The organism is Streptomyces sp. NPDC006463 (assembly GCF_042870715.1).
GTDB lineage: Bacteria > Actinomycetota > Actinomycetes > Streptomycetales > Streptomycetaceae > Streptomyces.
In genome coordinates this window covers 1-55891 of sequence record NZ_JBIAHP010000023.1, presented here as the reverse complement: position 1 = coordinate 55891, position 55891 = coordinate 1, and the positions used below count along the sequence as shown (strand labels likewise).

52 protein-coding genes and 1 tRNA gene (1 of these 53 cut by a window edge) are annotated in these 55891 nt (G+C 72.5%); 29 read left to right on the top strand and 24 right to left on the bottom strand.

Annotated features, from left to right (window positions below):
- The 6 genes from ACFYOB_RS32355 to ACFYOB_RS32330 form a co-directional block, all read left to right on the top strand.
- A protein-coding gene (locus ACFYOB_RS32355) for a hypothetical protein (RefSeq protein ID WP_388566191.1) crosses the window boundary here: on the top strand, window positions 1–1253 show its 3' portion. Its footprint begins 49 nt before the window's first position; the window shows 1253 of its 1302 coding nt (coding positions 50–1302); the start codon falls outside the window, past its left edge; it ends in the stop codon at window positions 1251–1253.
- A gap of 40 nt (window positions 1254–1293) precedes the next feature.
- Window positions 1294–1914: a TetR/AcrR family transcriptional regulator gene (locus ACFYOB_RS32350; RefSeq protein WP_388566188.1), complete on the top strand. Its 621-nt coding sequence runs from the start codon at window positions 1294–1296 to the stop codon at window positions 1912–1914.
- A 190-nt stretch (window positions 1915–2104) separates the two neighbouring features.
- Window positions 2105–4408: a molybdopterin oxidoreductase family protein gene (locus tag ACFYOB_RS32345; protein ID WP_388566036.1), complete on the top strand. Its 2304-nt coding sequence runs from the start codon at window positions 2105–2107 to the stop codon at window positions 4406–4408.
- A 73-nt stretch (window positions 4409–4481) separates the two neighbouring features.
- Window positions 4482–5990 (top strand): CitMHS family transporter, encoded by a 1509-nt coding sequence (locus ACFYOB_RS32340; protein WP_388566033.1) that lies wholly within the window; start codon window positions 4482–4484, stop codon window positions 5988–5990.
- 98 nt (window positions 5991–6088) lie between these two features.
- Entirely contained in the window at window positions 6089–7501 is a 1413-nt protein-coding gene (locus tag ACFYOB_RS32335; protein ID WP_388566031.1) for an aldehyde dehydrogenase family protein, read from the top strand.
- A gap of 45 nt (window positions 7502–7546) precedes the next feature.
- Window positions 7547–8626: a Zn-dependent alcohol dehydrogenase gene (locus ACFYOB_RS32330; protein ID WP_388566028.1), complete on the top strand. Its 1080-nt coding sequence runs from the start codon at window positions 7547–7549 to the stop codon at window positions 8624–8626.
- A gap of 111 nt (window positions 8627–8737) precedes the next feature.
- Here ACFYOB_RS32330 and ACFYOB_RS32325 read toward each other — a convergent pair whose 3' ends face one another.
- Window positions 8738–9385, bottom strand: coding sequence for a TetR/AcrR family transcriptional regulator (locus ACFYOB_RS32325; protein WP_388566025.1), 648 nt, complete (start codon window positions 9383–9385; stop codon window positions 8738–8740).
- A 77-nt stretch (window positions 9386–9462) separates the two neighbouring features.
- Between ACFYOB_RS32325 and ACFYOB_RS32320 the strand changes: the two genes are divergently transcribed.
- The 3 genes from ACFYOB_RS32320 (at window position 9463) to ACFYOB_RS32310 (ending at window position 11705) form a co-directional block, all read left to right on the top strand.
- The gene (locus ACFYOB_RS32320; RefSeq protein ID WP_388566022.1) at window positions 9463–10614 is read left to right on the top strand and encodes an acyl-CoA dehydrogenase family protein; all 1152 of its coding nucleotides are present in this window, start codon (window positions 9463–9465) and stop codon (window positions 10612–10614) included.
- Window positions 10615–10674: 60 nt separating this feature from the next.
- On the top strand, window positions 10675–10965 hold the full coding sequence (locus tag ACFYOB_RS32315) for a YiaA/YiaB family inner membrane protein (RefSeq protein WP_388566019.1): 291 nt from the start codon (window positions 10675–10677) through the stop codon (window positions 10963–10965).
- 62 nt (window positions 10966–11027) lie between these two features.
- Window positions 11028–11705: a TetR/AcrR family transcriptional regulator gene (locus ACFYOB_RS32310; RefSeq protein ID WP_388566017.1), complete on the top strand. Its 678-nt coding sequence runs from the start codon at window positions 11028–11030 to the stop codon at window positions 11703–11705.
- Here the strand turns inward: ACFYOB_RS32310 and ACFYOB_RS32305 are convergent.
- Entirely contained in the window at window positions 11696–12157 is a 462-nt protein-coding gene (locus tag ACFYOB_RS32305; protein ID WP_388566014.1) for a MaoC family dehydratase, read from the bottom strand. The two genes, ACFYOB_RS32310 and ACFYOB_RS32305, sit on opposite strands and share 10 nt — an antisense overlap.
- A gap of 108 nt (window positions 12158–12265) precedes the next feature.
- Between ACFYOB_RS32305 and soxR the strand changes: the two genes are divergently transcribed.
- Complete coding sequence (soxR, locus tag ACFYOB_RS32300; RefSeq protein ID WP_328924894.1) at window positions 12266–12709, top strand: redox-sensitive transcriptional activator SoxR; 444 nt, start codon at window positions 12266–12268, stop codon at window positions 12707–12709.
- On the opposite strand, the gene ACFYOB_RS32295 is transcribed toward soxR, so the two are convergent.
- The 4 genes from ACFYOB_RS32295 to ACFYOB_RS32280 form a co-directional block, all read right to left on the bottom strand.
- Window positions 12690–13451 carry a 3-keto-5-aminohexanoate cleavage protein gene (locus ACFYOB_RS32295; protein ID WP_388566011.1) on the bottom strand — a complete coding sequence of 254 codons (762 nt, stop codon included), beginning with the start codon at window positions 13449–13451 and terminating at the stop codon, window positions 12690–12692. The two genes, soxR and ACFYOB_RS32295, sit on opposite strands and share 20 nt — an antisense overlap.
- Window positions 13448–14029, bottom strand: a complete 582-nt coding sequence (locus tag ACFYOB_RS32290; RefSeq protein ID WP_388566007.1) for a hypothetical protein — start codon at window positions 14027–14029, stop codon at window positions 13448–13450. Before ACFYOB_RS32290 ends, ACFYOB_RS32295 begins: the two co-directional genes overlap by 4 nt.
- Before the next feature lie 95 nt (window positions 14030–14124).
- Entirely contained in the window at window positions 14125–15426 is a 1302-nt protein-coding gene (locus ACFYOB_RS32285) for a serine-threonine protein kinase (RefSeq protein WP_388566005.1), read from the bottom strand.
- Between the two features lie 129 nt (window positions 15427–15555).
- Window positions 15556–16791 carry an exo-beta-N-acetylmuramidase NamZ domain-containing protein gene (locus ACFYOB_RS32280; protein ID WP_388566002.1) on the bottom strand — a complete coding sequence of 412 codons (1236 nt, stop codon included), beginning with the start codon at window positions 16789–16791 and terminating at the stop codon, window positions 15556–15558.
- Between the two features lie 100 nt (window positions 16792–16891).
- Between ACFYOB_RS32280 and ACFYOB_RS32275 the strand changes: the two genes are divergently transcribed.
- The 3 genes from ACFYOB_RS32275 to ACFYOB_RS32265 are packed head-to-tail and all read left to right on the top strand — an operon-like array spanning window position 16892 to window position 20161.
- The gene (locus ACFYOB_RS32275) at window positions 16892–17665 is read left to right on the top strand and encodes an SDR family oxidoreductase (RefSeq protein ID WP_388565999.1); all 774 of its coding nucleotides are present in this window, start codon (window positions 16892–16894) and stop codon (window positions 17663–17665) included.
- Entirely contained in the window at window positions 17662–19506 is a 1845-nt protein-coding gene (locus ACFYOB_RS32270) for a class I adenylate-forming enzyme family protein (RefSeq protein WP_388565996.1), read from the top strand. The genes ACFYOB_RS32275 and ACFYOB_RS32270 overlap by 4 nt, the downstream gene beginning before the upstream one ends.
- A gap of 49 nt (window positions 19507–19555) precedes the next feature.
- The gene (locus ACFYOB_RS32265) at window positions 19556–20161 is read left to right on the top strand and encodes a TetR/AcrR family transcriptional regulator (protein ID WP_328924887.1); all 606 of its coding nucleotides are present in this window, start codon (window positions 19556–19558) and stop codon (window positions 20159–20161) included.
- Here the strand turns inward: ACFYOB_RS32265 and ACFYOB_RS32260 are convergent.
- Window positions 20122–21285, bottom strand: coding sequence for an alkene reductase (locus ACFYOB_RS32260; RefSeq protein ID WP_388565992.1), 1164 nt, complete (start codon window positions 21283–21285; stop codon window positions 20122–20124). The two genes, ACFYOB_RS32265 and ACFYOB_RS32260, sit on opposite strands and share 40 nt — an antisense overlap.
- A gap of 52 nt (window positions 21286–21337) precedes the next feature.
- On the opposite strand from ACFYOB_RS32260, the gene ACFYOB_RS32255 reads away from it, so the two are divergent.
- Window positions 21338–21715 (top strand): MerR family transcriptional regulator, encoded by a 378-nt coding sequence (locus tag ACFYOB_RS32255; RefSeq protein WP_388566185.1) that lies wholly within the window; start codon window positions 21338–21340, stop codon window positions 21713–21715.
- A 60-nt stretch (window positions 21716–21775) separates the two neighbouring features.
- Here the strand turns inward: ACFYOB_RS32255 and ACFYOB_RS32250 are convergent, their stop codons facing one another.
- The 7 genes from ACFYOB_RS32250 to ACFYOB_RS32220 all read right to left on the bottom strand — a co-directional run bounded on the left by ACFYOB_RS32250 (window position 21776) and on the right by ACFYOB_RS32220 (window position 26905).
- Window positions 21776–22996 (bottom strand): acyl-CoA dehydrogenase family protein, encoded by a 1221-nt coding sequence (locus tag ACFYOB_RS32250; RefSeq protein WP_388565989.1) that lies wholly within the window; start codon window positions 22994–22996, stop codon window positions 21776–21778.
- A 12-nt stretch (window positions 22997–23008) separates the two neighbouring features.
- The gene (locus ACFYOB_RS32245; RefSeq protein ID WP_388565986.1) at window positions 23009–24067 is read right to left on the bottom strand and encodes a phosphotransferase family protein; all 1059 of its coding nucleotides are present in this window, start codon (window positions 24065–24067) and stop codon (window positions 23009–23011) included.
- 167 nt (window positions 24068–24234) lie between these two features.
- Window positions 24235–25146, bottom strand: coding sequence for an MBL fold metallo-hydrolase (locus ACFYOB_RS32240; protein WP_388565984.1), 912 nt, complete (start codon window positions 25144–25146; stop codon window positions 24235–24237).
- Between the two features lie 127 nt (window positions 25147–25273).
- Complete coding sequence (locus ACFYOB_RS32235) at window positions 25274–25570, bottom strand: hypothetical protein (protein ID WP_388565981.1); 297 nt, start codon at window positions 25568–25570, stop codon at window positions 25274–25276.
- Between the two features lie 82 nt (window positions 25571–25652).
- Window positions 25653–25970 carry a DUF202 domain-containing protein gene (locus tag ACFYOB_RS32230; protein ID WP_388565979.1) on the bottom strand — a complete coding sequence of 106 codons (318 nt, stop codon included), beginning with the start codon at window positions 25968–25970 and terminating at the stop codon, window positions 25653–25655.
- Complete coding sequence (locus ACFYOB_RS32225; protein WP_388565977.1) at window positions 25967–26365, bottom strand: YidH family protein; 399 nt, start codon at window positions 26363–26365, stop codon at window positions 25967–25969. Before ACFYOB_RS32225 ends, ACFYOB_RS32230 begins: the two co-directional genes overlap by 4 nt.
- A 9-nt stretch (window positions 26366–26374) precedes the next feature.
- Window positions 26375–26905: an NUDIX domain-containing protein gene (locus ACFYOB_RS32220; protein WP_388565975.1), complete on the bottom strand. Its 531-nt coding sequence runs from the start codon at window positions 26903–26905 to the stop codon at window positions 26375–26377.
- Window positions 26906–26981: 76 nt separating this feature from the next.
- On the opposite strand from ACFYOB_RS32220, the gene ACFYOB_RS32215 reads away from it, so the two are divergent.
- From ACFYOB_RS32215 to ACFYOB_RS32200, 4 genes are all read left to right on the top strand, one after another.
- Window positions 26982–28637 (top strand): FAD-binding dehydrogenase, encoded by a 1656-nt coding sequence (locus ACFYOB_RS32215; RefSeq protein ID WP_388565972.1) that lies wholly within the window; start codon window positions 26982–26984, stop codon window positions 28635–28637.
- Between the two features lie 429 nt (window positions 28638–29066).
- Window positions 29067–30014 carry a hypothetical protein gene (locus ACFYOB_RS32210; RefSeq protein ID WP_388565970.1) on the top strand — a complete coding sequence of 316 codons (948 nt, stop codon included), beginning with the start codon at window positions 29067–29069 and terminating at the stop codon, window positions 30012–30014.
- 83 nt (window positions 30015–30097) lie between these two features.
- Window positions 30098–31642 (top strand): APC family permease, encoded by a 1545-nt coding sequence (locus ACFYOB_RS32205; RefSeq protein WP_388565967.1) that lies wholly within the window; start codon window positions 30098–30100, stop codon window positions 31640–31642.
- Window positions 31643–31861: 219 nt separating this feature from the next.
- Window positions 31862–33301 (top strand): amino acid permease, encoded by a 1440-nt coding sequence (locus ACFYOB_RS32200; protein WP_388565964.1) that lies wholly within the window; start codon window positions 31862–31864, stop codon window positions 33299–33301.
- Window positions 33302–33412: 111 nt separating this feature from the next.
- Here ACFYOB_RS32200 and ACFYOB_RS32195 read toward each other — a convergent pair.
- A tRNA-Leu gene (locus ACFYOB_RS32195) sits at window positions 33413–33497 on the bottom strand.
- Between the two features lie 168 nt (window positions 33498–33665).
- On the opposite strand from ACFYOB_RS32195, the gene ACFYOB_RS32190 reads away from it, so the two are divergent.
- The 3 genes from ACFYOB_RS32190 (at window position 33666) to ACFYOB_RS32180 (ending at window position 36210) form a co-directional block, all read left to right on the top strand.
- The gene (locus ACFYOB_RS32190) at window positions 33666–34991 is read left to right on the top strand and encodes a M20/M25/M40 family metallo-hydrolase (protein WP_388565961.1); all 1326 of its coding nucleotides are present in this window, start codon (window positions 33666–33668) and stop codon (window positions 34989–34991) included.
- A gap of 130 nt (window positions 34992–35121) precedes the next feature.
- Window positions 35122–35355: a chaplin gene (locus tag ACFYOB_RS32185; RefSeq protein WP_388565959.1), complete on the top strand. Its 234-nt coding sequence runs from the start codon at window positions 35122–35124 to the stop codon at window positions 35353–35355.
- A 135-nt stretch (window positions 35356–35490) separates the two neighbouring features.
- Window positions 35491–36210 (top strand): chaplin family protein, encoded by a 720-nt coding sequence (locus tag ACFYOB_RS32180; protein WP_388565956.1) that lies wholly within the window; start codon window positions 35491–35493, stop codon window positions 36208–36210.
- 39 nt (window positions 36211–36249) lie between these two features.
- Here ACFYOB_RS32180 and ACFYOB_RS32175 read toward each other — a convergent pair whose 3' ends face one another.
- Window positions 36250–36438 (bottom strand): DUF5703 family protein, encoded by a 189-nt coding sequence (locus ACFYOB_RS32175; protein WP_031146791.1) that lies wholly within the window; start codon window positions 36436–36438, stop codon window positions 36250–36252.
- 47 nt (window positions 36439–36485) lie between these two features.
- Here ACFYOB_RS32175 and ACFYOB_RS32170 point away from each other — a divergent pair, with 47 nt between their 5' ends.
- Window positions 36486–37160, top strand: a complete 675-nt coding sequence (locus tag ACFYOB_RS32170; protein WP_388565953.1) for a hypothetical protein — start codon at window positions 36486–36488, stop codon at window positions 37158–37160.
- 212 nt (window positions 37161–37372) lie between these two features.
- Here the strand turns inward: ACFYOB_RS32170 and ACFYOB_RS32165 are convergent, their stop codons facing one another.
- Both ACFYOB_RS32165 and ACFYOB_RS32160 read right to left on the bottom strand, forming a co-directional pair.
- Window positions 37373–39619: an ATP-binding domain-containing protein gene (locus ACFYOB_RS32165; RefSeq protein WP_388566183.1), complete on the bottom strand. Its 2247-nt coding sequence runs from the start codon at window positions 39617–39619 to the stop codon at window positions 37373–37375.
- Window positions 39604–40587, bottom strand: coding sequence for an aldo/keto reductase (locus ACFYOB_RS32160; protein ID WP_388565951.1), 984 nt, complete (start codon window positions 40585–40587; stop codon window positions 39604–39606). Before ACFYOB_RS32160 ends, ACFYOB_RS32165 begins: the two co-directional genes overlap by 16 nt.
- Before the next feature lie 101 nt (window positions 40588–40688).
- Between ACFYOB_RS32160 and ACFYOB_RS32155 the strand changes: the two genes are divergently transcribed.
- Together ACFYOB_RS32155 and ACFYOB_RS32150 are read left to right on the top strand one after the other, a co-directional pair.
- Window positions 40689–41738 carry an LLM class F420-dependent oxidoreductase gene (locus ACFYOB_RS32155; protein ID WP_388565949.1) on the top strand — a complete coding sequence of 350 codons (1050 nt, stop codon included), beginning with the start codon at window positions 40689–40691 and terminating at the stop codon, window positions 41736–41738.
- Between the two features lie 218 nt (window positions 41739–41956).
- Entirely contained in the window at window positions 41957–42745 is a 789-nt protein-coding gene (locus ACFYOB_RS32150) for a ferritin-like domain-containing protein (protein ID WP_388565946.1), read from the top strand.
- A 21-nt stretch (window positions 42746–42766) separates the two neighbouring features.
- On the opposite strand, the gene ACFYOB_RS32145 is transcribed toward ACFYOB_RS32150, so the two are convergent.
- Window positions 42767–43759 (bottom strand): magnesium and cobalt transport protein CorA, encoded by a 993-nt coding sequence (locus tag ACFYOB_RS32145; protein ID WP_388565943.1) that lies wholly within the window; start codon window positions 43757–43759, stop codon window positions 42767–42769.
- A gap of 54 nt (window positions 43760–43813) precedes the next feature.
- Between ACFYOB_RS32145 and ACFYOB_RS32140 the strand changes: the two genes are divergently transcribed.
- From ACFYOB_RS32140 to mshC, 4 genes are all read left to right on the top strand, one after another.
- Window positions 43814–44518 carry a histidine phosphatase family protein gene (locus ACFYOB_RS32140; protein WP_388565941.1) on the top strand — a complete coding sequence of 235 codons (705 nt, stop codon included), beginning with the start codon at window positions 43814–43816 and terminating at the stop codon, window positions 44516–44518.
- Window positions 44519–44590: 72 nt separating this feature from the next.
- Window positions 44591–45181 (top strand): DUF3090 domain-containing protein, encoded by a 591-nt coding sequence (locus ACFYOB_RS32135; protein WP_362398553.1) that lies wholly within the window; start codon window positions 44591–44593, stop codon window positions 45179–45181.
- Window positions 45145–45987, top strand: coding sequence for an SCO1664 family protein (locus ACFYOB_RS32130; protein WP_388566180.1), 843 nt, complete (start codon window positions 45145–45147; stop codon window positions 45985–45987). Before ACFYOB_RS32135 ends, ACFYOB_RS32130 begins: the two co-directional genes overlap by 37 nt.
- 110 nt (window positions 45988–46097) lie before the next feature.
- Entirely contained in the window at window positions 46098–47327 is a 1230-nt protein-coding gene (gene mshC / locus ACFYOB_RS32125) for a cysteine--1-D-myo-inosityl 2-amino-2-deoxy-alpha-D-glucopyranoside ligase (RefSeq protein ID WP_328924863.1), read from the top strand.
- A 154-nt stretch (window positions 47328–47481) separates the two neighbouring features.
- Here mshC and ACFYOB_RS32120 read toward each other — a convergent pair whose 3' ends face one another.
- From ACFYOB_RS32120 to ACFYOB_RS32100, 5 genes are all read right to left on the bottom strand, one after another.
- Entirely contained in the window at window positions 47482–48477 is a 996-nt protein-coding gene (locus ACFYOB_RS32120; RefSeq protein ID WP_388565936.1) for a PAC2 family protein, read from the bottom strand.
- Between the two features lie 127 nt (window positions 48478–48604).
- On the bottom strand, window positions 48605–50212 hold the full coding sequence (locus tag ACFYOB_RS32115) for an FAD-dependent oxidoreductase (RefSeq protein ID WP_388565933.1): 1608 nt from the start codon (window positions 50210–50212) through the stop codon (window positions 48605–48607).
- 41 nt (window positions 50213–50253) lie between these two features.
- On the bottom strand, window positions 50254–51780 hold the full coding sequence (gene glpK / locus ACFYOB_RS32110; protein ID WP_388565930.1) for a glycerol kinase GlpK: 1527 nt from the start codon (window positions 51778–51780) through the stop codon (window positions 50254–50256).
- A 77-nt stretch (window positions 51781–51857) separates the two neighbouring features.
- The gene (locus tag ACFYOB_RS32105; RefSeq protein ID WP_388565927.1) at window positions 51858–52640 is read right to left on the bottom strand and encodes an MIP/aquaporin family protein; all 783 of its coding nucleotides are present in this window, start codon (window positions 52638–52640) and stop codon (window positions 51858–51860) included.
- 321 nt (window positions 52641–52961) lie between these two features.
- A complete protein-coding gene (locus ACFYOB_RS32100) occupies window positions 52962–53729 on the bottom strand; it encodes an IclR family transcriptional regulator (RefSeq protein ID WP_388565925.1) in 768 nt (255 codons plus the stop codon).
- Between the two features lie 252 nt (window positions 53730–53981).
- Here ACFYOB_RS32100 and ACFYOB_RS32095 point away from each other — a divergent pair.
- A partial coding sequence (locus ACFYOB_RS32095) for a homocysteine S-methyltransferase family protein (RefSeq protein ID WP_388565922.1) occupies window positions 53982–55891 on the top strand: 1910 nt, incomplete at its 3' end.

Below are 55891 nucleotides of genomic sequence, written 5' to 3'. Positions count from 1 at the left end.
GTTCCCAGCACGATCTGCCGATCTCTCCCTTCTACGCATTCGCCGGTGCCTTCGCCGCGCTCTTCATCTCCTTCCTCGCCCTCGGCCTGCTCTGGTCCACCTCCCGCTTCCAGGCCGACCGCTCGGGTCGCGCCCTGCCCGCCGCCCTCCAACGGGTGGCCGACGCGCCGGTCACCCGCACCGCCCTGCGCGGACTCGGGCTCGCCGCTGCCCTGGGGGTCCTCCTCCACCTCCTCCTCGGTCCCGACGACCCCGCGCGCAACCCCGCTCCCGGCGCCGTCTACGTCCTCTTCTGGGTCGGACTCGTCCCCGCCTCCCTCCTTCTCGGCCCCGTCTGGCGCCTGCTCAACCCGCTCCGCACCCTGCACCGCCTGCTCCGCCGTGCCCGGCATCGCCTCGACCCCGACCGCCCCCTTCCCCCGCGTCTCGGCCAATGGCCCGCCGCGGCCGGGCTGTTCGCCTTCACGTGGCTCGAACTCGTCGCTCCCGATCCCGCATCCACCACCACCCTTCTCGTCGCCCTCACCGTCTACGCCACCGCCCAGCTCCTGCTCGCCGCCCGCTTCGGCGAGCGCTGGTTCGACGACGGAGACGCCTTCGACGCGTATTCGGCCCTCCTGGCCCGCCTCTCCCTCCTCGGCCGTCGCAGCGACGGCCGCCTGGTTCTCGGTAACCCCTTCCACGGACTCGACGCGACACCCGAGCGGCCCGGACTCGTCGCCACCGTCTGCGTCCTGCTCGGCTCCACCGCCTACGACGGCTTCTCCGACAACCCTTCGTGGATCAACACCCTGCAGACCTCCCCTCTCGGCCGCACCCCCACGGCCACCCTCGGACTCCTCGCTTCCGTCGCCCTCGTCGCCACCCTGTACTGCATGTGCGCCGCGGCCACCCGCCTCGTCAGCGGACCGCACCCCCGCCCGCTGACCGCCTTCGCGCACTCACTCGTACCGATCGCGCTCGGCTATCTCACCGCCCACTACTTCTCCCTCCTGGTAACCGAAGGACCACGCACAGTAAGCATTGCAGCCGGCACTGACAACGCCCCCGAACCCGCCCCGCTCCTGGGTCCCGGCGGCCTCGCCGCCCTCCAGGTCGTCGCCGTCGTCACCGGCCACGTACTCGGCGTCGTCGCCGCCCACGACCGCTCCGTACGCCTCTTTCCGCCAGCGAAAGCGGTGGCCGGCCAGCTGCCGCTGCTCGCGCTGATGATCACGTACACCATCGGCGGGCTGAGCCTCCTGCTGAACTGAGGCCGGTGCTCCGCTCGACAGAGAACCGAGGAACGGCATGATGGACCCCGTGCCTCCCGCCCACTCCCTGCGCCGCGCTCCGATCCAGCAGCGCAGCGCCGACCGGCTCGCCCGGATCCTCGACGCCTGCGCCGAACTGCTCGACGAGACCGGGTACGAGAACCTCAGCACCCGCGCCGTCGCCCTGCGCGCCGGCGTGCCGATCGGCTCGGTCTACCGCTTCTTCGGCAACAAGCGGGCCATGGCCATCGCCCTTGCCCACCGCAATCTGGACCACTACGCCGACGGCATCGCCGACCGGCTCGCCGACCTCCCGGCCACGGACTGGCGGCCCGTCGTCGACGCGGTGCTGGACGAGTACCTGACCATGAAGCGCAGCGTCCCCGGCTTCGCGCTCGTCGACTTCGGCGTGCCCGCGCCGCCGCCCGACGGCCCGGAGGCCGACCCCAACCACCTGGTCGCGGCCCGTCTCACCGAACTGCTCTGCGCCCATCTCGGCCTGACTCCCGATGCCACCCTGGAGCGGGCCGTACTGGTCGCCGTCGAGGCCACCGACGCTCTGATCCAGCTGGCCTTCCGCGCCGACCCGGCGGGGGATCCCGGCATCGTCGCCGAGACCCGGGCGATGATGCACGCCTACCTGTCCCGCGTGCTGGACTGAACCCCGCCCCCTGGCTCGGGTCGCCCCCTGGCCCGGGCCGCCCCCCGGCCCTCGCCACTCTGCCGTCCGTCCGGCCCTTCCCGAACTTCTCGAAGGCTGCTCCCGCAGACCCCTGCCCCCCGTGCCTACCGGTCGGTATGCTCGGTGCCCCCGCGCCCCGCGCCGCAGCCAGCCGTCCAAGGAGGGCCCCATGCCCCGCACCGCCCTGCGCATCTGCCCCCTGTGCGAAGCCACCTGCGGCCTCACCCTCACCATCGGGGACGCCGCCGTCACCGGCGCCCGCGGCGACCGCGAGGACGTCTTCAGCCGCGGCTTCATCTGCCCCAAGGGCGCAGCCTTCGGAGCGATCGACTCCGACCCCGACCGGCTGCGCGCTCCGCTCGTCCGCCGTGACGGCAAGCTGCGGGAAGCCACCTGGGAGGAGGCCTTCGACGCGATCGCCGCCGCCGTCCCCGCCCTCGTCGGGGAGTACGGGGCGCAGACGGCCGGGGTCGTCCTCGGCAACCCGAACGTCCACACCATGGCGGGTGCCCTCTACCCGCCGCTGCTCCTCAAGGCACTCGGCACCCGCAACCTCTTCACCGCCAGCACGCTCGACCAGATGCCCAAACACGTCTCCAGCGGGCTGCTGTTCGGCGATCCCTTCGCCATCCCGGTCCCCGACCTCGACCGCACCGACTTCCTGCTGCTCCTCGGCGCCAACCCGGTCGAGTCCAACGGCTCCCTCTGCACCGCCCCCGACTTCCCCGGCAAGCTGAAGGCCCTGCGTGCCCGCGGCGGCACCCTGGTCGTCGTCGACCCGCGCCGCACCCGCACCGCCCGGCTCGCCGACCGCCACCTGGCGCCGCGCCCCGGCAGCGACGCGCTCCTGCTCGCCGCGCTCGCGCACACTCTGCTCGCCGAGAAGCTCGCCGCCCCGGGCGCGCTGGAGGAACACACCGAGGGCCTCGGGGAACTCGCCGCCGCGCTCGGGAGTTTCACCCCTGAGGCCGTAGCCCCCGCCTGCGACCTCACGGCGGCCGAGATCCGCACCCTCGCCCGCGACCTCGCGGCCGCGCCCACCGCCGCCGTCTACGGACGGATCGGCAGCTGCACCGTCGAGTACGGCACGCTCGCCAGCTGGCTGGTCGACGTACTGAACATCCTCACCGGCAACCTGGACCGGCCGGGCGGAGCTCTCTTCCCGCTCTCCGCGACGGCCCCCGCACCCAGGCCCGCCCGTCCTGGCAAGGGGTTCGCCCTCGGCCGCTGGTCCAGCCGGGTCAGCGGCCACCCCGAGGCCAAGGGCGAACTGCCCATCGCCGCCCTCGCGGAGGAGATCGAGACCCCGGGCGACGGGCAGGTACGGGTCCTGATCGCCATCGCCGCGAACCCCGTCCTGTCCGCACCTGACGGCGACCGGCTCGACCGGGCGCTGGCCGGCCTCGACTTCATGGTCTCCGTGGACCCGTACCTGAACGAGACCTCACGCCACGCCCACGTCGTGCTGCCCCCGCCGCCGCCGTCCCAGAGCGCGCACTTCGACTTCGCGTTCAACGGATTCGCCGTGCACAACCAGGCGCGCTACTCGCCGGCCGTCGTACCGCTTGAGGAGGGGCGGATGGACGAGTGCGAGATCCAGGCCCGTCTCGTGCTGGCCGTCTCCGGCATGCACGGCTCCGCCGCCCCGGACGCCGTCGACGAACTGGCCATCCGGGCCGCTCTTGCCAAGGAGACCGCGGACCCCCGCTCACGGGTGTACGGGCAGGACCCGGCGAGCCTCGCCGGCCTGCTCAAGGGCGGGAGCGGCCCCGAGCGGCGGCTCGACCTGATGCTCCGACTCGGGCCGTACGGAGACCGGTTCGCCGGTACTGACGAGGCCGACCCCGGCCCCGCCGACGCCGACGCCGAGGCCGACGCGGGGGCGCACGCCGAGGGGGAGGCGGCCATGTACGCGCTCAGCCTGGAGCGGCTGCTCGCGCATCCGCACGGCATCGACCTGGGCCCGCTGCGGCCCCGGCTCCCGGGCGTGCTGAAGACCCGCAGCGGCAGGATCGAGCTGCTCCCGGACCCGATCGCGGCCGAGCTCCCCAGGATGCGCGCGGCGCTCGCCGACCGCCCCGCGGCCCTGGTGCTCGTGGGCCGCCGCCATCTGCGGTCCAACAACAGCTGGTTGCACAACGTCCCGGCCCTCACCGGAGGTTCCAACCGCTGCACACTTCAGATCCACCCGCAGGACGCGGACCGGCTGGGACTGGCCGACGGCGGCCGGGCCAGGGTCACCGCCGACGGCGGCAGCCTGGAGGTGCCCGTCGAGGTCACCGACGCCGTCCGCACCGGAGTGGTGAGCCTCCCGCACGGCTGGGGCCACGACCGCGCCGGTTCGAGGCTCTCGGTCGCCTCCGCCACACCCGGCGTCAACGTCAACCAGCTGCTCGACGGCACCCGGCTCGACCCGCTGTCCGGCACGGCCGTGCTCAACGGCTTCCCCGTCGAGCTCACACCCCTGCCCTGAGCTGGGGTTTTGCTCGTATTGCTCACGCGCAGACGTCTTGTTGGCATAAGGAGGCGGCACCTACCTTCCCCCCATGCTGACCTTCCTCGGCTTTGCCATGATCGCGACGTTCCTGGTCCTGATCATGATGAAGAAAATGTCGCCCATCGCGGCGCTCGTCCTCATTCCCGCGCTCTTCTGCGTGTTCGCAGGCAAGGGTGCGCACCTCGGCGACTACGTCATCGACGGCGTCGGCAAACTCGCGCCGACCGCCGCCATGCTGATGTTCGCCATCGTCTACTTCGGCGTGATGATCGACGTCGGCCTCTTCGACCCGGTCGTACGGGGCATCCTGCGCTTCTGCAAGGCCGACCCGATGCGCGTCGTCGTCGGCACCGCCGTCCTCGCCGCCATCGTCTCGCTCGACGGCGACGGGTCGACCACCTTCATGATCACCGTCTCGGCGATGTATCCGCTGTACAAGCGGCTCGGCCTCAGCCTGGTGGTCATGACGGGCGTCGCCGCCACCGCCAACGGCGTCATGAACACCCTGCCCTGGGGCGGACCCACGGCCCGCGCCGCCACCGCGCTCAAGCTCGACGCCGCCGACATCTTCGTCCCGATGATCCCGGCCCTCGCGGTGGGCCTGCTCTTCGTCTTCGTCCTGGCGTACGTCCTCGGCGTGAAGGAGCGCCGCCGGGTCGGCCTCCTTGCCCTCCCCGTGGACAAGGACAAGGCCAAGGTCAAGGGCGAGAACAGCGGCAAGGACGCGGACGCGGACACGGACGTCCAGGAGGAGCCCGCGCCTGAGGTCGCCGCCGCGCTGGTGGCCGCCGGTACCGGGGCCTCCGCCGGCCCGGCCGCCGGTGCGCCGGGCGCTGCGGCCGGCGGCTCCGCCGCCACGGGCGACCGCCACGCGACGGGCGGCTCCGAGTCGGCCCCCGGCGTCCCCGAGGACGGCCTCCGGGGCCTCGACCCCCACCGCGCGACCCTGCGGCCGCGCCTGTACTGGTTCAACGCGGGCCTCACGATCGCCCTCCTAACCGCGATGATCATGGAACTGCTGCCCATCCCGGTGCTGTTCCTGCTCGGCGCCGCCCTCGCCCTCACCGTCAACTTCCCGCACATGCCCGACCAGAAGGCCCGGATCGCCGCCCACGCCGACAACGTCCTCAACGTCGCGGGCATGGTCTTCGCCGCCGCCGTCTTCACGGGCGTCCTCACCGGCACGGGCATGGTCAAGCACATGGCCGACTGGCTCGTCGGCGCCATCCCCGAGGGCATGGGCCCCCACATGGCCCTGGTCACCGGCCTGCTCAGCCTGCCGCTCACCTACTTCATGTCCAACGACGGGTTCTACTTCGGCGTGCTCCCCGTCCTGGCCGAGGCCGGAGCCGCCCACGGGGTCTCGCCGCTCGAAATCGCCCGCGCCTCCCTGGTCGGCCAGGCCCTGCACATGTCCAGCCCGCTGGTTCCGGCCGTCTACGTCCTCGTCGGCATGGCCAAGGTCGAGTTCGGCGACCACACCCGCTTCACCGTGAAATGGGCGGCCCTGACCTCTCTGGTCGTCCTCGCGGCAGGGATGCTTTTCGGCATCATCTGATTCCGGCCGTCGCTGGCCTTCCGAAAACTACCGACGCTAGTTTGTAGGGTGTCGACGACGTCAGGTCTACGCGCTGGTGCGTGCTCGGGAGGATTGCCATGAAGGCCCACGACGGGATGTACATCGGCGGCGAATGGCGGCCCGCCGCCGGACGCGACCGGATCGAGGTCGTCAACCCGGCCGACGAGCTGGTCATCGCCTCGGTTCCGGCCGGCACCGCCGACGACGTGGACGCCGCCGTACGCGCGGCCCGCGAGGCCTTCCCCGGCTGGGCGGCCACGGCTCCGGCCGAGCGGGCAGCGCTGATCGGCGCGCTCCGCGACGTGCTGATCGCCCGCAAGAGCGAGATCGCCGAGCTCATCACCACGGAGCTCGGCTCTCCGCTCGGCTTCGCGGAGATGGTCCACGTCGGCGCGCCGATCGCCGTGGCCTCCTCCTACGCCGAACTCGCCGCCTCGTACGCCTTCGAGGAGCGGATCGGGAACTCCACCGTGCTGCTGGAACCGGTCGGTGTGGTCGGAGCCATCACGCCCTGGAACTACCCGCTGCACCAGGTCGTTGCAAAGGTGGCGCCCGCTCTCGCCGCCGGCTGCACCCTCGTCCTCAAGCCGGCCGAGGACACCCCGCTGACCGCACAGCTCTTCGCCGAAGCCGTGCACGAGGCGGGCATCCCGGCCGGAGTCTTCAACCTGGTGACCGGCACGGGTCCGGTCGCCGGCCAGGCGCTGGCCGCGCACGAGGGAGTCGACCTCGTCTCCTTCACCGGCTCGACCGCTGTCGGCAAGCAGATCGGCGCCACCGCCGGTGCCGCCATCAAGCGGGTCGCCCTCGAGCTGGGCGGAAAATCGGCCAATGTCATCCTGCCCGGGGCCGACCTGGCCAAGGCCGTCGCGACCGGCGTCGGCCACGTCATGAACAACGCCGGCCAGAGCTGCAACGCGCTCACCCGCATGCTCGTCCACCGGGACCAGTACGAGGAGGCCGTCGCGCTCGCAGCCGCCGCCGTCGCCACGTACCCCACCGGCGACCCCGGCGACGCGGCCACCCGCCTCGGCCCGGTCGTCAACGCCAAGCAGCACGCACGCGTGCGCGGATACATCGCCAAGGGCATCGAGGAAGGCGCCCGCCTCGTCGCCGGCGGGCCCGACGCACCGCACGCACGGGGCTACTTCGTCGCCCCGACCGTGTTCGCCGACGTCACACCCGACATGACCATCGCCCAGGAGGAGATCTTCGGCCCGGTGCTGTCGATCCTCTCCTACGAGGACGAGGAGGACGCTCTGCGCATCGCCAACGGCACCGTCTACGGCCTGGGCGGCGCCGTCTGGGCCGCGGACGAGGAGACGGCCGTGGCCTTCGCCCGCCGCATGGACACCGGGCAGGTGGACATCAACGGCGGCCGCTTCAACGTGCTCGCGCCCTTCGGCGGGTACAAGCAGTCGGGCGTCGGCCGAGAGCTGGGTCCGCACGGTCTGGCGGAGTACCTCCAGACCAAGTCGTTGCAGTTCTAAGCTGTCCTGCCAGTTCCGAGCCGCCCCGATCCGGAGAAGACGACCATGGTCCGCGCCGCCATCCTGCCCGCCGTCGGAGCCCCGCTGGAGATACGGGAGATCGTGCTGCCCGATCCCGGCCCCGGGCAGGTCCGGGTCAGGCTCACCGCAGCCGGGGTCTGCCACTCGGACCTCTCCCTCACCAACGGCACCATGCGAGTTCCCGTTCCCGCCGTCCTCGGCCACGAGGGCGCGGGTACGGTCCTCGCCGTCGGCGAGGGCGTGACCCACGTCGCCCCCGGCGACGGGGTCGTGCTCAACTGGGCCCCGTCCTGCGGGGAGTGCCACCACTGCTCCATCGGCGAGGTCTGGCTCTGCGCCAACGCGCTCACGGGCGTCGGGGCCGTCTACGCGCACGACGCCCAAGGCACCGAGCTGCACCCGGGGCTGAACGTGGCCGCGTTCGCCGAGGAGACCGTCGTCGCGGCCAACTGCGTGCTGCCCGCACCCGCCGGGATCCCGCTCGCCGAGGCCGCCCTGCTCGGCTGCGCGGTCCTCACCGGCTACGGCGCCGTCCACCACAGCGCCCAGGTCCGCCCCGGCGAATCCGTCGCCGTCTTCGGTGTCGGCGGTGTCGGCCTGGCCGCCCTCCAGTCCGCCCGGATCGCACAGGCGGGCCCGGTCATCGCCGTCGACGTGTCCCCGGCCAAGGAGGAACTGGCCCGGGCGGCGGGAGCCACCGAATTCGTGCTCGCCTCCGACACCACCGCCAAGCAGATCCGTTCGCTCACCGGCGGTCAGGGCGCGGACGTCGCCGTCGAATGCGTCGGCCGGGCGGAGGCCATCCGCGGAGCCTGGGAGTCCACCCGCCGCGGCGGCCGCACCACGGTCGTGGGCATCGGCGGCAAGGACCAGCAGGTGACCTTCCACGCGCTGGAGATCTTCCACTTCGCCCGCACCCTGACCGGCTGCGTCTACGGCAGCAGCGACCCCGCCCGCGACCTCCCGGTGATCGCCGAACACGTCCGCGCGGGCCGTCTCGACCTCGGAGCCCTGGTCACCGACCGCATCACGCTCGACGGCATCCCGGCCGCCTTCGACGCCATGCTGGCGGGCAAGGGCGGCCGCTCCCTGGTCGTCTTCTAGCCCGTCTCCCGCCGGGTGCGGGCCGCCGCGCGCAGGGCCTCCCCGTCGCGCGGCTCCCGCCCCGCCCCGCCCGCCCCGCCCCGCCCCGCGACGCGGGACACGCGCCCGGCCTCAGGGAACGTCGTGCGCCAGCGCCTCGTACTGCAGGGAGAGCCCGTCCAGCAGCGCCGCCAGGCCCGTTTCGAAGGCGCCCTCGTCCACCTCGCGCTGGCGCTCGGCCAGCAGATGGGCCTGGCCCAGGTGTGGATAGTCCGCCGGGTCGTATGCCGTCTCGTCGTCCACGAAACCCCGGGCGAAGGACGCCACCGCCGAGCCGAGGATGAAGTACCTCATCAGCGCGCCGATCCGGGTCGCCTGAGCCGGGGGCCAGCCGGCCGCCGTCATCGCGCCGAACACGGCGTCCGCCAGCCGCAGGCCCGCCGGGCGGCGGCCCGGCCCCCGCGCCAGCACCGGCACGATGTTCGGATGGTCGGACAGGGCGTCCCGGTACGAGTGGGCCCAGGCGTGCAGAGCGCCCCGCCAGTCCGGGCCGGGAGCCTCGAACATCGACAAGTCGACCCGCGCGCTCACCGCGTCCGCCACCGCCTCCAGGATCTCGTCCTTCGTGCGGAAGTGGTTGTACAGGGACGGGCCGCTGACCCCCAGCGCGGCCGCCAGCCGCCGCGTCGAGACCGCCTCCAGCCCCTCCGCGTCGACCAGCACGGCCGCCGCCTCGACGATGCGGGCTCTGCTGAGGAGAGGCTTGCGCGGTCTGGCCATGCGCCACATAGTAGGGCCTGCCCCGCATAAACTACCGGTGCTAGTTAACGGCCGGACGAGAAGCCCGGAGGTGCCCGGTGAACCTGGAGCTGAGCGAGGAGCAGGAGGCCGTACGCCGGCTCGCCCGCGAGTTCACCGAGCGCGAGGTCGCCCCGTACGCGGCCGAGTGGGACCGCGCCGAGAGCGTGGACCGGGCCATCGTGAAGAAGCTCGGGGACCTCGGCTTCCTCGGCCTGACCGTCCCCGAGGAATACGGCGGCTCCGGCGGCGACCACCTCTCCTACGTCCTGGTCACCGAGGAGCTCGGCCGCGGCGACTCCGCCGTGCGCGGCATCGTCTCCGTCTCCCTCGGCCTGGTCGCCAAGACCGTCGCGGCCTGGGGCACCGAGGAGCAGAAGCACGCCTGGCTGCCCCGCCTGTGCTCCGGGGACGCGCTCGGCTGCTTCGGCCTCACCGAGCCCGGCACCGGCTCCGACGCGGGCAGCCTCACCACCCGCGCCGTGCGCGAGGGGGACTCGTACCTGGTCAGCGGCAGCAAGATGTTCATCACCAACGGCACCTGGGCCGACGTCGTCCTGCTCTTCGCCCGCACCGGCGACGAACCCGGCCACCGAGGGGTCTCCGCCTTCCTCGTTCCCACCGACACGCCCGGCCTCACCCGGCGCGAGATCCACGGCAAGCTCGGCCTGCGCGGCCAGGCCACCGCCGAACTCGCCCTCGACGGCGTCCGCGTCCCCGCCTCCGCGATGCTCGGCCCGGAGGGCAAGGGCTTCTCGGTCGCCATGTCCGCGCTGGCCAAGGGCCGGATGTCGGTCGCCGCCGGCTGTGTCGGCATCGCCCAGGCGGCGCTCGACGCGGCCGTCTCGTACGCCGCCCAGCGCGAGCAGTTCGGCAAGCCGATCGCCCACCACCAGCTGGTCCAGGAGCTGATCGCCGACATCTCGGTCGACGTGGACGCCGCCCGCCTGCTCACCTGGCGGGTCGCGGACCTCATCGACCGCGGGCGGCCGTTCGCCACCGAGTCCTCCACCGCGAAGCTCTTCGCCTCCGAGGCCGCCGTCCGGGCCGCGAGCAACGCCCTCCAGGTGCACGGCGGTTACGGTTACATCGACGAGTACCCGGCCGGGAAACTGCTGCGCGACGCCCGCGTGATGACCCTGTATGAGGGCACCAGCCAGATCCAGAAGCTGCTCATCGGCCGGGCGCACACCGGGGTCTCGGCCTTCTGAGTACGCGCATGAGTATCCGCGCGGATGTGGGCCCCGCCACATCCGCCGGATGCTGTGGCCATGAACGAGACACCGGTCAAGCAGCAGAACACGGGGGCGTACTACGGCCAGGCCGTCGCCTCCTTCGGCGTCGCGCTGAGCGCGGTGGCCGTCGGCATCTACAACCTCGACGCGGACGCGTGGGTGCGGGGGTTCCTCGGCATCGCCGTCCTCTACCTGACCACCTCGGCCTTCACGCTCGCCAAGGTGATCCGCGACCGGCAGGAGGCGGGCCAGATCGTCAGCAGGGTCGACCAGGCCAGGATGGAGAAGATCCTGGCCGAGTACGAACCCTTCCAGCCGAAGCCCTAAGCGCTTGCTCACCCTCCGGTAAGGTGTTCACTTCCACACGGCGAAGAGGGTGAGTGCGAGCGATGGACAGCGCGGAGGAGACGGTCGGCGGGTACCAGCCGTGGTCGGAGGTCACCCCCGACGCCGCGCGGCGGCTGCTCGTCGCCGCCGTCGACGCGTTCGCCGAGCGCGGGTACCACGCCACCACCACACGTGACATCGCGGGCCGCGCCGGCATGAGCCCGGCCGCGCTCTACATCCACTACAAGACCAAGGAAGAGCTGCTCCACCGGATCAGCCGGATCGGCCACGACAAGGCCCTGGAGATCCTCACCACCGCGGCCGACGGCCCCGGCCGCGCCGCCGAGCGGCTCGACGCCGCCGTACGGTCCTTCGTGCGGTGGCACGCGGCACACCACACGACCGCGCGCGTGGTCCAGTACGAGCTCGACGCTCTCGCTCCGGAGCACCGCTCCGAGATCGTGGCACTGCGCCGGCGGAGCGACGCCGCCGTGCGCCGCATCCTCACCGACGGGGTCGCGGCGGGGGAGTTCGACGTCCCCGACGTGCCGGGCACCACCCTCGCCGTACTGTCGCTCTGCATCGACGTGGCCCGCTGGTTCAGCGCGGCCGGGCAGCGCACACCCGACGAGGTCGGCGCGCTCTACGCCGACCTCGTGCTCCGCATGGTGGACGCGCGCCCCCGGAGCCGCAACCAGTCGGCCGCCGGAAGCGGTGAAGCGGTCCGGGATCAGAAGTAGTAGCGGGACACCGACTCCGCGACGCACACCGGCTTGTCCCCGCCCTCGCGCTCGACCGTGACGGTCGCCGCGACCTGTACGCCGCCCCTGGCCTCCGTGACCTCCGTGATCACGGCCGTGGCCCGGAGCCGCGACCCGACCGGCACCGGCGCCGGGAAGCGCACCTTGTTCGTCCCGTAGTTGATGCCCATCTTCATGCCCTCGACCCGCATGATCTGCGGCACCAGGCTCGGCAGCAGGGACAGGGTCAGGTAGCCGTGGGCGATCGTGGAACCGAAGGGTCCGGTAGCCGCCCGCTCCGGGTCCACGTGGATCCACTGGTGGTCGCCGGTCGCGTCCGCGAAGAGGTCGATCCGCTTCTGGTCCACCTCCAGCCACCCGCTGGGCCCCAGCGGCTCGCCCGTCCCGGCGTGCAGCTCCTCGGCGGACGTGAAGATCCTCGGCTCGGCCATGCCCTGCTCCTGCCTCTCACTCACGGATAGCGCTGGGCGAATAAGCGCTTGCTCAGCATGCTGGGACCGTATGTGTATGTCAACGGACCTCCGACTACCCTCGGCGGGGTGCCGCAGATTCCCGAGAAAATCCACGAACTCACCGTCGGCCAGCTGTCCGCCCGCAGCGGCGCAGCCGTCTCCGCGCTCCACTTCTACGAGACCAAGGGCCTGATCAGCAGCCGCCGCACCTCCGGCAACCAGCGCCGCTACACCCGCGACGCGCTGCGCCGGGTGGCCTTCGTGCGCGCCGCCCAGCGCGTGGGCATCCCGCTGGCCAGCATCCGCGACGCACTGGCCCGACTTCCCGAGGAGCGCACCCCCAACCGCGAGGACTGGGCCCAGCTGTCCGAGGCCTGGCGCGCCGAACTCGACCAGCGCATCGCCCAACTCGGGCGCCTGCGCGACCACCTGACGGACTGCATCGGCTGCGGCTGCCTCTCGCTGGAGAACTGCGCACTGTCCAACCCCGACGACGTCTTCGGCGAGAGGCTCACCGGCTCGCGGCTGTAACACCCGTCCCGGCCCGCGCCCCGGCCTCCCGCTCCCACACCGCCCGGGCCGCCGCCACCAGTTCGGCATTCGACCGCGCCGGGCGCCCGTCCGGCAGGTGCAGTACGTCCCCCACGCCGGTCCGCCCGCCCGTACCGCACCGCGCGGCCAGCCGCAGCACCGGCCAGGCGGCGGCCTCCCGCCCGTACAGCAGCAGTGCCACCGGCGGCAGCCCGCGCAGCCCGGCCACCAGGGCCGGATCGGCAGTCGCGAGCTCCACCGCGAGCCGGACCCGCCCGGGGGTGCGCACCGGCCAGGCCAGGAACCGCGCCATCGGCTCCGGCCCGGCCGGTCCGCCCAGCGGCACCACCGCCTCCACCGAAACCCCCCGCGCCAGCAGCGCCCCGGCCAGCTCCCCGGCCCCCGGCTCCGCGAAGCTCACCGCCGCCCGGTCCGGCAGCACCGACCAGGACCGGACCCGCTCCAGCCGCTCCGCCGGATCGGGTTCGGCCCCGATGCTCGCGTCCACGCACAGGGGTACGCCGACCCCTGCGCCCCGCAGCGCCTCCAGCACCGGCCCGACCACCCGGGGCGACAGGCTCTGCCGGCCGCACGGGGTCCGCGGGTGCACCAGTACCTCCCCGGCCCCGGCGGCGATCGCGTCCAGCGCCGCCTCCGCCAGGTCCTGCGGGGACATCGGCACGGCCGGGCCGTCGGCGGCGCTCCGGGCGCCGTTCAGCGACACCGTCGGCGCGGGCCTCACGCGGCCCCCGCCGTCGGGGTGTCCGCCAGCGCCGGTCTCGGCACCACGATCCCGCAGCCCCCGCACACCGGACCGTCCCAGGCCCAGGCCCCCTCCCAGGCGCCGACCGAGGCCGCGGCCGGCCACCGCAGCTCCTCCTCCCCGCAGACCGGGCACGCCGTCCCCGGCGCCGACTCCAGCGCGTTCACCAGACGCCGCAGCACCTCGCCCAGCGCCCCCTCCGGCCGCACCCCCGGATCCGCGCACCGCACCACCGCGTCCCCGCTCCCGCCCCACGCCCACTCCGGCCGCCGCAGGCCGTGGTGCTTCTCCCGTCTGCGCCGCTCCGCGAACTGGCGCTCGTACTCCAGCCAGACCGCCCGCGCGTCCTCCAGCTCCTCCAGCGCGGCGACCAGCCTCAGCGGATCCGCCCCCCGGTCCTCGGGGGCGATCCCGTGCCGGTCACACAGGTGCCACCACGTGGCCCGGTGCCCGTACGGGGCGAACCGCTCCAGGCAGCGGCGCAGGGAATGGCGCCGCAGGGCCCGGTCGTTGCGCGCGTCGCGCACCTGGTAAGCCAGACTCCGGAATCCCGCCATCGCACCTTCACCTCCGCAGATGTGCCCAACATGCCCGGCCGGGGCCGGGCGCATGCGGGGGCGGTCGAGGCGTGCGGGTGGCACATGGCCGGAACTCAGCGCCCCATGCGCCCCGCGGTAACCACCAGCCGGGCCAGTTCCTCGTGGCAGATGTCGCTGTGCGCCCCCGCGGGGGCTCCGCCGCGCCGCACCACCGAGCCCGCGTCCACGCTGACACAGCCGGTCGCGGGCACCCCCTCGCGCAGGGCCGTGTCGAGGGCCAGCCGGGGCGTACCAGGTACGGCCTGCACCCCGTCGTGCCCGATGGCGCCCCAGCGCTCGTCGAAACCCAGAAGTCCGGCCGAATCCCCCGCCATCCGGGAGGCCATCGGGTAGAACACCCGCAGCGAGGTGTCGTGCGGGGAATGGCACGCCACCACCGGTCCGTCGACCTTGCGCTGGAGGCCGCCGAGGGCGCCGCCGCGGCCCCTGTCGTGCGGCAGCCGGTCACAGAACGCGTAGTGGGAGAAGGCCCCCTGGAGCAGGGTCAGGGACTTCACGTACCGGGCGCCGTCGGGCACGGCGCGCAGCGAGAAGGAGACCAGGCGCGCCCCGAAGCTGTGCCCGATCAGATGCACCCGCAACTCCGGGCGCTGCCGCGCGAGCTCCGTCAGCACCGGGCCGAGACCGCGCTCGCCGACGACCCCCGCCCGCTTCTTCATCGCGTAGTACGTCGCCTGCCGCAGCAGCTCCTTGGCGCCGTTCCACAGGGTGCGCGGTACGCCGCCCAGCACCAGGTCCCGCTCGGCGGCGGCCCCGGGCTGCGCGCCCGCCTCCAGCAGGGCGCGCGTCAGGGCCCGGCACACCTCCAGGACGTCCTCGGCGAAGAGCGAGGGCACCGGCGGCGCGGCCGCCGTCGTCACCGCGTCCACCCCGGCCAGTTCCCGTACGAGGGCCCCGAACTCGATGAACGCGGCCTCCGCCTCCGGCCGCTCCTCCAGCAGCTCGGCCACCCGGTCCAGCTCCGCTTCCCGCCCGGGCCAGAACTCTCCGAGCGCCTGCCGGGTGCCGGGGTCCAGCGCCGTGCCGAAGCCGGGCTCCGCGAGCACGCCCGATGCCTCGAAGTCCGGTATCGGCTCGTCGGAGAAGCGGATCGAGGGCCATACGACGCCCACGTACCCGAGCCGCACCCCCGGCCCCACCAGCTCCGGGAAAGGGGCGAAGAACCGGTCGTAGAGCCGGGTCGACGTGGACCGTTCGCTGTTCCAGCCGTGCGCGAAGACCAAGAGGTCCGTGGCCTCCATGCGGGACACCGCGCCCTGTGCGGCCCGGTCCACGTCCCCCTCGGAGTCGAAGGCGAGCTCCGCGTACGGCCCGACCCCGATCCCGGCTGCGCCTCGCACCGCGATGTCCGCCATGACGTCCCCCTCCACGCCGTCCCTCCGGTGGATCCAGCATCCTGCTGTCGCCCCCGCCCGGCCAGACCCGTGACGTCACCGGCTCACCTGCTTACCGGCCCACCACTCACCGGCCCACCGCTCACCGGCTCACCCGTAGAGCAGGTACTCCCCGCGCACCGCCTCGAACCGGGCCAGCCCGGCCGCCCAGTCACCGGCGATCTCCTCCACCCCGGCCCCCGCGTCCACGAGCCTGCGCACCCGGTCCGAACCCGTCAGCCTGTCGATCCAGTGGTCCGTGCGCCAGGCGAAGCCGCTCCACGTCCGCCGGGCGGTGACCAGCAGCCCGATCCCGGCCCGGACCGGATCGAAGGCCTCCCGGTCGTGCACGATCAGCCGGACCCCGCCGCACACCTTGCCCACGTGCTTGGAGAACGTGGGCGTGAAGTACGCCTCGCGGAACCACACCCCGGGCAGCCCCAGCGCGTTGGCCGCCTCGGCCCACCGCCTGTCGACGCCTTCCGCGCCCACCACCTCGAAGGGCGTGGTCGTCCCGCGCCCCTCGGACAGGTTCGTCCCCTCGAACAGGCAGGTGCCGGCGTACGCGAGGGCCGTGTCGGGGGTCGGCATGTTCGGGCTCGGCGGCACCCAGGGCAGCCCGGTCTCGCCGAAGAAGGACCCGCGCCGCCAGCCGGTCATCGCCACCGTGCGCAGCTTGACCGGACCGCCGGCCAGGAACTCGCCGTTGAAGAGCAGGGCCAGCTCGGCCGCCGTCATCCCGTGCGCGAGCGCGATCGGCTCCCGCCCCACGAAGCTCGCGTACGGCCGCTCCAGCACCGGCCCGGCGGCCCGTCGGCCGCCCACCGGATTGGGCCGGTCCAGGACCACCATCGCCTTGCCCGCGAGGGCGGCCGCGCGCATGCAGTCGTAGAGCGTCCAGATGTAGGTGTAGAAGCGTGCCCCGACGTCCTGGATGTCGAAGACGACGGTGTCGATCCCGGCCGCCGTGAACACGTCCGCGAGCCGCTGCCCGCTCTTGTCGTACGTGTCGTGGACGGGCAGCCCGGTCGCCGGATCCCGGGAGGCCCCCTCGGAGCCGCCCGCCTGCGCCGTCCCGCGGAACCCGTGCTCGGGGCCGAACACGGCGACCAGGTCCACCCGTTCGTCCGCGTGGAGCACGTCGACCAGGTGGCGGGCGTCGGCGGTGATCCCGGTGGGGTTGGTGACCACCCCGACGCGCTGCCCGGCGAGTTCGGCGTACCCGCCCGCCGCGAGCCGCTCGAAACCGGTCCGCACCCGCCCCGCCCGTGGGGAGGCCGCCCCCACGGCCCCCGCCGCCCCCATGGCCCCCGCCAGTCCCAGTACCCCGCGTCGCGACAGCGTCATCCCGCCACGCTACGAGGCGAACCCCTTCCGCTCGGACATACCGACCGGTTAGTCTGCCCGCCATCCAGTACGCCGGCCCCTACGTCCGGCCGCACGAGAGGTGATCCCCGTGAGCGAGTACCAGGACCAGCGAGTCGTCGTCACCGGCGCGGGCGGCGGCATCGGCGCCGCCCTCGCGCACCGCTTCGCGGCCGAGGGCGCCACGGTGGTGGTCAACGACCTCGACGCGGCCAAGGCCGCCGCCGTGGCGGGCGCCATCGGGGCTCGGGCGATCCCGGTGCCGGGCGACGCGTCGGCGATCGTCGCCGAGGCCCGGGACGCCCTCGGCGGCGGGATCGACGTCTACTGCGCCAACGCCGGACTCGCCTCGGGCGGCGACGCGTTCGCCGACGAGGCCGTCTGGGAGGCGGCCTGGGACACCAACGTCATGGCCCACGTCCGCGCGGCCAGGCTGCTCCTGCCCGACTGGCTGGAACGGGGGAGCGGCCGCTTCGTGTCCACCGTCTCCGCCGCCGGGCTGCTGACCATGATCGGGGCGGCGCCGTACAGTGTCACCAAGCACGGTGCGCTCGCCTTCGCCGAATGGCTCTCGCTGACCTACCGGCACCGCGGTGTCCTGGTCCACGCCATCTGTCCGCAAGGGGTGCGCACCGACATGCTGACGGCCGCGGGATCGGCGGGCGACCTCGTCCTCGCGCCGACCGCGATCGAGCCGGAAGCGGTCGCTGACGCACTGTTCGACGGCATGGAGAAGGGCCGGTTCTTGATCCTCCCGCACCCCGAGGTCGCGGACTTCTACGCCGCCCGCGCCACCGAACCGGACCGCTGGCTGAGCGGTATGAACCACATCCAGCAGAGGTGGGAGAGCCGGTGAGCTCCGCGTACGCCGCCCAGCCCTGGCTCGGGCTGCTCAGCCCGGCCCAGCGCGCGCCCGTCGCGCCGGCGCCGACCGTGCTGCACCTCTTCCGGGAGGCCGTGGCCCGGGCCCCCGAGCGCACCGCGCTCGCCTATTTCGACGGCCGCACCGACTACGCCGAGGCCGACGCGCTGTCCGACTCCGTCGCCGGCCACCTCGCGGCGCACGGCGTCGGCCGCGGGGACCGGGTCGCCGTCATGCTGCAGAACACCCCGCACTTCGTGCTCGCCGTCCTCGCCGCCTGGAAGGCCGGGGCCGTCGTCGTCCCGCTCAACCCGATGTACAAGGCCGGCGAGGTCGGGCACATCCTGCGCGACTCCGGGGCCGCCGCACTGGTCTGCGACGGCCGCGAGTGGACGGCGTACCTGCGCGAGGCCGCGCGCGGTACGGACGTGCGCGTCGCCCTGACCGCCCGCGACCGGGATTTCCAGACCCGCGACGACGCGCGGCTCTTCGCCCCGGCGGCCGTACCGGATCCGCGCCGGGCGCCGGACTCCCTGGTGGGCCCGGCCCCGGACTCCGTGCCGCACCCGGCCCCGGACTCCGTGCCGGACCCGGCCCCGCACCCCGCGCCGCACCCGGCCCCGCGCCGGGCCCCGCACCCCGCGCCGCACCGGGCCCCGCACCCCGCGCCGCACCCGGCCCCGGACTCCGCGGCCGGCCCGGCGGGCCCGGCGGCCGCCGACCTCACGACCGTGGCCCGCCAGGGCCACCCCGCGCCGGACGATCCGAACCTCACCGCCGCCGACACCGCCCTCATCAGCTACACCTCCGGCACCAGCGGCACCCCCAAGGGCGCCATGAACCCGCACGGCGCGCTCACGTACAACGCCGTCCGCCAGGTCACCGGCCACCCGGTCCCCGAGGGCGCCGCCTACTTCGCCCTCGCGCCCCTCTTCCACATCACCGGCATGGTCTGCGAGCTCGCCGCCTGCTTCGCCAACGCCGGCACCCTCGTCCTCGCGCACCGCTTCGATGCCGGAGTCGTGCTCGACGCCTTCCTGGAGCACCGCCCGGCCTACACCGTCGGACCGGCCACCGCCTTCATGGCCCTGGCAGCGCACCCCGCCGTCACCCGGGACCACTTCGCCTCGTTCCAGGTGATCTCCTCCGGCGGAGCCCCGCTGCCGCCCGCGCTCGTCGAACGCCTCCGCGCCGCCTTCGGCTTCTACCTCCGCAACGGCTACGGCCTCACCGAGTGCACCGCCCCCTGCGCCTCCGTCCCCGCGCACCTGGAAGCCCCCGTCGACCCCGCCTCCGGCACCCTCTCCGTCGGACTGCCCGGCGCCGAGACCGTCGTGCGCATCCTCGACGAGCGGGGCGCCGAGGTCGCCTTCGGCGAGACCGGCGAGATAGCCGTCCGCGGCCCCCAGGTCGTGCCCGGCTACTGGGGCCTGCCCGCCGACACCGCCAAGGCGTTCCCGGACGGCGAACTGCGCACCGGGGACGTCGGGTTCATGGACGCCGACGGCTGGCTCTACGTCGTCGACCGCAAGAAGGACATGATCAACGCCTCCGGCTTCAAGGTCTGGCCGCGCGAGGTCGAGGACGTGCTCTACACCCACCCCGCAGTCCGCGAGGCGGCCGTGGTCGGGGTTCCGGACCCCTACCGCGGGGAGAGCGTGAAGGCGTACGTCAGCCTCCGCCCCGGCACCTCGGCGGAGCCTGCAGAACTGTCCGCCTACTGCGCCGCGCGGATCGCCGCGTACAAATACCCGCGCCAGGTGGAGATCCTGCCTGTCCTTCCGAAGACCACCAGTGGCAAGATCCTGCGACGGGAACTGCGCGATCGCGGCTGAAAACAGTCGGACGGTCGTACAGGAGGAATGGGAAGGGAAGGTCGGCGCCATGGCTGCCAGGACCACGGAACCCGAAGGCGCGCACGAGGCCCCGGTACCGCAGCGGCTGCTGGCCGTCGCGACCAGGCTGTTCGCCGAGCGCGGCTACGACCGCACGTCCGTGCAGGAGATCGTCGAGGCGGCCGGGGTCACCAAGGGCGCGCTCTACCACTACTTCGGTTCCAAGGACGACCTGCTGCACGAGGTGTACGCGCGGATGCTGCGCCTGCAGCAGCAGCGGCTCGACGCGGTGGCCGGATCCGACGCACCCGTCGAGGAGCGGCTGCGGGCGGCCGCCGCCGACGTGGTGGTGACCACCATCGAGAACCTCGACGACGCGGCGATCTTCTTCCGGTCGATGCACCAGCTCAGCCCGGAGAAGTCCAAGCAGGTGCGAGCCGAGCGCCGGCGCTACCACGAGCGCTTCCGGGCGCTGATCGAGGAGGGCCAGCGTACGGGGGTGTTCTCCGACGCCACCCCCGCCGACCTGGTGGTGGACTACCACTTCGGGTCCGTGCACCACCTGTCCACCTGGTACCGGGCGGACGGGCCGCTCACGCCGCAGCAGGTCGCCGATCACCTGGCCGACCTGCTGCTGCGCGCGCTGCGCCCCTGAAGCGCCTGACGCCCCTGGCGGGTCTCCAGCGCGGGGTAGTCGGTGTAGCCCTCCGCCCCGTGGACGTGCATCAGGAACTCCGGGCGGATCTCGTTCAGAGGCGCGCCCGTGCGCAGCCGCTCCACGAGGTCGGGGTTGGCGAGGAAGCCCCGGCCCAGTGCGACGAGGTCGGCGCCCTCGGCCAGCAGTCGCTCGCCGCTCCGCTCGCCGCCGTCGGCCGCGACCTCCTCGCGGGAGAGCGCCGGGTTGGCGATCAGCGTGCCGGGCCAGGCCTTGCGGATCTCCGCGAAGGCGGGCCGGGCGGGATCGGCGTGGACCTGGTGCAGGTAGACCGGCCCGATGTCCGCCAGGGCCCCCAGCAGCGCCGGGTAGATCTCCTCGGTGTCCCCCTCCTCGATGCCGTTGACGTTCACTCCGGGTGAGATCCGCACGCCGACCCGCTGCGGGCCGACGGCCTCGGCGACCGCCCGGACCACCTCGACGGTGAACCGGATCCGCCCCTCCACCGACCCGCCCCATTCGTCGGTGCGGAGGTTGGTGTTCCGGGAGAGGAACTGGTGGAGCAGGTAGCCGTTGGCGGAGTGCACCTCCACCCCGGCGAAACCCGCCTCGACGGCACTGCGAGCGGCGGCCGCGAAGTCGGCGACGGTGGACCTGATGTTCCCGGCCGTCATCTCGCGGGGCAGGACGGCGTCCTGGAGCCCGCCGGGGGTGTGCAGCGGCTCCGGGAACCGCACCGCGGACGGGGCGAGCGGCACGTGCCCGCTGGTCGCGGGGTGGCCGACCCGGCCGCCGTGCTGGAGCTGGAGGAACATCCGCCCGCCCGCGGCGCGCACCGCGCCGGTGACCCGGCGCCACCCGGCGACCTGCGCGGGGGTGTGTATGCCGGGGATGCGCGGGTAGGTCCGGCCGACGGCGTTGGGCGTGGTGGCCTCGGCGATGATCAGACCGGCCGAGGCGCGCTGCGCGTAGTACGTGGCCATGAGCTCGCCGGGGACGCCGTCGGCCCCGGCGCGGGTGCGCGTCAGCGGCGCCATCACCAGGCGGCTGGGGAGTTCCAGGCCGCCGAGGCGGGCCGGCTCGAAGAGGCGGGATGCGGTGGGGACCTGCGGTGTCTGCGTCATGCCGGTACCGTAGAACCTGACATTGATGTCAGATTCAAGAGCGGGGGCGGGCATGCGGATCGGTGAACTGGCGACGCGCACCGGGGTCAGTGAGCGGTCACTGCGCTATTACGAGCAGCAGGGCCTGCTGGCCTCCGACCGGACGCCCGGAGGCCACCGCGACTTCCCCGAGCGGGCCGTCGACCGGGTCATCCGCATCCAGGAGCTCTACGCGGCCGGCCTGCACAGCTCGAAGATCGCACGGATCCTGCCCTGCATGCGGGACGCGGACGGCGGCCCCTCGGTGCGGGCCACCCCGGCGCTGGTGGCCGAACTGGCCGCCGAGCGGGACCGGATCGACCGGATGATCGGCGACCTGCTGCGCTCCCGCGAAGTGCTGGACGAGGTCATCGACGCGGCGGCGGGCCGAGCCGCCGTCGGCGGCTCCTAGAGGTCGCCACCGGCCCGCACGCTCTCCACCGGCCCGCACGCCCCGTCCGGAGGCCGGTCCCTACATGTAGCGCTTCAGCTCGCGCCGGGCCAGTGAGCGCTGGTGGACCTCGTCCGGCCCGTCGGCCAGCCGCAGCGTCCGCGCCGCCGCCCACAGTTCGGCCAGCGGGAAGTCCTGGCTGACCCCGCCCGCGCCGTGCAGCTGTACCGCCTGGTCGAGGATCCCCACCACCGCCCGCGGGGTCGCGATCTTGATTGCCTGGATCTCGGTGTGCGCGCCCCGGTTCCCGGCCGTGTCCATCAGCCAGGCCGTCTTCAGCACCAGCAGCCGCAACTGCTCCACCGTGACCCGGGCGTCCGCGATCCAGTTCTGCACGACCCCCTGCGCGGCCAGCGGCTTGCCGAAGGCGGTACGGTCCACCGCGCGCCGGCACATCAGCTCGATGGCCCGCTCCGCCATGCCGATCAGCCGCATGCAGTGGTGGATGCGGCCCGGGCCGAGCCGCGCCTGGGCGATGGCGAAGCCGCTGCCCTCCTCGCCGATCAGGTTCGCCGCCGGGACCCGCGCCCCGTCGAAGACCACCTCGGCATGGCCGCCGTGGTCGTGATCCTCGTACCCGTACACCGTCATCGCCCGTCGCACCTCGACCCCGGGGGTGTCGCGCGGGACCAGGATCATCGACTGCTGGCGGCGCGGGTCGGCGCCCTCCGGATCGGTCTTGCCCATGACGATGAAGATCTTGCAGTCCGGGTTCATGGCACCGGAGATGAACCACTTGCGCCCCGTCACGACGTACTCGGTCCCGTCGGCGGACCGCTCGATCCGGGTCTCGACGTTGGTCGCGTCCGAGGACGCCACCTCCGGCTCGGTCATCGCGAAGGCGGAGCGGATCTCCCCGGCCAGCAGCGGTTCCAGCCACTGCTTCTTGTGCTCCTCGCTGCCGAACTGCGCGAGCAGCTCCATGTTCCCGGTGTCCGGGGCCGCGCAGTTGGTCGCCGTCGGCGCCAGGTGCGGGCTGCGGCCGGTGATCTCGGCGAGCGGGGCGTACTGGAGGTTCGTCAGCCCCGCGCCGTACTCGCCATTAGGCAAGAACAGGTTCCACAGGCCCTGGCGGCGCGCCTCGGCCTTCAGTTCACCGAAGACGGCCGGGGTGTCCCAGGGCGAGGCCAGCCGCGCGCGCTGCTCGGCGGCGACGGGTTCCGCCGGGTAGACGTACTCCTCCATGAACGCGAGCAGCCGCTCGCGGAGTTCCTCGGTCCGGGCGTCGAATGCGAAATCCATGAGTGAGGTGCCTCAGCCTTCCTGGCGGTTTTCAAACGTGTGGGGGGCCTGGAGGGTGGTCAGACCGTGTTCGATGAAGACCGGGACCAGCTCGCCGATCCGGTCGAAGCCGGCGCCGACGGTCTGACCGAGCGTGTAGCGGTAGTGGATGCCTTCGAGGATCACCGCGAGCTTGAACCAGGCGAAGGCCGTGTACCACGCGATCGCACCGGTGTCCCGGCCGGAGCGTGCGGCGTACCGCTCCACCAGCTCGGCGGGTGTCGGATGGCCCGGCGCCCCGCTCGTCGTACTGACCGGAGATTCGGGCAGGCCCAAGTCGGAGCTGTACATCACGAGCAGTCCGAGATCGGTCAGCGGATCGCCCAGCGTGGACATCTCCCAGTCCAGCACCGCCCGGATCGTGTCGTCCGGCCCGCCGATCAGCACGTTGTCCAGCCGGAAGTCCCCGTGCACCACGGTCGGCGCGGGGGAGTCGGGCAGCGCCCGGCCGAGCGCGCCGTGCAGCTCGTCGATCCCGGCGAGCTCACGGCCCCGCGAGGCCGCGAGCTGCTTGCCCCAGCGGCGCAGCTGCCGGTCGAGGAAGCCCTCGGGCCGGCCGAAGTCGCCCAGCCCCACGGCCTGCGGATCCACCGCGTGCAGCTCGACCAGCGTGTCCACCAGGCCCAGCACCGCCCGCCGGGTGCGCTCGGGGCCGATCGCGGCGAGCTCGCCCGCCGTGCGGTACGGCACCCCGTCCACGTACTCCATGACGTAGAACGGCGCCCCGAGTACGGACTCGTCCTCGCACAGGAGCAGCGGCTCGGGCACCGGCACGGCGGTCCCGTGCAAGGCCGCGATCACCCGGTGCTCGCGCCGCATGTCGTGAGCGGTGGCCAGGACGTGGCCGAGCGGGGGCCGGCGCACGACCCAGCGGGAGGCGCCGTCGGTGACCGCGTACGTCAGGTTCGACCGGCCCCCTTCGATCAGCCGGCCGCTCAGCGGACCGGCCACGAGCCCGGGCCGCGCGGCGTCGAGATGGCCGCGCAGCCGCTCCAGATCGAGGCCTCGCGGGTCGTCCGGCGCTGGGGTCATGCTGGGCACCTCCGTACGGGGTGGACGGTGACTGACTGATTGCTCGGAAGCCATCATGCCGACCAGTCGGTATGCCGTCCATAGGGCGGGCCGAAAACTCTCCCGGCCGCGCCCCGCGGGCCTGACCGCCAGGCCTGGCGGCCGGGCCCGACGGCCGGGCCAAGGGGTCAGGCGTGACAGAGGATAGGCGTCCCGCCGTTCATCACCGTCATGTCCCGCAGTACCGCCAGGATGTCCAGGGCGACACCCTCCGGCTCCCCGGCCAGTTCCGCGTAGGCCCGGTGCAGGTTCGCCACCAGCCGCTCGCTCTCCCGCCAGGCGGCGAACTCGCCGAGATCGGCCCGCCGGGCGGCCTCCAGCGGGGTCAGCCCCTTCGCGTGTCCCTCGGCGGCCAGTTCGGCCACGTACCGCAGATAGCGCTCGGTGGCCTCGTAGGCCGACGGGTCCGTCAGGGGCCCGTGGCCCGGTACGACGGTCTGCGCGTCCAGCGAACCGAGCAGCTCCAGTGCCCGCAGCGAGCCGGCCAGCGAGCCCATCGCGAGGAACGGCGTCCCCTCGGAGAAGACCAGGTCGCCCGTGAAGACGACGCGCTGCCGGGGCAGCCACACGATCGAGTCGCCGGTGGTGTGCGCGACACCGGGGTGGATGACCTGCACCTCCGTCTCGCCGACGTGCAGGGTCATCCGGTCGCTGTAGGTGAGGTCGGGCGCCGTGATGTCTATCGCGCCGAAGTCCGTCGCGGGCCAGATCATCTCCAGCTGGTGCCCGGCGGTGAGCTGCTCGGTCCGCGCGTTGTCGTGACCGAGGATCAGCGCCTCCGGGGCGAACACGCCGTTGCCGTAGGTGTGGTCGCCGTGGTGATGCGTGTTCACGACGGTGCGGGGGAGCGGCACCCCGGCGGTCACGACCGCCTCGCGCAGGGCGAGGGCCCGCCGCTCGGTGGCGGCGGTGTCGACGAGCAGGGTCCTGCCCCCGTCGGTGACGAAGCCAGCGTTGTTGAGGCACCAGCCGCCGTCCGGCTGGACGTAGGCGTACACCCCTGGTGCGGGCTGGACGAGGTAAGGCTCATCGACGGGCATCTGCGCTCTCCCCGGGTCGCTTTGACGGGCGGTCGGCATCCTGCCAGCCGTCGCGGCGCCGGGGGAGGGCGGGTACCGCTCCTGATGCGACCGCACTGAGCGAAGGTTTCGTCAGTGCTCGCGCGGGTCAGTGGTCGTCGTAGTGACCGTCGTGCGCGGCGTGCCGGTGTCCGTCGTGCACGTAGTCGACGTGGTCCCCGTGCCGGACGGTCTCGTGCCCGCAGTCGGGGCCGTGGGTGTGCGTGTGCCCGTCGTGGGTGGTGTGTCCCTGGGTCTCGCACTCGTCCCAGTGCCCGGAGTGCTCCCGGTGCAGATGGCCGTCGTGCGCGTAGTCGACGTGATCGCCGTGGGAGACGGCTTGGTGTCCGCAGCCGGCGCCGTGCGTGTGCGCGTGTGTGTCGTGTTCCTGGTGCATGGTCGTCATGCCGCCGAGGCTAGTGTGGATCGTCCATTGTCGCCCGTTATGTCGCGATGGCGCGAAGAAGCCCGATCATCCGACCGGCAGTTCAGATGATCACGGCCACCGCGAACACCGCCAGGGCCACCGTGCACGCCACCACCGCCAGGGCCGACCGCGGCCCGAGCACCCGCGGCGGCCCGGCCGCCAGCGCCCGGATCCGCCGGTGCGCCACCCACAGGAACGCCACCCAGATCAGCGCGGTCACCGCCGCCCCGGCCACCTCCACCGGCCTGCCGGACCCGCGCAGCGCCTGCCGCAGCGCGAGCACCGCCACGACCGAGCAGGCCAGCGTCGTACGCCGCCACGCGAGCCGGGTCCGTTCGGGCTGCAGCCCGGCGTCGCGGACCTCGCCCGGGGCGCTCACCGCCCCGACGTCCAGCCCAGCAGCACGACCACCATCATCGCCACCGCGACCAGCCCGACCCCCAGGCTCAGCACCACCGGGAACCGCGACAGCGGCAGGTCCTCGCCCCGACGCATCGCCCGCTCGCACCGCACCCAGTGGTTCACGGCCCGCAGCGCACAGGCCGCACCCACCGCGAGCAGCGCGAAGGCCATCCCGACCCGCACCCCCCACCGTAGGTCCGGCAGGAACTGGTCGACGGCGAAACCGCCGCCCACCAGCGCCAGCGCGGTCCGGATCCAGGCCAGGAAGGTCCGCTCGTTGGCCAGCGAGAAGCGGTAGTCGGGGGTCTCGCCCTCGTCGCTCAGGCGCGACGGTGCGAACCAGAGGCGCAGGTCCTTGACGAAGCCGATCACGCGGCCAATCTACTGGCGCGGCTCCCGGAACTCCCGCAGCCGCCGGTACGCCTCCAGCCCGTCCGGCACCCACGCCCACGAGCCGTCCGCGACGCGCCGGTCCAGTTCCTCCTGCGTCAGGAACGTGTGCCAGTCCACCTCCGACTCCTGCGGGGTCACCGGCAGCTCGCACCGCACCTCGTGCACGTACGACCACCACGCCCCGCCCGGGCCCTCGTACAGGAACTTGAACAAGGGCACGGGCTGCGGCAGCCCGCGGACCCCGAGCTCCTCCTCGGCCTCCCGCAGGGCGGCCTCCTCGTAGCTCTCCCCGGCGCCCAGCACCCCGCCCACGAACATGTCGTAGAAGGAGGGGAACACGAGCTTCGACGCGGTCCGCCGGTGGACGAAGATCCGTCCCCGCGCGTCCCTGGCCTGCACGAACACGCAGCGGTGGATCAGTCCGCGGGCGTAGACCTCGCCCCGCGCGGCCTGCCCCGTCACCCGGTCGTCCCGGTCCACCACGTCCAGTACTTCGTCAGCGGCACTCACGCCGATCATCCAATCACCACTGTTGACTGGTTACCGCTCCGTAGCCAAAGATCGCCCCACCACCGCGACGGAGGACGGGTATCGCATGACGTACGACGCAGACGTGATCGTGATCGGCGCCGGACTGGCCGGGCTCGCGGCCACCGCCGAACTCGTCGACGCGGGCCGCAAGGTCATCCTGCTCGACCAGGAGCCCGAACAGTCCATCGGCGGCCAGGCCCACTGGTCCTTCGGCGGCATGTTCCTCGTGGACTCGCCCGAGCAGCGCCGGATGCGGATCAAGGACAGCCACGAGCTCGCCCTCCAGGACTGGCTGGGCACCGCCGGATTCGACCGCGAGGAGGACGCCTGGCCGCGCCGCTGGGCCGAGGCCTACGTGGACTTCGCCGCCGGCGAGAAGCGTTCCTGGCTGCACGCGCAGGGCGTCCGCTTCTTCCCGGTGGTCGGCTGGGCGGAGCGCGGCGGCTACGACGCCGACGGCCACGGGAACTCCGTCCCCCGTTTCCACATCACCTGGGGTACCGGACCCGGCCTGGTCGAGCCCTTCGAGCGGCGCGTCCGCGCGGGCGTGGCCCGCGGTCTGGTCCAGCTGAGGTTCCGCCACCGGGTGACCGGCCTGTCCCGGACCGCGGGCGCCGTCGACACCGTGACGGGCGAGATCCTGGAGCCCTCCGACGCGGTACGGGGCACCGCGAGCAGCCGCGAGGCCGCCGGGGCCTTCTCCCTCCGGGCCCAGGCCGTGATCGTGACCAGCGGCGGCATCGGCGGCAACCACGACCTCGTACGCGCCCAGTGGCCCGCCCGGCTCGGCACCCCGCCCGCGCGCATGCTCTCCGGGGTCCCCGCCCACGTGGACGGGCTGATGCTCGGGATCGCGGAGGAGGCGGGTGCCAGCCACATCAACAAGGACCGGATGTGGCACTACACCGAGGGCATCGAGAACTGGAACCCGATCTGGCCCAAGCACGGCATACGCATCCTGCCCGGCCCCTCCTCCCTCTGGCTGGACGCGACCGGCAAGCGGCTGCCCGTGCCGCTCTTCCCGGGCTTCGACACCCTCGGCACGCTCGACCACATCATGAAGACCGGCCACGACCACACCTGGTTCGTGCTCAACCAGCGCATCATCGGCAAGGAGTTCGCCCTCTCGGGCTCCGAGCAGAACCCGGACCTCACCGGCAAATCGGTCCGCGACGTCATCTCCCGCGCGCGACAGGCCGTACCCGGCCCGGTCAAGGCCTTCATGGACAACGGCGCGGACTTCGTCGTGGAGCGCGACCTGTCCGCCCTGGTCCGCGGGATGAACGCGGTCACCGAGGAGGACCTGATCGACGAGGCCGCCCTGCGCGGCGTGATCACCTCGCGGGACCGCGGGATCGCCAACCCGTTCACCAAGGACCTCCAGGTCACGGCCATCCACGGTGCCCGCAAGTACCTCGGCGACAAGCTGATCCGCACCGCCGCGCCGCACCGGATCCTGGACCCGAAGGCCGGGCCGCTGATCGCGGTGCGGCTGTCCATCCTGACCCGCAAGTCCCTGGGCGGCCTGGAGACCGACCTCTCCTCGCGCGTCCTGACCCCGGACGGCGAACCGCTGCCCGGCGTCTACGCGGCGGGCGAGGCTGCCGGCTTCGGCGGCGGCGGGGTCCACGGCTACCGTGCGCTGGAGGGCACCTTCCTGGGCGGCTGCGTCTTCTCGGGCCGTGCGGCGGGCCGGGCGGCGGCCCGGGCGGTCGGCTGACCCAAGCCCCGGCGGTCGGCTGACCCAGGCCCCGGCGGTCGGCTGACCCAGGCCCCGGCCCCAGGCCTCGGCTGACCCGCGCCCAGGGCGGCCCTCCGGTCAGCTCGCGCGAGGCGCGGCATTCGGCCAGTGACGCGTACCCGTCCTCCCCGCCTCATACGCCGGGTTCGAGCCGTTGTCAGTCGACTTCGCGCCGCTCGCCGCCCCCACAACGACCAACTGGGCCCAGGGCGATACCAGTTGAAACCCGCCACCGACTGGACTGGACCTTGACGTGGAGCTGTGCGTGCCGGTTTGCTGTGCGTGATCATCCGGATCGCTCACCGGCCGGATCGCGCACCACCCCGCCGCACAACTCCCGTGCACCATGCACCTGTTCCGGCCATCGTTCGCAATGTGCCCGCCCGCGTCCTGGAGGGAAACCCGCGGATGTCCCCGCCTCCGCCGCCCCTCGGCCGCGCCCGCAAGCGCGACGCCCAGCTCTTCGACCCCGCCCTCTGCGACGCCGAACTCGTCGACGTGCGCAGCCAGTTCACCCAGGGCCGCTGGTCCCGGGCCAGGTCCCTGCTCGTCGGCACCGGTGACGACTGGGACCGCCGCGGCCACCGCGTCGTCGTTCTCGCCGAGACCCCGGCGGCCACCGCCTGGGCCCGCGAATGGCTGCTCGCCGAACCCGAGAGCGCCGACGCCGCCACCCTCCTCGCCTGCGCCGCCGTCTTCACCGCCCTGCGCCGCAAGGGCACACCGGCCGCCGCCGAGGAAGCCTGCCGCCGGGCCGCCACCCTGCTCCCCGCCGACCCCACCCCCTGGCTCGGCCTGCTGATGCTGTCCAAGGTGTTCGGCAGCGAGGAGGAGTTCAGCCGCCACTTCGACCAGGTCCGGGCGCGCCACCGCGAGCACCACCACGCCCACCACCTGATGGTCGCAAGACTGGCCGAGCGCACCCCCGCCGACGGCCAGGACCCGCTCCACGAGGTCTACGACTTCGCCGCCTGGGCGGCCGAGGAGTCACCGGCCGACTCCCCGCTCGCCGTACTCCCCGTCATCGCGCACGCCGAGCGCTACCGGGTGCTCGCCGCCACGCAGGGCCACACCCCCCAGAGCGCCGCCGCCCACTGGTCCGGCCGCCGCGCCCGCCAGGTGCTGCGCTCCGCCTTCGACTGGTGGCTGGAGTGGGAGCGCGAGGACCACCCCCGCAACCGCGTCGACCTCAACTTCCTCGCCCACGCCAAGCTCTGCGAGGGCCGCCCCGCCGAGGCAGCCGCCCTCTTCCACCGCATCGGCAGCCACGCCACCCGCGCCCCCTGGTCCTACCCGGACCTCGACCCGCACAAGGCCTTCCTCGCCGCGCGCAGCGCCGCGCTCGGCACCGCCTGACCCCGCTCTCCCGAAGCACCCCGAAGCACCCCGAAGCACCCCGTTCACCCCCGCCCCACCCGCATCCCCGAAAGGACGCCGCCATGCCGACGGGCAGATCCACCACGCTCCAGGACCCGGCCGAGATCCGCACGTACAAGGGCCAGGACCGCGCCCTGCGCGCCGACCGCCTCGGCACCGCCGGCCTGCTGCTCTCCGTACTCGCCGCCAGCGCGCCCCTGATGGTGGTCGCCGGCGTGATGCCCACCACCTTCGGCGTCATGGGCATCGTGGGTCAGCCGCTGCTCTTCGTCATCCTCGGTGTCGTCCTCGCGCTCTTCAGCATCGGCTACGCCGAGATGAGCCGCCACGTCCACAACGCCGGCGCCTTCTACGCGTACATCGCCCGCGGCCTCGGCCCCACCGCGGGCGCCGGCGCCTCCCTCGTCGCCCTCGTCGCGTACAGCGCCATGCAGGTCGGCGTCTACGGCATCCTCGGCTTCGAGATATCCGGCCTCTTCGCCACCTACCTGAACATCGAACTCGCCTGGTGGATACCGGCGCTGCTCGCCGTCGCCGCCACCGGCGCCCTCGGCTGGCTCAAGATCGACCTCAACGCCAAGGTCCTCGGCGTCCTCCTCCTCATCGAGTGCGCCCTCGTCGTCGTCTTCGACATCGCAGCCCTCGGCAAGCCCGGCGCCGAAGGCCTCTCGCTGCACGCCTTCAACCCCGAGACCCTGAGCGGTCCCGGCCTCGGCACCGCCCTCTGCTTCTGCATCGCCGCCTTCGTCGGCTTCGAACAGTCCCCGGTGTACGCCGAGGAGACCAGCAAGCCGCACATCGTCGTCTCCCGGGTGATGTTCCTCGCCGTCGGCTTCGCCGCCCTCTTCTTCGCCCTCAGCGCCTGGGCCCTCACCGTCGCCACCGGCCCCGCCGAGGTCGTCAAGACCGCCGCCGAGGCCGGCCCGGGCCTGCTCTTCCAGCTCACCGAGGCCCGCCTGGGCGCCACCTTCACCGACGTCCTGCACGTCCTCTTCGTGACCGGCATGTTCGCGGCCATGCTCAGCTTCCACAACGTGGTCGCACGCTACGCCTTCGCGATGGGCCGTGAGGGACTGCTCCCGGCCGCCTTCGGCCGGACCAACGCCGGCACCGGCGCCCCCGGCACCGGCTCCCTGCTGCAGACCGCCGTCTCCGCCGTCGTCGTGATCGCCTTCGCCGTCACCGACGACCTGCCCGCAGGCGACCCCACGGCCCCCGTACTGCACCTGTTCACCTGGATGGGCAGCGTCGGCGCCCTCGGCGTGACTCTTCTCATGGCCGCCGCCTCCTTCGCCGTCATCGCCTTCTTCGTCCGCCGCGGCACCGCCGGCGCCCAGGTGTGGCGGCTCGCCGCGGCCGGCCTCGCCGGTCTCGCGCTGCTCGCCATCGCCGTCTACACCGTCAAGGACTTCGGCGTCCTGGTCGGCGCCGAGAAGGGCTCCGCGCTCAGCTGGACGCTGCCGGGCATCATCGGCGCGGCCGTCGTGACCGGACTGGTCTACGGGGCGGTGCTGCGCAGCCGCCGCCCCGAGGTGCACGCCCGCATCGGCCTGGGCAACGAGGCCTTCCGCCTCGACCAGGCGGCAGAGGCCACCACCGCCGACTGACCCCAGAGCCTGTCTTTCCAGCGCCTGTGAAGCCCCCGACACCCCTTTCCAAGGTCGTCGGGGGCTTCGGTGCGCCAGGGTCGATTTTGGCGGGTGGCGGACCCCCATGGTCTCCTGGGTCGATCAAAACGACCGAACCGCTGCACAGGGGACACCACCGAGCTCCCCCGCGCACGGTCCGGGTCTGCCTGTCCGACCCCCACGAAGGCGAAGTCATACATGAGTGACCGCACCTTGACCGAGGCTCCCGCCCCGGTGTCTTCCCGCCATGTCGACGCCGGTGACGAGGGCTACAGCAAGGACCTCAAGTCCCGCCACATCAACATGATCGCCATCGGCGGGGCGATAGGCACCGGCCTGTTCCTCGGCGCCGGCGGCCGCCTCGCCGGAGCCGGCCCCTCCCTCGCCATCGCCTACGCGGTGTGCGGAGTCTTCGCCTTCTTCGTCGTCCGGGCCCTCGGCGAGCTCGTGCTCTACCGCCCCTCCTCCGGAGCCTTCGTCTCCTACGCCCGCGAGTTCATGGGCGAGAAGGGCGCCTACACGGCCGGCTGGCTGTACTTCCTGAACTGGTCCACGACCACCGTCGCCGACATCACGGCCGCCGCGACCTACGCCCACTTCTGGTCGATGTTCACCGAAGTCCCCCAGTGGGTCCTCGCCTTCATTGCCCTCGCCGTCGTCCTCACCGCGAACCTGATCTCGGTGAAGTACTTCGGCGAGATGGAGTTCTGGTTCTCCCTGGTCAAGGTCGCCGCCCTGGTGGTCTTCCTGATCGTCGGCATCTGGCTAGTCGCCACCAGCCACGAGATCGGCGGCCACACCCCGGGCCTGGCCTCCATCACCGACAACGGCGGCATCTTCCCCTCCGGCGTCCTCCCGATGCTCCTGGTGATCCAGGGCGTGGTCTTCGCGTACGCCTCCGTCGAGCTCTGCGGCGTCGCCGCCGGCGAGACCGAGAACCCCGAGAAGATCATGCCGAAGGCCATCAACTCGATCATGTGGCGCGTGGGCCTCTTCTACGTGGGCTCCGTGGTCCTGCTCGCGCTGCTGCTCCCGTACACCGAGTACAGCTCCGACCAGAGCCCCTTCGTCACCGTCTTCGACAAGCTCGGCGTCCCCGGCGCCGCGGGCGTCATGAACCTGGTCGTCCTGACCGCCGCCCTCTCCAGCCTGAACTCCGGCCTCTACTCCACCGGCCGGATCCTGCGCTCGATGGCGATCTCCGGTTCCGCGCCGAAGTTCACCGCCCGCATGAACAAGGGCAAGGTCCCCTACGGCGGGGTCCTGTTCACCGCCGCCTTCGGCGTCGCCGGTGTCGTCCTGAACTACTTCATGGAGGACGAGGCCTTCGAGCTCGTCCTCAACTTCGCCTCGCTCGGCATCCTCGGCACCTGGGCGATGGTCATGATCTGTTCGCTGTTCTTCTGGAGCCGCGCGAAGCAGGGCCGGGTGGAACGCCCCGCCTACCGCCTGCCCTGGGCCCCGTACACCCAGATCGTCACGCTGGTCTTCCTGCTCGCGGTCCTGGTCCTGATGTGGTGCGACGGCGGTGTGGGCCGCACCACGGTCATGTTCGTCCCGGCCATCGGCGCCGCCCTGGTCGGCGGCTGGTTCCTGGTCCGCCGCCGCGTGGCCGCGCTCGCCGCCGCCCGCGACTGACCTTCCCGCCGCTAGCCGGCCACGGGGCCCCGCCGCGCGCGGGGCCCCGCAGCCGTCTCCGCCCGCGCGGGCAACGAAAAAGGACCCCGCCGAAGCGGGGTCCTTCTCTTGTGTCCGAGGGGGGACTTGAACCCCCACGCCCGATAAAGGGCACTAGCACCTCAAGCTAGCGCGTCTGCCATTCCGCCACCCGGACAAGGTGTCTGTCTCGCGTCCCTCGCGGGCCGTTCCGACGTGGAAAACATTACCAAACATTCCGGGGTCCTCGATCACACCCCCCGGTGGCCGGGGATCTCCCTTGGGGAGAACGGCCCGGAGCGGGAGGATGGGGGCAGTTCGGTACCGATCAGTGGGAGGAAGCAGCGTGAGCGAGTCGAGCGCGGGCAGGACCGTCTCCGGTGAGGACGAGGTCGTCGACCTCTGCCGGGACCTCATCCGGATCGACACCAGCAACTACGGAGACCACTCGGGCCCCGGCGAACGCAAGGCGGCCGAGTGGGTGGCCGAGAAGCTCGCGGAGGTCGGGCTGGAGCCGCAGATCTTCGAGTCGCACAAGGGGCGGGCCTCGACGGTGGCGCGGATCGAGGGCGAGGACCCCTCGCGGCCAGCGCTGCTGATCCACGGGCACACCGACGTGGTTCCGGCCAACGCCGCCGACTGGACCTACGACCCGTTCTCGGGCGAGATCGCCGACGGCTGCGTCTGGGGCCGCGGCGCCGTCGACATGAAGGACATGGACGCGATGACGCTGGCCGTCGTACGCGACCGGATGCGCAGCGGTCGCAAGCCCCCGCGCGACATCGTGCTGGCCTTCCTCGCCGACGAGGAGGCCGGCGGCGTGTACGGGGCGCGGCACCTCGTCGACAAGCACCCGGAGCTCTTCGAGGGCGTGACCGAGGCCATCGGCGAGGTCGGCGGCTTCTCCTTCACGGTGAACGAGAACCTGCGGCTCTACCTCGTGGAGACCGCCCAGAAGGGCATGCACTGGATGCGGCTCACGGTGGAGGGCACCGCGGGCCACGGCTCCATGACCAACAACGACAACGCCATCACCGAGCTGTGCGAGGCCGTGGGGCGGCTCGGGCGCCACCAGTGGCCGGTGCGCGTGACCAAGACCGTACGGAGCTTCCTGGACGAGCTCTCGGACGCGCTCGGCACCCCGCTGGACCCGGACAACATGGACGCCACGCTCGCCAAGCTCGGCGGCATCGCCAAGATGGTCGGCGCGACGCTGCGCAACTCCGCCGCTCCGACGATGCTCGGCGCCGGCTACAAGGTCAACGTCATTCCCGGCCAGGCGACCGCCCACGTCGACGGCCGCTTCCTGCCGGGCTACGAGGACGAGTTCTTCGCCGACCTCGACCGCATCCTCGGCCCCCGGGTCAAGCGGGAGGACGTACACGCGGACAAGGCCCTGGAGACGGACTTCGACGGCCGCCTGGTCGACGCTATGCAGGGCGCCCTGAAGGCCGAGGACCCGATCGCGCGGGCGGTCCCGTACATGCTCTCGGGCGGTACGGACGCGAAGTCCTTCGACGACCTCGGGATCCGCTGCTTCGGCTTCGCGCCGCTGAAGCTGCCGCCCGAGCTGGACTTCGCCGGGATGTTCCACGGCGTGGACGAGCGGGTGCCGGTCGACGGGCTGAAGTTCGGCGCGCGCGTCCTCGACCGGTTCATCGACAACGCCTGAGATTCGCAGAGGTGTACGCAAACCACTGAGAAGAGTGAATGCACTCATACGCTCGTAGCCCTGGTGATCCCTCCTCGTTACAGGTGGTGCGGTCCGCGGCTGGGACCGCACTTGCCTACTAGGAGGAACAATGATCAAGAAGGTTGTCGCCGCTGCGGCTGCCACCGGTGGCCTGGTTCTCGCGGGCGCGGGTCTGGCTCACGCCGACGCCGAAGCTCAGGGTGCGGCCATCGGCTCGCCCGGTGTCCTGTCGGGCAACGTGCTCCAGGTCCCCGTTCACATCCCGGTGAACGTGTGCGGTAACACGGTGAACGTCATCGGCCTGCTGAACCCGGCCTTCGGCAACACCTGCGTCAACGCCTGACGCATCTGAAGTCTTGGGCCCCGGAGCGCATTCCAGCGCTCCGGGGCCGCTGGGCTTTTGGCCCGATCGATCATGTTCGGCGCATCCGGCAGGGGAGCCGGAGCGTCGACGCACACACCAGGGGACGAGTTCACAATGCGACGACCGGTACAGGTCACCAGGAAGACCCTGATCACGATGGCGGCCGCGGGAGGTGTCCTCGCGATGGGCGGGGGCTACGCGCACGCGGACTCCGGAGCCTCCGGCCAGGCCGCGAATTCCCCGGGCGTGCTGTCCGGGAACAACGTCCAGGCTCCCGTGGACGCGCCGGTGAACGTCTGCGGCAACACCATCGACGTCATCGGTCTGCTGAACCCGGCCTTCGGGAACCGCTGTTCCAACGGTCCGGACCACGGCGGCAAGCCGGGGAATCCCGACCAGCCCGGCAACCCGGGCACACCGGGCCACCCGGGCACACCGGGCCACCCCGGCACCCCGGGCCACCCCGGCACTCCGGGTCACCCCGGAAACCCGGGAGGCGACGACGACGAACCGTGCGACGACCACCCGGACCACCCGGCCAACCCGGGCACCGAGGGCGGACACCACCCGGGCACGCCCGGTGGTCACACGCCGGGCAAGCCCGGTACCCCGCGTACGGACACCAGCCCGGGCTCGGGCTCCGTCACGCCTGCCACGCCCGTCGTGCACCCCGCCCAGGGGTCCGGTGCGGGCGTCGCCGCCCCCGGCCCGTCGGGGCCGGCCGTGCTCGCCGCCACCGGCGGCGGTGACGTCCTGACCGCAGGCCTCCCGCTCGCCGGCGGTCTGCTGCTGGGCGGCACGGTGCTCTACCGGCGCGCCCGCAACGCCGCCTGACGGCTGCTCACGGCGCGGGCCCCTTTCCCGGGGCCCGCGTCACCAGGTCGCGCGGACCTGGCGGATGATCCGGCGGCGCAGTCGCACACGGCGGCTGCCGTCCCGGTGCAGGGTCAGGCGGTCGAGCTCCCAGTTCCCGTACTCGGCATGATCGGTCAGCAGGCGGGTCGCCTCCTTGCGGGGGACGCCGCGAGGCACGTACACGTCGACAAATTCGTATTCCGGCATCGCATCTATTGTGCGGGCAGAGCCCTGCTACGGATAGCGTCTGCTCTATGTCTGATGCCGCTCTGCCCACTGTTGCCGAGGTACGCGCCGCCGCCGAGGCGGTCAAGGCCGCGCTCGACCGCCACCTCGCCGCGGTCGAGCGCAGGACCGGGGACGAGGACCCGGACGTCTACGCCGCCTTCAACGAACTCGCCGCCGCCGCAGAGGAGTACGACGAACTCCTCTACGACCGCTACGACGAGGTCACCCCGTTCGAGATCCCCACCCCCGAGGACGGCGTCCCGTACACCGGTCCCGCCGAGCCCGCTGCCTTCAGCGTGCTCATCCGCCGCGACTACGCCGTGGTCGAACCGCCGCGGCTGATCGCCCAGGCCGGGCGGGTCGCCGCGCACGACCGGGACGCCGAACTCGTCCACGACGGCGGCACCGCCGGCGCGCTGGGCGTGCTCTTCGGGGAGTACGAGCCCGACGAGATCGCCTCCCGCTACAAGGAGTTCGGGCTGGAGGAGGGCGACTCCACCCTGTGGATCGCCGCCTCGGAGGAGGTCGCCGAACCGGGGGAGTGGCTGGGCTCGCCCTTCGGGCACACCGATCCGGAGGACGTGCTGCACCGGTTCGACGTCAGCGCCGTATTCGACGAGGAGGCCGACGAGTTCGACGAGGACGAGGCATCGGACGAGGACGCGGGTGAGACCGCGGAGACCGGACTGACGCCGGCCTGATCCCTGATCCGGGCGCGGGGGGGCCCCCCCCCCCGGGGGGGGGCCCCCCCCGGGGGGCGCCGCGGGCCCCCCCCCCCCCGCCCGGGCCCCCCCCCCCCCCCCCCCCCCCGCCCGGGGGGGGGGGGGGGCGGGCACCCCCCCCCCCGCCCCCGCCCCCCCCCCGCGGGGGGGGGGGGGCCCCCCCCCGGGGGGGGGGGCCCCCCCGCGCCGGTTCACTCCGGCTGCCCGCCCGCCGTGGCCAGGGCCGACAGCAGCCCCGTCAGCCGGGTCGTGCGGGGCTTCGGCAGCACCTCCGCCACCGCGTGCGGCAGCGCCTGGTCCACGCCGTGCACCACGGACAGGTGCCGCTCGGCCCGCCCGAACGCGGTGTACACCCACTCCCGGGAGAGGGCCTGCGCCGCGTCACCCGGCAGTACGACGACGACCGCGGGCCAGCGCACGCCCACGGCCTGGTGCGCGGTGATCGCCCAGCCGTGCCGCACCTGGGACTCCACCAGCTCCTTCGGTACGACGACCCGCTCGCCCGCGCGGTCCAGGTGCAGGCCCTGCGCGTCGGCCGACACCACCCGGGCCGGCAGGGCCCGCCCGGGGGACGGCACGTGGACCACCCGGTCACCGGGGTCGAAGCCGCCGAACCGGCCCGGGCCGGGGTTCAGCCGCTCCTTGAGCGCGGCGTTCAGTGCCCGGGTACCCGCCGAGCCGCCGTGGCCCGGAGTGATCACCTGCACGCTGTCCGCCGGGATCCCGAAGGCCCGCGGCACCGACTCCGCCACCAGCTGTACGGCACGGTGCACGGCCTCCCCGGCGTCCTGCACCGGGACGATGACGACCTCCTTGCCCGGAGCCTCGACCTGGTTCAGCTCCCCGATTCCGACCCCCGAGACCAGCTCGCCCAGGGGGCCCGGGTCCGGGACGCGCGAGACCACCAGGGGACAGGTACGGGCCGCCAGCAGATCGGCGAACACCCGCCCGGCCCCGGCGGAGCCGAGCACCGCCGGATCCCCGGAGAGCACCAGCCGGGCCCCGTCCGGGACGGACTCCACCAGCGCGGCGGCGGCCTCCACGTCCAGCTGCGGCGCGTCCAGCACGATCAGCAGGTCCAGCGCGAACCGCCCGTCGGCGTCCCGGCCGGGCCCCTGCGCCCCGGAGAGCAGTCCGGCGACGGTGACGCCCTCGGCCGACGGGACGTGCGCGGCCAGGCAGGCGCGCAGGCCGAGTTCCCGGGCCGCCGCCAGCAGGGCGAGCGGTTCGGCGCGGGCGGCCTCGCCGCCGGTGTGGGTGACCAGACCGTGGCCCGCGACCGCGCGGATCAGCTCGGCACCCGGTCCGGTGGCGGCCTTCTCCCAGTCGGCCGGGGCCTCGAAGGTGCCGGCGATCCGGGCCAGGCCGTCGGCCAGGCTCTCCTCGGCCATCGCCGGGCCCTCCAGGCCCACCAGGATCCTTACGGGCTGCTCGGTCCCGGCGTCTTCGGTGTCTTCGCCGACCGGCCGGCCCAAGGGCTCGTGGAAGACCAGCACCGAGCCGTCGGCGATGGCCAGTTCCAGGGCCTCGGCGGGCTCCGGCACGCCGTACTGGGCGAGAGCCTTCTCCAGGACCGGCGCCTCCAGCGCGGTGTGCCCCTTGAGCCCGGCCTGGACCAGTAGCCAGCCCACCAGGGCGGCCGTGCGGCGCTCGTCGCCCGGACCGGCCTCGGGGCCCAGCAGGGCCCGCGCGAAACCGTCCGCCTGGGTCGGGCGGACGGCGGGGACCGACAGCAGCAGCCAGGGGTTGGCGGCGAGCCGCCCGGCCGGGTCGTCGCCGAGCGCGGCCGCGGCCGGGGCGGCGAGTGCCTCGGGCGCGCCGCCGCGGGCCAGGACGGCCCGTACGCCGTCGACGGTGTCGGCCGAGGGGGCGGCGGCCGGCGCCTGCGCCGTCCTGCGGGGCGGCGGGGGAGCGGGGGCCGCCTTGCGCGGCGCGGCCGGGGCCTCGTCGAAGTACACGGCGGCCGGCTTCGCCCCGCTCTCCACCGCCCGTACGGCGGCGAGCAGGTCCGCGGCCTTCCCGCTGAGCTTCGCCCCGGCGTCGACGGGCCCTTCCCGCTCGGCCTTGCGCCGGGCGATCCGCTCCCGCTCGATCTTCTGCGCGGCCAGCTCGGCCTGCGCCTCGCTGAGCCCGGCTCCGGCGCCCGCCTCCGCGGCCTGCTCCCCGGCTTCGCCGGTGCCCTCCGGGGCGTCTGCCGTGGCCTGCTCGCCGTCCTCCTCGCCCGGCTCGACTTCACCCTCCTCGGCCTTGCCCGGCTCGACTTCACCCTCCTGGGCTTCGCCCGGCTCGGCTTCACCCTCGGAGGCGGCCTGCGGCCCGGCCGACGGGGCTTCGCCCGAGCCGGTACCGGGTCCGCCGTCGGCGGCGGGCTGCGGCTCGGCCGGTTCCTCCGAGTCGGCGGGCTCGGCTTGGCGGTCCGTACTCACAGCGTGCTCCAGTCCTGATCGGGGTAGCGGTGCACGGGCGCCGAAACATCGTCCAGCGCCCGGCAGATCTCCTCCGGAAGACTAAGGGCCTCCACCGACAGAGCCGCCGCGAGCTGCGCCGACGTCCGCGCGCCGACGATCGGCGCGACCACCCCCGGCCGGTCCCGGATCCACGCCAGGGCCACCTGGAGCGGGGTCACCGCCAGCCCCTGGGCCGCCGTCACCACCGCGTCCACGATGCGGCCCGCGGCCTCGTCCAGGTACGGCTCCACCAGGGCGGCCAGGGTCTGCGAGGCGCCCCGGGAGTCCGTCGGGATGCCGCCCCGGTACTTGCCCGTGAGGACCCCGCGCCCCAGCGGGGAGGAGGGGAGGAGTCCGATGCCCAGGTCCAGCGCCGCCGGCAGCACCTCCCGTTCCACCCCGCGCTGGAGCAGCGAGTACTCCATCTGGGTCGAGGCCAGCCGGGTCCGTACCCCCGGCGCCGCGAGCTGCCAGGTGGCCGCCTTCGCCAGCTGCCAGCCGCAGAAGCCCGCCACCCCGGCGTACCGGGCGCGGCCACTGCTCACGGCGAGGTCCAGCGCCTGAAGGGTCTCCTCCAGCGGGGTCGCCGGGTCGAAGGCGTGCACCTGCCAGAGGTCGACGTAGTCGGTGCCCAGCCGGTCCAGCGAGGCGTCGAGCGCGGCCAGCAGGTGCCCGCGCGAGCCGTCGAAGCGCCGGTCCGGATCCGGCACGCTGCCCGCCTTGGTCGCGATCACCAGGTCCCGGCGCGGGACCAGCCCGCCCACCAACTGCCCGAGGAGGTACTCCGCCTCCCCGCCGCCGTACACGTCGGCCGTGTCGACGAGCGTGCCGCCCGCCTCCCAGAACGTCTTCACCTGCTCGGCGGCGGCTTCCTCGCCGGTGTCGCGGCCCCAGGTCAGGGTGCCGAGGCCGATCCGGGAGACGCGCAGTCCGGTGCGGCCGAGATGCCTCTGCTCCATGAGCGCTGAGACTACTGGGGCGCTGACGGATGGGCTCCGGGCGCGCTACAGTCCCCGGACATGCACGTTACTGATCGGTAAATTCGGTAAGGGGACGACACATGCGGCTCGGCATCAATCTCGGCTACTGGGGTGCGGGCATGGACGCCGACAACCTCGCCGTCGCGCAGGAGGCCGACCGCCTCGGCTACGACGTCTGCTGGGCGGCCGAGGCCTACGGCTCCGACGCCCCGACCGTCCTGGCCTGGGTCGCCGCCCAGACCGAGCGGATCGACGTCGGCTCGGCGATCCTCCAGATCCCGGCCCGTCAGCCCGCCATGACGGCCATGACCGCGGCCACCCTCGACTCGCTCACCAAGGGCCGCTTCCGGCTCGGTCTCGGCGTCTCCGGCCCGCAGGTCTCCGAGGGCTGGTACGGCGTCAAGTTCGACAAGCCGCTCGCGCGGACCCGGGAGTACGTGGAGATCGTCCGCAAGGCGATGAGCCGCGAGCGCCTCTCGTACGACGGTGAGCACTGGACCCTGCCGCTGCCCGGCGGCCCGGGCAAGCCGCTGAAGCTGACCGTGCACCCCGAGCGCGAGCACATCCCGCTCTACATCGCCGCCATCGGGCCCAAGAACCTGGAGCAGACCGGTGAGATCGCCGACGGCGCGCTGCTGATCTTCCCGGCCGCCGAGCACCTGGAGGCGACCGCGCTCACCCACATCCGGGCGGGCCGCGAGAAGGCCGGGCTGACCATGGACGGCTTCGACGTCTGCCCGACCGTGCCGTTGGCCCTCGGCGAGGACGTGAACGCGCTCGCCGACATGTTCCGCCCGTACACCGCCCTGTACGTGGGCGGCATGGGCAGTCGGAAGCAGAACTTCTACAACCAGCTGGCCCAGCGCATGGGCTATGAGAAGGAAGCCGCCGAGGTCCAGGACAAGTACCTGGCGGGCGACAAGACCGGGGCCGCCGCGGCCGTCCCGCACTCGCTGATCGACTCGACCACCCTGCTCGGCCCGGTCGCGCGGATCGCGGACGGGATGCGGGCCTACGCGGAGGCCGGCGTCACCACCCTCACGCTGGCCCCGGCCGGATTCACCCTGGACGAGAGGATCGCCGCCCTGCGGGCCGGCACCGAGGCCATGGAGCGGGCCGGCCTCGCCTGACCCTGGGGGCTCGGGGGCCGGGGGTCGGGGGCCGGGGAAGAAGGTCTGCGGCCGTGGTGGGGGCTCGGGGGGTCTTCCCCGCCACGGCCGACACAGCCAACAACGCGCCGGGCGGCCCCCGGGTTACGCGCCGCGGGCCATCCCCCTGGTTCGTTCATTCGGACGAGTAGGGCGACCCATCGGTTGCCCGGCCCGGTAAGCGGAGTTTGACTCGTTGCATGCTCTCTGCCCGCAGCCTGTTCCAGGAGATCGTCGTCGACGACGACGCCTTCCAGCTGTTCTGCTCCATCGCCGCCAGCGGGGAGTCCCAGGGCGGCTGGGAGAACGCCCGGATCGCGGCCCTCGTGCCCGGCTCGATGCGCGGTCTGGCACCCAAGATCACCCGGCACGGCGCCGACGAGGACAAGCACGGGCGGATCTTCAACGCGCTGCTCCGCAAGCGCGGGCTGCCGCCCGTCCCCGTACCGCCCGAGACCGACTACACGATGCTGCTGGAGCGGCGCGGGATCGGTCTCGCGCACGAGAAGCTGCGCCGCGAGGAGCCGCTGACCGAGCACGACATCGTGGTCTACCTCGCGCACAGCCGGGTCACCGAACAGCGCGCCGCCGACCAGATGGACATGCTGGTCAGGAACTTCGGCGACCACCCCGAGCTCGGCAACGCCATCCGCATGATCAGCCGCGACGAGGACAACCACCTCGCCTACTGTCACGAGGAGTTGCTGCGCCTGGTCCGGCTGGGACACGGCCGCACCATCCAGAGGGTGCTGCGGGAGAGCGCGCTCGTCGAGATCGCCGTCTACCGGGACGTGAGCCTCGCCGTCATGGACCACATGGGGCGGCTGCTGCGCTGGCCCGCGCCGAAGGCTGCCGCGCTCGCCGCCGGCATCCGGGGGATGTACGCGTACGAGCGGTTCAGCCGCTGGCACCGGATGGTCAGCCTCACCATGCCCGAGCGGCGCGACGCCCTGGGCGGAGCGCCGCTCACCTCGCCCGAGTTCGCGTAGCCCGCGTCCCCGCGCCGGAAGCTACAGCCAGCCCCGGCGCTTGAACATGCGGTGCAGGCCCAGACACGCGCCGGCCATGACCACGATCACCGCCGGATAGCCCCAGGCGTGCCGCAGCTCCGGCATCACGTCGAAGTTCATCCCGTAGATCCCCGCCACCATCGTGGGGACGGCCGCCATCGCCGCCCACGCCGAGATCTTGCGCATGTCGTCGTTCTGCCGGACGCCCATCTGCGCGAGGTGCGCGGCGAGCGCGTCCGACAGCAGCCGGTCCAGGCCCTCGATGTACTCGTTCGCCTTGGTCAGGTGGTCGGCGACGTCGCGGAAGAACGGCTGGGAGTGCTCGTGGACGAAGGGCACGCTCCCGAAGGCGAGCCGGTTCATCGGCTGCAGCAGCGGGCTCGTCGACCGGCGGAACTCCAGCACCTGCCGCTTGAAGCCGTAGATCCTGGAGGCGGTGTTCTTGGTGTCGGAGGCGTTCGGGGCGAAGACCTCGGCCTCCAGCTCCTCCAGGTCCGCCTGCAGCTCGGCCGCCACCTCGATGTAGTGGTCCACCACCGCGTCGGAGACCGCGTACAGCACCGCCGTGGGGCCGTGCCGCAGCACGTCGGGCTCCTGCTCCAGCCGGCGCCGTACGGCCGCCAGCGGGGCCCCCTCGCCGTGCCGGACGGTGACCACGAAGGAGTCACCGATGAAGACCATCAGCTCGCCGGCGGTCACCGTGTCGGTGTCGTCGTCGTACATCACCGGCTTGAGGACGACGAACAGCGAATCGTCGTACACCTCCAGCTTCGGGCGCTGGTGCGCGGTCAGCGCGTCCTCCACCGCCAGCGCGTGCAGACCGAACTCGCTGCGGACGTACTCGAATTCCTTCTCCGACGGCTCGTGCATGCCGACCCAGAGGAAGGCGTCACCCGCCGCCCGCGCCTCGTCCAGGGCGTCCGAGAAGTCCTCGGGTCCCTCGGTGCGGCGGCCGTCCCGGTAAATCGCACAGTCCACAATCACGCGGGGCATTCTCCCCCGCCCACGGCCCGCCCGCACCTGGGCGTCAGAGCATAGGCTGGCGCCATGGCCACGCTGATCCTCGTACGACACGGGCGGTCCACCGCCAACACCGCTGGGCTGCTCGCCGGATGGACCCCGGGAGTGGCCCTCGACGAGCGCGGTGCCGAGCAGGCCGCCGCGCTGCCCGGGAGGCTGGTGGGCGTACCGCTCGCCGCCGCCGTCACCAGCCCGCTGCAGCGCTGCCGGGAGACCCTCGCACCGCTGCTGGCCGCCCGGCCGGACCTGGAGGTGCACACCGACGAGCGGATCGGCGAGTGCCACTACGGCGACTGGTCGGGCCGCAAACTCTCGGAACTCGCCGAAGAGCCCCTGATGAAGATCGTCCAGCAGCACCCGTCCGCGGCCGCCTTCCCCGGCGGCGAGTCCATGCGCGCCATGCAGGCGCGCGCCGTGGAGGCCGTACGGGACTGGAACGCGCGGATCGAGGAGGAGCACGGGAGCGACGCCGTCTTCCTGATGTGCTCCCACGGCGACATCATCAAGTCCGTTGTCGCCGACGCCCTGGGCATGCACCTGGACCTCTTCCAGCGCATCCACGTCGACCCCTGCTCCGTGACGGCCGTCCGCTACACGCCCACCCGGCCGTTCGTGTTCCGGCTGGGCGACACCGGGGACTTCGGCGCGCTCGTGCCGCGCTCCGAGACGCCGGACAAAGCAGTGGAAGACGGCGGGAACGCGGTCGTGGGAGGCGGCGCGGGCGCGGCGTGATCGAACGGCGCAGTAGGGTGGATGGGCCCGCACACGCGCAGCCCCGCCCCGCGCCGAGACTTGGAGACGGACGTGCCCCGTCAGGTGTTCCTCTACGACCCCCCGGACCGCTTCGTGGCCGGCACGGTCGGTCTGCCGGGACGCCGTACGTTCTTCCTGCAGGCCTCCTCGGGCCCCCGCGTCACCAGCGTCTCCCTGGAGAAGACCCAGGTCGCGGCGCTGGCCGAGCGGATGGACGAGCTGCTGGACGAGGTCGTACGGCGCACCGGCGGCAACGCCCCGGTCCCGGCCGTCGCCCCCGCCGAGGCCGCCGACACCGCGCCGCTGGACGTTCCCGTCGACGAGGAGTTCCGCGTCGGCACCATGGCGCTGGCCTGGGACGGCGAGGAGCAGCGCATGATCGTCGAGGCGCAGGCCCTCGTGGAACTCGAAGCCGAGTCGGACGAGGATCTCGCCGAGGCGGAGGAGCGGCTGCTCCAGGACGAGGAGAACGGCCCGCCGATGCTGCGGGTCCGCCTCACCGGAGCCCAGGCCCGGGCCTTCGCCAAGAGGGCCCTGGACGTGGTCAACGCGGGCCGCCCGCCGTGCCCGCTGTGCAGTCTGCCGCTGGACCCGGAGGGGCACGTCTGCCCGCGCCAGAACGGCTACCGGCGCCAGGTGTGACCGCCACGGGGGAGATCGAGGAGCTGCTCGCCAAGGGCGAGCTGACCGTCGTCGGCCGGATCAGGGAGGCGTCCAACGCCGTCCTGCTGTGCACCGTCACGTACGAGGGCGTGAGCGCCGACTGCGTGTACAAGCCGGTCAAGGGCGAGCGCCCGCTGTGGGACTTCCCCGACGGGAACCTCGCCCAGCGCGAGGTCGCCGCCTACCTGGTCTCCGAGGCCACCGGCTGGGGCCTGGTCCCCGCCACGGTGCTCCGCGACGGGCCGTACGGCGAGGGCATGGTCCAGCGGTGGATCGAGACCCCCGAGGGCGAGGCGCCCGGCGCCGAGCTGCTCGGGCTCGTCGAGGGCGAGGAGGCGGCGGAGGGCTGGAAGGCCGTCGCCCTCGCCGACATCGGTGGCGGCCGCACAGCCCTGCTCGTGCACGCCGACGACCCGCGGCTGCGTCGGCTCGCCGTCCTGGACGCCGTGATCAACAACGGCGACCGCAAGGGCGGCCACCTGCTGCCCGCACCCGACGGCCGCCTCTACGGCATCGACCACGGCGTGACCTTCCACGCCGAGGACAAACTGCGCACCCTCCTGTGGGGCTGGGCGGGGGAGCCGCTGACGGACGAGGCACGCGAGATACTGGGCTCGCTGGCCGCCGAGCTGGCCGATGGAGCCCCGCTCGCCACCCGGCTGGCCGAACTGATCACCGCGGTCGAGCTGGCCGCCGTACGGGGCCGGGTGGCGGAGCTGCTGCGCACCGGGATCCATCCGGAGCCGTCCGGGCAGTGGCCGTCGATCCCCTGGCCGCCGGTGTGAACCAGCCACGAGCCGCACGCACAGATCCGGCCAGACCGCAAGAGTGCCGATCAAGACAACTGTGCAGGTCCGGTTCGTTTCCGGAACATCCGTCCGGTTAGGCTCGACACATGCATGCCTGGCCCGCTTCCGAGGTCCCCGCCCTTCCTGGCAAGGGCCGCGACCTCAAGATCCACGACACTGCGACCCAGGGGACGATCACCCTCGCCCCCGGTCCCGTCGCCCGTATCTACGTCTGCGGCATCACCCCGTACGACGCGACCCACATCGGTCACGCGGCGACCTACAACGCGTTCGACCTCGTACAGCGCGTGTGGCTCGACACCAAGCGGCAGGTCCACTACGTCCAGAACGTCACGGACGTGGACGATCCGCTCCTTGAGCGGGCGCTGCGCGACGGACACGACTGGACCGAGCTCGCCGAACGTGAGACGGCCCTCTTCCGCGAGGACATGACCGCCCTGCGCATGCTGCCGCCGCAGCACTACATCGGAGCCGTCGAGGCCATACCCGGCATCGTGCCGCTGGTCGAGCGGCTGCGGGACGCGGGCGCGGCCTACGAGCTGGAGGGCGACGTCTACTTCTCGGTCGAGGCCGACCCGCACTTCGGCGCGGTCTCGAACCTCGACGCCGCGGCGATGCGGCTGCTCTCGGCGGAGCGGGGCGGCGACCCCGACCGGCCCGGCAAGAAGAACCCGCTGGACCCGATGCTGTGGATGGCCGCACGTCCGGGCGAGCCGAGCTGGGACGGCGGCTCGCTGGGCCGCGGCCGGCCGGGCTGGCACATCGAGTGCGTGGCGATCGCCCTCGACCACCTGGGCATGGGCTTCGACATCCAGGGCGGCGGATCCGACCTGGCGTTCCCGCACCACGAGATGGGTGCCTCGCACGCGCAGGCGCTGACCGGCGAGTTCCCGATGGCCAAGGCGTACGTACACGCCGGCATGGTCGCCCTGCACGGCGAGAAGATGTCGAAGTCGAAGGGCAACCTCGTCTTCGTCTCGGCGCTGCGGCGGGCCGGGGTCGACCCGGCGGCGATCCGCCTGGCCCTGCTGTCGCACCACTACCGCGCCGACTGGGAGTGGACGGACGCGGTGCTCGCGGACGCGGTCGCCCGCCTGGAGCGCTGGCGCGCGGCCGTCTCGCGGCCGGACGGGCTGCCGGCGGACGCCCTGGTCGAGGAGGTCCGCGAGGCCCTGTCGAACGACCTGGACGCCCCTGCCGCGCTGGCGGCGGTGGACCGCTGGGTGGACGCGCAGAACGCCTCCGACGGTGACGACGAATCGGCCCCCGGGCTGGTCTCCCGCACGGTCGACGCCCTCCTGGGCGTCGCCCTGTAGCACCCTTCGCGATGCCCCCGGCCCCACCCGGGGCCGGGGGCATCGCCCTGTCCGGCGGTTGAGGACCGGGTCCGGGCAGAGCCCGGCGAACGGTGGAAGGCGGGTAGGGGACCGCTCCGCGCAGCGGCGCCGCCCCGTACCCGCCCTCGTCCCGTTACGCCTCCGGGGTGTCGTCCCCCGGCTCCTCCGGCGGCGCGGCGGGCGGCTCCTCGCCCGAGGCGTCCGGCTTCCGCTTCGGCGGACGCGTCAGACCGCTCGACGTGTCCCGCAGGTACGAGCCGTCACCCGGCTCCGCCGCCGGGCCCGCCGCGGGATCCCGGCGCCGCAAGTACCGCTCGAACTCCCGCGCGATGGCGTCGCCCGACGCCTCCGGCAGGTCGGCCGTGTCCCGGGCCTCCTCCAGCGTCTGGACGTACTCCGCCACCTCGCTGTCCTCGGCGGCCAGTTGGTCCACGCCCAGCTGCCACGCCCGCGCGTCCTCCGGGAGTTCGCCCAGCGGGATCCGGATGTCGATCAGATCCTCCAGCCGGTTCAGCAGCGCCAGCGTCGCCTTCGGGTTCGGCGGCTGCGACACGTAGTGCGGCACCGCCGCCCACAGCGACACCGCCGGAACGCCCGCGTGCGTACAGGCCTCCTGGAGCACGCCCACGATCCCGGTCGGGCCCTCGTACTTGGTCTCCTCCAGGTCCATCGTCCGCGCCAGGTCCGCGTCCGAGGTGACACCGCTCACCGGCACCGGCCGGGTGTGCGGCGTGTCCCCGAGCAGCGCACCCAGGACGACCACCATCTCGACGCCGAGCTCGTGCGCGAAGCCGAGGATCTCGTTGCAGAACGACCGCCACCGCATGGACGGTTCGATCCCGCGCACCAGTACCAGGTCCCGCGGCTTGGCGCCGCCGATCCGGACCACGGACAGCCGCGTCGTCGGCCAGGTGATCTTCCGTACCCCGTTGTCCAGCCACACCGTCGGCCGGTTGACCTGGAAGTCGTAGTAGTCCTCGGCGTCGAGCGCCGCGAACACCTCGCCCTTCCACTCCCGGTCCAGGTGTGCGACCGCACCGGAGGCCGCGTCACCCGCGTCGTTCCAGCCCTCGAACGCGGCCACCATGACCGGGTCGATCAGCTCGGGCACGCCCTCAAGCTCGATCACCCAGGTCTCCTTCCGAAGTTCCCTTGCGTACACGGGTCAGCCTAAGCCTTGAAGGGACGTCGGCCACAGCCCACGACAGAGGGGCGGTTCCCCTCGGAACCGCCCCTCTTCCCCACCTGCGTGAGCGCTATGCCTTGCGGCTCAGCATCTCCTGGACCCGGGCCCGTACGGCCTCGTCGTCCAGACCGCGGACCGTCACCGTCGTGCGGCGGCGCAGCACGTCGTCGACCGTCTCGGCCCACTCGTTGTCACGGGCGTAGGCGACCTGCGCCCAGATCTCCGGACCGTCGGGGTGGATGCGCTCGGCCAGCGCCGGGTCCTCGTTGGCTATCCGCGCGATGTCGAAGGCGAGCGAGCCGTAGTGCGAGGCCAGGTGGCGCGCGGTCAGCGGGTCCATCCGCGTGCCGGGCTCGCGGTCCACCAGCAGGCGGTGCGCGACGGCGTTCGGGTTGGCGACACCGGGCAGCGCGATCCGGCGCACCAGCGACTTCACCGGCTCCATGTCATCGGTCAGCGGGCTGCCCGGGAGCTTCGCCAGCTTGTCCATGACCACGCGGCCGATGTGGCGGTACGTCGTCCACTTGCCGCCGGCCACCGACAGCATGCCGCCGGCGCCCTCGGAGACGACCGTCTCGCGCTTGGCCTTCTCCACGCCGCCGGGGCCGCCGGGCAGCACACGCAGACCCGCGAAGGCGTACGTCATCAGCGAGCGGTCCAGGTCCGCGTCCTTCACGGAGAAGGCCGCCTCGTCCAGGATCTGCTGGATGTCGGACTCGGTGGCGCGCACGTCCGCCGGGTCCCCCTCGTACACCTCGTCGGTGGTGCCGAGGAGGAGCTGGTCCTCCCACGGGAGGGCGAAGGTGATGCGGTACTTGTCGATCGGGGTGGCCATGGCGGCCTTCCACGGCGACTTGCGCTTCATGACGATGTGCGCGCCCTTGGACAGGCGGATCGACGGCATCGAGTGCTTGTCTTCCATGCGCCGCAGGTGGTCCACCCACGGGCCGGTGGCGTTGAGCACGACGCGCGCGTCGACACCGAACTCGGTGCCGTCGAGACGGTCCTTGAGCTCGGCACCGGTGACCCGGCCGCGCGTCATGCGCAGGCCGGTGACCTCGGCGTGGTTGAGGACGACCGCGCCGGACTCGACGGCCGCGCGGACCGTCATGACGGCGACCCGGGAGTCGTTCATCTGGTGGTCGTAGTAGACCGCGACGGCCTTGAGGTTGTCCGTCTTCAGGCCGGGGTTGTCGGCGGCGGCACGGGCCGGGGAGATGACCTTGCCCATGCCGTCGCCGAAGGCCGAGAGGGCGGAGTAGGCGAAGACGCCCGCGCCCAGCTTGGCCGCACCCACCGGACCGCCCTTGTAGACCGGCAGGTAGAAGGTGAGCGGGTTGACCAGGTGCGGGGCCACGTCCTTGGCCAGCACCCGCCGCTCGTGGTGGTTCTCGGCCACCAGCTTGACCGCGCCGGTCTGCAGGTAGCGCAGGCCGCCGTGGACGAGCTTGGAGGAGGCGGAGGAGGTGGCGCCGGCGAAGTCGCCGGCGTCCACCATGGCGACCCGCAGACCCGACTGCGCGGCGTGCCAGGCCACCGAGGTGCCCAGGATTCCACCGCCGATGACCAGCAGGTCGTACGTGGCCTTCGCCAGCTGCTCACGGGTCTCGGCGCGGCTCGCGTTCGAACCGGCGGTCGGGTGCGTGCCCAGTGCGGTCACGCTCTGCAGGCTGCTCATATCTCTCTTAGCTCCTCGTCGATAGCGTCAGCTGAGTGAGGTCAGCTGGCGTCTTCGTCGTCGACCCAGCCCATGGACCGCTCGACGGCCTTGAGCCAGCTCTTGTACTCGCGCTCCCGCTGCTCGGCGGGCATCCGCGGGGTCCACTCCGCCGCGCGGCGCCAGTTGGCGCGCAGGGCGTCGGTGTCGGGCCAGAAGCCGACGGCCAGGCCGGCGGCGTAGGCGGCGCCGAGGCAGGTGGTCTCGGCGACCATCGGGCGCACCACGGGGGCGTCCAGGAAGTCCGAGAGCGTCTGCATCAGCAGGTTGTTGGAGGTCATGCCGCCGTCGACCTTGAGGGCGGCGAGCTCGACGCCCGAGTCCTTGGTCATGGCGTCGGTGATCTCACGGGTCTGCCAGGCGGTGGCCTCCAGGACGGCACGGGCGATGTGCGCCTTGGTGACGTACCGGGTGAGGCCGGCGATCACACCGCGGGCGTCGGAGCGCCAGTACGGGGCGAACAGGCCGGAGAAGGCGGGCACGAAGTAGGCGCCGCCGTTGTCCTCTACCGAGGAGGCCAGGGTCTCGATCTCGGCCGCGGACTTGATCAGGCCCATCTGGTCGCGCATCCACTGGACGAGCGAGCCGGTGACGGCGATGGAGCCCTCCAGCGCGTAGACCGGCTTCTCGTCGCCGATCTGGTAGCCGACCGTGGTCAGCAGGCCGCTGTAGGAGTTGATGATCTTGTCGCCGGTGTTCATCAGCATGAACGTTCCGGTGCCGTACGTGGACTTCGCCTCGCCCTCGGCGAAACACGTCTGGCCGAACAGCGCGGCCTGCTGGTCGCCGAGCGCCGAGGCGACCGGGACGCCGGCGAGGACGCCGTCCTTGACGTGGCCGTAGACCTCGGCGGAGGACTTGATCTCCGGGAGGACGTTGAGCGGGACGCCCATGGACTCGGCGATCTTCTCGTCCCAGGCCCGTGTGTGCAGGTTCATCAGCATGGTGCGCGAGGCGTTGGTGACGTCGGTGACGTGCACGCCGCCCTGGGCGCCGCCCGTGAGGTTCCAGATGACCCACGAGTCCATGGTGCCGAAGAGGATGTCGCCGGCCGCGGCGCGCTCACGCAGACCCTCGACGTTGTCGAGCAGCCAGCGGACCTTCGGGCCCGCGAAGTAGCTCGCCAGCGGCAGGCCGGTCTCGCGGCGGAAGCGGTCCTGGCCGACGTTGCGGCCGAGCTCCTTGCACAGGGCGTCGGTGCGGGTGTCCTGCCAGACCAGCGCGTTGTGCACCGGCTCGCCGGTGTTCTTGTCCCACAGGACGGTGGTCTCGCGCTGGTTGGTGATACCGACGGCCTTGACGTCGGCCGCGGTGATCTCGGCCTTGGCGATGGCGCCGGCGACGACCTCCTGGACGTTGGTCCAGATCTCGGTGGCGTCGTGCTCGACCCAGCCCGGCTTCGGGAAGATCTGCTCGTGCTCCTTCTGGTCGACGGCGACGATGCGGCCGTCGCGGTCGAAGACGATGCAGCGGGAGGAGGTGGTGCCCTGGTCGATCGCGGCGATGAAGGGGCCGGTGCTGCTGGTCATGTGGCTGCTCCTGGCAGGTCTATGAGTAGGCGGAATCAGGATGCGGTGCGGATCTTACGAACGCGGGCCGAAACTGATCAGGCGAACGCGATGTTGTACAGACCGCCGGCTATGGCGGCACCGACGAGCGGGCCGACTACCGGGATCCAGGAGTACCCCCAGTCCGAGCCGCCCTTGTTGGGCAGCGGGAGCAGGGCGTGCACGATGCGCGGACCGAGGTCGCGGACCGGGTTGATGGCGTAGCCGGTCGGACCACCGAGCGAGAGGCCGATGCCGACGACGACGAAGGAGGTGATCAGGACGCCGATGACGCCGAGGCCCTTGCCACCGTCCTGGAGGCCCTGGGTCAGGATCGCCAGGACCAGGACGAACGTACCGATGATCTCGGTCGTGAGGTTCTGCACGACGTTGCGGATCTCGGGGCCGGTGGAGAAGACGCCGAGCACGGGGCCGGCCTGGTCGTGCGGGTGCGGGTCCTCGGGGCCGAGCGTGGCGTCACGGATGTGCTCCGGGTCCGAGAGGTGCACCCGGAACTGGCCGTAGTACGTGATCCACATCAGGACCGCGCCGAGCATGGCGCCGAGGAGCTGTCCGGCGAAGTAGACCGGAGTGTCGCTCCAGTCGCCGTTCTTGATGGCCAGGCCCACGGTGACCGCCGGGTTGAGGTGCGCACCGGAGAGCGGGGCGGACACGTAGGCGGCGATCAGAACGGCGAAACCCCAGCCGAAGGTGATGGCGAGCCAGCCCGCGTTGCGGGCCTTGGAGCTCTTGAGCGTGACGGCGGCGCACACGCCACCGCCGAGCAGTGTGAGCAGGGCGGTACCGATGGTCTCGCCGATGAAGATGTCGGAGGTGGACACCCGCGACTCCTTTGCCTTGCAGGGGTGGGCGGACACCGGGTCCCGTCCGGTGGTCCGCGCACTCGGTGAGTGCTTCACCGGTCCTTGGCCTTGCCACACCCTAACGCGTATTGCCGGTAGGTGTTCGACAATGCCGACCGATGAACGGCAGTTTTCCGCCTTGGCCAATAACGCGTCAAGGGTCGACCAGGTCAAAGAACCGGATCGTTACCACTCGACACGATCGGCCAAATCAGGCCAACGGGTGATCAGAAAATGACAAAATCCACCCAAATGGCGCACGAGGTGGCCGTTGGGTGGATCGATCGGCTCAGGTCAAGCTCAGAACCGGCCCGCTCCGAGGTCGCGTGAAACCGACCTCGCGCAGTCCCGTACGGAAGCCACCAGGGACGCCCTGGGCTCCCCGGACTCCCCGCAGACGCGCTCCACGGCCCCCGCGACGGCCACCGCGCCGACGGGCATCCTGCGCCGGTCGTGGATGGGCGCGGCCACCGATGCGATGCCGTCCCAGGTCTCCTCGACGTCGGAAGCCCAGCCGCGGGCCCGGGTCAGGTCCAGGATCTCCTCGAAGCCCGCGCTGTCGGTGACCGTACGGGGGGTGAACGCCTCCCGCTCCACCTCCAGCACCTGGGTGTGCGCGACGGGGTCGTACGCCGACAGCACCTTGCCCAGGGCCGTGGAGTGCAGCGGCTGCATGGCCCCGACCTCCAGCACCTGGCGGCTGTCGTCGGGCCGGAACACGTGGTGCATGATCAGCACCCCGCTCTGGTGAAGCACCCCCACGTACACGCTCTCGCCGCTCGCCCGGGCCAGGTCGTCCGTCCAGACCAGGGCGCGGGCTCGCAGCTCGTGCACGTCCAGGTAGCTGTTGCCCAGGCGCAGCAGCTCCGCGCCCAGCTGGTAGCGGCCGGACGCGGGGTCCTGCTCCACGAACCCCTCGGCCTGCAGGGTGCGCAGGATCCCGTGCGCGGTGCCCTTGGCCAGGCCGAGGGAGGAGGCCACGTCCGAGAGACCCAGGCGGCGCTCCCCGCCCGCCAGGAGTCGCAGCATCGCAGCGGCTCGTTCGAGCGACTGGATGTTCCGTGCCATGGCGAAGCCTCCTGCTGACGTAGTTCGACAATGCTGAACACTATCGGCCGATGCCGACCTCGTGCATGCCTGGGCGTTTTCCGGGGCGCCGCGGGCAGGTGTAACCCGTGCGGACCCCCCGCGCACAGAATGCAGTCCGCCACGTGGGACAGCCTCACCGGGTCCGGGGCCGCGCGGTTACTCTGGCCGCGTGCGCCCTTGACACAGAGGGGGTGCAAAGCCGACAGCCGTCGCATCCCAGGGAGCTCAACCATGGCCTCGTTGCCGAACCCGCCCGCAGACACCCAGACCCGGGCCGATGCCCTCCGAGAGGCGCTCGCCACCCGAGTGGTCGTCGCCGACGGAGCCATGGGGACGATGCTCCAGGCGCAGGACCCCACGATGGAGGACTTCCAGCAGCTCGAAGGCTGCAACGAGGTCCTCAACGTCACCCGCCCCGACATCGTGCGCACCGTGCACGAGGCGTACTTCTCGGTGGGCGTGGACTGCGTCGAGACCAACACCTTCGGCGCGAACTTCGCCGCGCTCGCCGAGTACGACATCGCCGAGCGCAACTTCGAGCTGTCGGAGTCCGGTGCCCGCATCGCCCGTGAGGTCGCCGACGAGTTCACCGCCTCCACCGGGCAGCAGCGCTGGGTCCTCGGCTCGATGGGCCCCGGCACCAAGCTGCCCACCCTCGGCCACATCACGTACGCCAAGATCCGCGACGCCTACCAGACCAACGCCGAGGGCCTGCTCTCCGGCGGCGCCGACGCACTGCTCGTCGAGACCACCCAGGACCTCCTGCAGACCAAGTCCTCCATCATCGGCGCGCGGCGGGCGATGGAGGCGCTGGGCGTTTCCGTCCCGCTGATCTGCTCGGTGACCGTGGAGACGACCGGCACGATGCTGCTGGGCTCGGAGATCGGGGCGGCGCTGACGGCGCTGGAGCCGCTGGGCATCGACATGATCGGCCTGAACTGCGCGACCGGTCCGGCGGAGATGAGCGAGCACCTGCGCTACCTGGCGCGCAACGCCCGCATCCCGCTCTCCTGCATGCCCAACGCCGGCCTGCCGGTCCTGACCAAGGACGGCGCGCACTACCCGCTGACCGCCCCCGAGCTCGCGGACGCGCAGGAGACCTTCGTCCGCGAGTACGGGCTGTCGCTGGTCGGTGGGTGCTGTGGTACGACGCCGGAGCACCTGCGTCAGGTGGTGGAGCGGGTGCGCGGCGCGGCGGTGACCGGGCGGGAGCCCCGGCCGGAGCCGGGTGCGGCTTCGCTGTACCAGACGGTGCCGTTCCGTCAGGACACCTCGTACATGGCGATCGGGGAGCGGACGAACGCCAACGGGTCGAAGAAGTTCCGTGAGGCCATGCTGGAGGCCCGTTGGGACGACTGTGTGGAGATGGCGCGGGACCAGATCCGTGAGGGTGCGCACATGCTCGACCTGTGCGTGGACTACGTGGGCCGGGACGGTGTCGCGGACATGGAGGAGCTGGCCGGGCGTTTCGCGACGGCTTCGACGCTGCCGATCGTGCTGGACTCCACGGAGGTTCCCGTCATTCGGGCGGGTCTGGAGAAGCTGGGCGGACGTGCGGTCATCAACTCCGTCAACTACGAGGACGGCGACGGCCCCGAGTCCCGTTTCGCCAAGGTCACCCGGCTGGCGCAGGAGCATGGCGCCGCGCTGATCGCGCTGACCATCGACGAGGAGGGCCAGGCCCGCACCGCCGAGCACAAGGTCGCCATCGCGCAGCGGCTCATCGCGGACCTCACCACCAACTGGGGGATCCGTGAGTCGGACATCCTCATCGACACCCTGACCTTCACGATCTGCACCGGCCAGGAAGAGTCCCGGGGCGACGGCATCGCCACGATCGAGGCGATCCGCGAGCTCAAGCGCCGCCACCCCGACGTCCAGACCACCCTCGGTCTGTCGAACATCTCCTTCGGGCTGAACCCGGCCGCCCGGGTGCTGCTGAACTCGGTGTTCCTGGACGAGTGCGTCAAGGCCGGCCTGGACTCGGCGATCGTGCACGCCAGCAAGATCCTGCCCATCGCACGGTTCGACGAGGAGCAGGTCACCACCGCTCTGGACCTGATCTACGACCGGCGCTCGGAGGGCTACGACCCGCTGCAGAAGCTGATGGCGCTCTTCGAGGGCGTCAACACCAAGTCGTT

What these genes read in the sequence shown, in the direction of transcription:
- ACFYOB_RS32180 (WP_388565956.1), top strand. Translation starts at nt 35,491, where the DNA reads ATGCGACGACCGGTACAGGTCACCAGGAAGACCCTGATCACGATGGCG.
- ACFYOB_RS32240 (WP_388565984.1), bottom strand. Translation starts at nt 25,146, where the DNA reads ATGCCCGTCGATGAGCCTTACCTCGTCCAGCCCGCACCAGGGGTGTAC.
- ACFYOB_RS32155 (WP_388565949.1), top strand. Translation starts at nt 40,689, where the DNA reads ATGCGGCTCGGCATCAATCTCGGCTACTGGGGTGCGGGCATGGACGCC.
- ACFYOB_RS32205 (WP_388565967.1), top strand. Translation starts at nt 30,098, where the DNA reads ATGCCGACGGGCAGATCCACCACGCTCCAGGACCCGGCCGAGATCCGC.
- ACFYOB_RS32305 (WP_388566014.1), bottom strand. Translation starts at nt 12,157, where the DNA reads ATGGCCGAGCCGAGGATCTTCACGTCCGCCGAGGAGCTGCACGCCGGG.
- ACFYOB_RS32290 (WP_388566007.1), bottom strand. Translation starts at nt 14,029, where the DNA reads ATGGCGGGATTCCGGAGTCTGGCTTACCAGGTGCGCGACGCGCGCAAC.
- ACFYOB_RS32160 (WP_388565951.1), bottom strand. Translation starts at nt 40,587, where the DNA reads ATGGAGCAGAGGCATCTCGGCCGCACCGGACTGCGCGTCTCCCGGATC.
- ACFYOB_RS32170 (WP_388565953.1), top strand. Translation starts at nt 36,486, where the DNA reads ATGTCTGATGCCGCTCTGCCCACTGTTGCCGAGGTACGCGCCGCCGCC.
- ACFYOB_RS32210 (WP_388565970.1), top strand. Translation starts at nt 29,067, where the DNA reads ATGTCCCCGCCTCCGCCGCCCCTCGGCCGCGCCCGCAAGCGCGACGCC.
- ACFYOB_RS32150 (WP_388565946.1), top strand. Translation starts at nt 41,957, where the DNA reads ATGCTCTCTGCCCGCAGCCTGTTCCAGGAGATCGTCGTCGACGACGAC.
- glpK (WP_388565930.1), bottom strand. Translation starts at nt 51,780, where the DNA reads ATGACCAGCAGCACCGGCCCCTTCATCGCCGCGATCGACCAGGGCACC.
- ACFYOB_RS32260 (WP_388565992.1), bottom strand. Translation starts at nt 21,285, where the DNA reads ATGACGCAGACACCGCAGGTCCCCACCGCATCCCGCCTCTTCGAGCCG.
- mshC (WP_328924863.1), top strand. Translation starts at nt 46,098, where the DNA reads ATGCATGCCTGGCCCGCTTCCGAGGTCCCCGCCCTTCCTGGCAAGGGC.
- ACFYOB_RS32215 (WP_388565972.1), top strand. Translation starts at nt 26,982, where the DNA reads ATGACGTACGACGCAGACGTGATCGTGATCGGCGCCGGACTGGCCGGG.
- ACFYOB_RS32145 (WP_388565943.1), bottom strand. Translation starts at nt 43,759, where the DNA reads ATGCCCCGCGTGATTGTGGACTGTGCGATTTACCGGGACGGCCGCCGC.
- ACFYOB_RS32200 (WP_388565964.1), top strand. Translation starts at nt 31,862, where the DNA reads ATGAGTGACCGCACCTTGACCGAGGCTCCCGCCCCGGTGTCTTCCCGC.
- ACFYOB_RS32345 (WP_388566036.1), top strand. Translation starts at nt 2,105, where the DNA reads ATGCCCCGCACCGCCCTGCGCATCTGCCCCCTGTGCGAAGCCACCTGC.
- ACFYOB_RS32285 (WP_388566005.1), bottom strand. Translation starts at nt 15,426, where the DNA reads ATGGCGGACATCGCGGTGCGAGGCGCAGCCGGGATCGGGGTCGGGCCG.
- ACFYOB_RS32310 (WP_388566017.1), top strand. Translation starts at nt 11,028, where the DNA reads ATGGACAGCGCGGAGGAGACGGTCGGCGGGTACCAGCCGTGGTCGGAG.
- ACFYOB_RS32265 (WP_328924887.1), top strand. Translation starts at nt 19,556, where the DNA reads ATGGCTGCCAGGACCACGGAACCCGAAGGCGCGCACGAGGCCCCGGTA.
- ACFYOB_RS32315 (WP_388566019.1), top strand. Translation starts at nt 10,675, where the DNA reads ATGAACGAGACACCGGTCAAGCAGCAGAACACGGGGGCGTACTACGGC.
- ACFYOB_RS32235 (WP_388565981.1), bottom strand. Translation starts at nt 25,570, where the DNA reads ATGACGACCATGCACCAGGAACACGACACACACGCGCACACGCACGGC.
- ACFYOB_RS32185 (WP_388565959.1), top strand. Translation starts at nt 35,122, where the DNA reads ATGATCAAGAAGGTTGTCGCCGCTGCGGCTGCCACCGGTGGCCTGGTT.
- ACFYOB_RS32325 (WP_388566025.1), bottom strand. Translation starts at nt 9,385, where the DNA reads ATGGCCAGACCGCGCAAGCCTCTCCTCAGCAGAGCCCGCATCGTCGAG.
- ACFYOB_RS32100 (WP_388565925.1), bottom strand. Translation starts at nt 53,729, where the DNA reads ATGGCACGGAACATCCAGTCGCTCGAACGAGCCGCTGCGATGCTGCGA.
- ACFYOB_RS32115 (WP_388565933.1), bottom strand. Translation starts at nt 50,212, where the DNA reads ATGAGCAGCCTGCAGAGCGTGACCGCACTGGGCACGCACCCGACCGCC.
- ACFYOB_RS32140 (WP_388565941.1), top strand. Translation starts at nt 43,814, where the DNA reads ATGGCCACGCTGATCCTCGTACGACACGGGCGGTCCACCGCCAACACC.
- ACFYOB_RS32350 (WP_388566188.1), top strand. Translation starts at nt 1,294, where the DNA reads ATGGACCCCGTGCCTCCCGCCCACTCCCTGCGCCGCGCTCCGATCCAG.
- ACFYOB_RS32220 (WP_388565975.1), bottom strand. Translation starts at nt 26,905, where the DNA reads ATGATCGGCGTGAGTGCCGCTGACGAAGTACTGGACGTGGTGGACCGG.
- ACFYOB_RS32245 (WP_388565986.1), bottom strand. Translation starts at nt 24,067, where the DNA reads ATGACCCCAGCGCCGGACGACCCGCGAGGCCTCGATCTGGAGCGGCTG.
- ACFYOB_RS32255 (WP_388566185.1), top strand. Translation starts at nt 21,338, where the DNA reads ATGCGGATCGGTGAACTGGCGACGCGCACCGGGGTCAGTGAGCGGTCA.
- ACFYOB_RS32330 (WP_388566028.1), top strand. Translation starts at nt 7,547, where the DNA reads ATGGTCCGCGCCGCCATCCTGCCCGCCGTCGGAGCCCCGCTGGAGATA.
- ACFYOB_RS32280 (WP_388566002.1), bottom strand. Translation starts at nt 16,791, where the DNA reads ATGACGCTGTCGCGACGCGGGGTACTGGGACTGGCGGGGGCCATGGGG.
- ACFYOB_RS32335 (WP_388566031.1), top strand. Translation starts at nt 6,089, where the DNA reads ATGAAGGCCCACGACGGGATGTACATCGGCGGCGAATGGCGGCCCGCC.
- ACFYOB_RS32175 (WP_031146791.1), bottom strand. Translation starts at nt 36,438, where the DNA reads ATGCCGGAATACGAATTTGTCGACGTGTACGTGCCTCGCGGCGTCCCC.
- ACFYOB_RS32340 (WP_388566033.1), top strand. Translation starts at nt 4,482, where the DNA reads ATGCTGACCTTCCTCGGCTTTGCCATGATCGCGACGTTCCTGGTCCTG.
- ACFYOB_RS32250 (WP_388565989.1), bottom strand. Translation starts at nt 22,996, where the DNA reads ATGGATTTCGCATTCGACGCCCGGACCGAGGAACTCCGCGAGCGGCTG.